Raw genomic sequence first — 57,671 nt, 5'->3', positions numbered from 1 at the left:
CCGATCCGGCGGAGTCTGCCAAGGCAATTATTCATGAGTTAGAACAGTTCAGTGAAACCCTGGCGAACCGGGATCGCTGGCTGGTGTTGAATAAAGTCGATTTGCTGCCCGACGATCAGCGCGAAGCTGTCTGCCAGCATATTATCAAGGAGCTGAACTGGACCGGCCCTGTTTACCAGACATCCGCTATTGCTGGTCTGGGCACCGGGATTCTTTGTCAGAACATCATGAGCTTTATCGAAGAGCGCGCGCTGGAACAAAGTGAAGATGAAGAGCTGGCCAGACAGGAAGAAGAGCAGCTGAGCAAGATGGAATCTGAGGCGCGCATGCGTATGCGGGAGCTGGCCGAAGAGCGTCGTGCTCGTCGGGCGGCAAAAAAAGCGGCGGATAACGATGACGACGATGATGATGACGATCACGATGTCGAGGTCTTCTACGTATGAGTGAACGCAACCGCTTGCAGGCAGCCCGGCGCTGGGTGATCAAAATTGGCAGTGCGCTGTTAACCAATGAAGGTCAGGGCCTGGATCTTGATCGTATGGACGCCTGGGTGACGCAGATGTGCCAGCTGCGTGATCAGGGCGTGGAGGTTGTGCTGGTCTCTTCCGGTGCGGTTGCGGCAGGCATGGAAAGGCTGGGCTGGATGGAGCGGCCAACAGCGTTGCATCAGCTGCAGGCCGCGGCGGCGGTGGGTCAGGCCCGTCTGGTGCAGGCCTGGGAGGTTGGTTTTCAGAAGTATGGTGTGCAGCCGGCACAGGTACTGTTGACTCACGATGACCACAGTAATCGCCGACGTTACCTGAATGCCCGGAGTACCCTGAAAACCCTGTTGGAAATGGGGGTGGTACCGGTCATCAATGAAAATGACACGGTTGTGACTGACGAACTTCGCTTTGGCGATAACGATACGCTGGCAGCGCTGGTGGCGAACCAGGTGGAAGCGGATGTTCTGGTGATTCTGACGGATCAGGATGGCCTGTTTACCGCCGACCCAAGAATCAACCCTGATGCCAGGCTGATGCATGAAGTGCGTGCCGGGGATGAGTCCCTGGACGCCATGGCGGGTGGTGGCAGTGGTCGCCTGGGACGTGGTGGCATGCAGACCAAGTTGCGCGCATCCCGCCAGGCAGCTGCGTCCGGCTGTGCGACGGTGATTGTTGGTGGCCGTGCAGACAATGTGATTACCCGGGTGTTTGCCGGTGAAGAGCTGGGTACCTTGCTGCTTCCGGATCAGGAGCCAATGGCGGCACGCAAGCAGTGGCTCCAGGGGCATCTGAAAACCGCTGGTGAACTGGTGCTGGATGCCGGTGCTGTCCGGGTACTGAAGGAGCAGGGTAAAAGCCTGTTGCCGGTAGGGGTAAAGGCGCTGAGAGGCCGCTTCCAGCGTGGTGAGATGGTTACCTGCCTGGATGAAAACGGCAATGAAGTGGCTCGTGGGTTGATCAATTACGGTGCCAGTGAAGCGGAACGCATTATTGGCAAGCCCAGTCATCAGATTAAGGCGTTACTTGGCTATCAGCGAGAGCCTGAGTTGCTGCATCGGGATAATATGGTGCTGGCGTCTTGATCGTATAGATACAAAAAAACCGGCAAAGGCCGGTTTTTTTGTATCCTGACAACGCGCAGTGGTTGTCTGTCTCAGCGAGGCTCAGGCAGTTGCCAGGGCCTTGATCTGAGCGTTCAGACGGCTCTTGTGACGAGCAGCCTTGTTCTTGTGGATGATGCCCTTGTCGGCCATGCGGTCGATCACAGGTACCGCTGCAGTGAAGGCAGCTTTAGCGGCTTCAACGTCTCTGGTGTCGATCGCCTTGATCACCTTCTTGATAGAAGTGCGAACCATGGAACGCAGGCTGGCGTTGTGCTGACGACGGTTTTCAGCCTGACGGGCGCGCTTGCGTGCAGAAGGAGAGTTTGCCATTTCGGTGCTCCTGGAAATTCAATTTCGTTCGGGTTGTCTCAGGGCGGCTTTGGGGCACCCTGCATGGAATAGGTTGTTTGCCGCAGTTACTGGCAATGGCCCGGGTAAGACATTGTCAGCCCATATCCCACTTTCATTTAGCTCAGGGCTGTATCCAGCTCAGGGCTATACCTGGCTCAAGGCTGTATCTGGCTCAAGGCTATTTAGCCGCCGAACTATGCCGACTCAGGCCGGTCTTGTCAATACGGCATACTGCCTGCAGGGCTTTAAATCTACCGGACTGTGGTGTTTTTTGACGGTCCGGGAGGTGACACTGTTTTTGGGCAAAACCGGCGATTTTCACAATATATGTGGCAATCGCAATTACCTTGGATATGATTGGCTGTTTATTCTTATGCTTTTACATTCAATTGCACCATGAGTGATTCCGATAACAGCCCGCCAGCCAATCAGCCTGAACCGAAAAAATCCGGATTGCTGAGATCCAGCCTGGTGGTGGGGATAATGACCATGCTTTCCCGGGTACTGGGTCTGGCCAGGGATGTGGTGGTTGCTGGCTACTTTGGTTCGACAGCCTCAGCGGATGCCTTTTTTGTGGCGTTCAAAATCCCGAATTTTCTTCGTCGCCTGTTTGCTGAAGGGGCGTTTTCTCAGGCTTTTGTGCCGGTGCTGTCGGAATATCGTTCTAAACGAAGCTTTGACGATGTGCGCGAACTGGTCAGTCGCGTAAGTGGAACCCTGGCGGGGATATTGCTGCTGGTGACGGTTGTGGGTGTTCTGGCGGCTCCGATATTGATCCGGCTGTTTGCGCCTGGCTTTATCAATGAACCGGCAAAACTGGCGCTTGCCGGTGACATGCTGCGGATCACCTTTCCCTACCTGCTGTTGATTTCACTAACAGCTCTGTCGGGCTCAATCCTGAATACCTATGGACGCTTTGCGGTACCGGCATTTACTCCCGTGTTGCTGAATCTGAGTTTGATTGGTTCAACACTTCTGCTAACACCCTATTTTGATCAGCCGGTGATGGCACTGGCCTGGGGCGTAGCGATTGCGGGCATTTCCCAGCTGTTACTGCAGATGCCCTTTCTTTTGCAGATTCGCCTTCTGCCCATGCCCAAATGGGGCGTTCAGCATGAGGGCAGCCGTAGAATCATGACACTGATGGTGCCGGCGCTGTTTGGGGTTTCTGTCAGTCAGATCAACCTGCTGCTGGATACGGTGCTGGCCTCTTTCCTGCAAACCGGCAGTGTCTCCTGGCTGTATTACTCTGACCGTTTATCCGAGCTGCCACTGGGCGTGTTTGGTATCGCCATTGCCACGGTGATTCTGCCCAGCCTGTCAACCAGACATGCAGAAGCAAACGGTGGGCATTTCTCCAGAACACTGGATTGGGCTATTCGTCTGGTTTTGCTGATTGGTGTACCGGCGGCCGTTGCGCTGTTTATTCTGGCCGGGCCATTAATCGCAACCCTGTTTGACTATGGCGAGATGACGGACCGTGATGTGTTGATGTCCGCCATGAGTTTGCAGGCCTACTCCCTTGGCTTGATTGCTTTTATGTTGATCAAAGTGCTGGCACCCGGTTATTTTGCCCGCCAGGACACCAAAACGCCGGTAAAAATTGCCATTATCGCGATGGTTGCGAATATGGCGTTTAACCTGATTCTGGTATTCCCCCTGGAACATGCCGGGCTGGCACTGGCCACAACTTTGTCGGCTTTTCTGAATGCGGGCTTGCTGTATCGTGGTTTGCAACGGTCCGGGGTTTATCTGCCAGCCAGCGGCTGGCTGGTTTATTTCGCCCGGCTGGTGGTTGCTAACCTGGCGATGGCGGCAACGCTGATCTGGCTGGCCAAAGATATTGAACAATGGCTGGCCTGGTCACTATGGGAGCGAGTATCCCAGACTGGCCTGCTGGTCCTGTCCGGATTGGCGGTTTACATCGGTGTGCTTTTACTCAGTGGTATCAGGCCGGGGCAATTCAGGCATTAGGGCCTGTTGACGTTTCGTTGCGTGCTCAGTGACCCGTGGAACCTGCTGGGGTATACTGCCCGGCTTCATCGTCAACATTTTTTCAACAATGGTTGAATACAGGAAGTAAGGGAGTCCGAGCCCCTCCATGCAGTTGATCCGCGGGTTGCACAATATCAGGCCAGAACATCAGAGATGCGTGGCCACCATCGGTAATTTTGATGGTGTGCATGTGGGCCACAGAACCATTCTTGAGGCCCTGAAACAACAGGCGTTTGAGTTGGACGCCAGGGTATGCGTTATCACCTTTGAGCCCCAGCCCAGAGAGTATTTTCAGGTGGATGCTGCACCCGCGAGGCTGTCCAGCCTGCGGGAGAAGCTGGCGCTGCTGGCGGAAAATCATGTGGACCAGGTGCTCTGTCTGCCGTTTAATGACCGGCTGCGCAGCCTCAGTGCTGATGATTTTGTCTTTCGGGCACTGGTTGAAGGTTTGGATATTCGCTACCTGATTGTGGGTGACGACTTTCGCTACGGCTGTGACCGCAAAGGCGATTTTACCCATCTGGAACGGATGGGTGAGCGCTACGGTTTTGAAGTCTGTGATACCCAGACCGTATTGATGCAGCAGGGGCGTATCAGCAGTACCCGCATTCGTGATGCGCTGGCGGAAAATAAGTTTGCCGAAGCGGAACATATGCTGGGCAGACCATTTACCATGATTGGCCGGGTAGTAAAGGGGCAGCAGCTGGGCAGAACCCTGGGCTTCCCTACGGCGAACATCAGGGTATGTCGTCGACGTCTGCCTTTGCGGGGTGTGTTTGCTGTTCGTACACTGGTGGATGGTCATCGTTTTAATGCGGTTGCCAACCTGGGCGTCAGGCCATCGGTATCCGGCGTTAAACCGCTGCTTGAAGTCCACATGCTCGACTTCAAGGGAGATCTGTATGATCAGACCCTGCGGGTAGAGTTTGTTGAAAAGATCAGGGATGAACAGAAATTTGAATCGCTTGAAGCCTTGCGGGCAGCGATTGCCAATGATATTGAAACAGCCCGCAAGCTTTTTTAAATAACCCGCAAGCTTTTTAAATAAATAGCTGTGATGAATAGTCCGTAGAGGTTCCGGTAAACAACTATGTCCGACTACAAGCATACATTGAATTTGCCGCAGACCGATTTTCCGATGCGCGGCAACTTGGCCCAGCGTGAGCCACAAATGCTCAAGCGCTGGTATGACATGGATCTCTACGAAGAAATTCGCAAGATCAGCCAGGGACGGGAAAAGTTTATTCTCCATGATGGCCCTCCCTATGCCAATGGTGATATCCACATCGGCCATGCCGTTAACAAGATCCTGAAGGATATTATCGTTAAAGCCAAAACACTTGATGGCTATGATGCCCCTTACGTTCCCGGCTGGGATTGCCATGGTCTGCCGATTGAGCATAAGGTCGAAGGTATGCTCGGCAAGGCCGGGGATAAAGTGGATTTCAAAACCTTCCGCAAAAAGTGCCGTGAATACGCCGCCAAGCAGGTGGATGGCCAGCGTGAAGACTTCAAGCGCATGGGGGTGTTTGGCGACTGGGATAAGCCATACCTGACCATGAATTTCCAGACTGAAGCTGACATCATCCGTTCTCTGGGCAAAATTGCTGCCAATGGTCATCTGGTTAAAGGCTATAAGCCGGTTTACTGGAGTGTTGTCGGTGGCTCTGCCCTGGCGGAAGCAGAAGTTGAGTATCAGGATAAAACCTCTACCCAGATTGACGTGCGTTATGCAGCGCTTGATGAAGCTGATCTATTAAGTGCGTTTACTTTTGAATCCCCAAAAGGGCAGGGTGAAGGTGAGGTAGCCGTCGTTATCTGGACGACAACACCATGGACTCTGCCATCCTCCCAGGCGGTCAGCATGGGCGGCGATCTGGATTACGCCCTGGTGCAGTGCCAGGTGAATGGTGAACCTGCCCGTCTGGTTCTGGCTGAAGCCCTGGTGGCCAGTGCCATGCAGCGTTATGGCATTGAAGACTGCACGATCATTGCCCGGGCAAAGGGCGCAGCGTTTGAACACAAGAAAGTTGCCCATCCATTCTATGACCGGGAACTGCCGCTGATACTGGGTGACCACGTCACCATTGACGCAGGTACCGGTAATGTTCATACGGCACCTGACCACGGTGTTGATGACTTTAATGTGGGGCGTCAATACGGCATCGGTACCCTGAACTATCTGGACGACAGTGGTTATTACCGTGCCAACGTAGAACTGTTTGCCGGTGAGCACGTTTACAAGGTTGACCCGAAAGTGGTTGAGGTTCTGGTTGAGAAAGGCCGACTGCTGGCTCAGGAGAAATTGACGCACAGCTACCCTCACTGCTGGCGTACCAAAACACCACTGATTTTCCGTGCCACGCCCCAGTGGTTTATCAGCATGACCAAAGAACACCTGCTGGATACCGCCATGGATTCCCTGAAAGGTGTCGTGTTTACCCCTGAGTGGGGCCGTAACCGGATGGAAGCCATGCTGGGCCAGAGCCCGGACTGGTGTATCTCCCGTCAGCGTACCTGGGGTGTGCCGATTGCGCTGTTTATCCACAAAGAGACCGAAGAGCTGCATCCGGAAACTCAGGCACTGATTGAACAAGTCGCACTGAAAGTTGAACAGGAGGGGATGGACGCCTGGTTTGATCTGGAACCTGCGGATATGCTTTGCGCTGAAGATGCTGAGCACTATGTGAAAGTGACCGATACGCTGGATGTCTGGTTTGATTCCGGTGTTACTCACTATTCGGTGATCGAGCGACGTGATGGGCTGCAATTCCCCGCAGACCTCTATCTGGAGGGTTCTGACCAGCACCGTGGCTGGTTCCAGTCGTCCCTGAAAACCAGTATTGCCATGCATGGCGTGCCGCCCTACAAAGGCCTGCTGACCCATGGCTTTACCGTGGATGCCAATGGCCGGAAGATGTCCAAGTCGCTGGGTAATGTGATTGCTCCCCAGAAGGTCTTCAAGTCTCTGGGGGCGGATATTCTGCGTCTCTGGGTCTCTGCCACAGACTACACCTCAGAAATGACCGTTTCTGATGATATCCTCAAGCGCACGGCAGACAGCTATCGTCGTATTCGTAATACCGCACGCTTCCTGTTGTCCAACCTGACCGGTTTCAACCCAGAAACCGATGCGGTTGCCTGGGAGGATATGCTGTCACTGGATAAGTGGGCTGTGGATCGTACCCTGAGACTGCAAAATGAAGTGGTGGATGCGTACAACAGCTACAACTTCCTTTCGGTCTACCAGAAAGTTCACAATTTCTGCTCACTGGATCTGGGTGGTTTCTATCTGGATATCATCAAGGACCGTCAGTACACCACTGCACAGGACAGTCTGGCCCGTCGCAGCTGTCAAACGGCGATGTACCGTATCATCGAGGCCTTTGTCCGCTGGATGGCACCCATCACCAGCTTTACCGCCGACGAAATCTGGGAAGCGATGCCCGGGCAGCGTGGTGCATCGGTTTTCCTGGAAACCTGGTACGAGGGGCTGAACAGTCTGGAAGGTGATGAACTTGGCCGTGAGTTCTGGAATACGATTCTGGACGTGAAGACGGCAGTGAACAAAGCCCTCGAAGATGCCCGTGTGGCTGGAACCATCGGTGGCTCTCTGGAAGCGGAAGTGACTCTGTTTGCCGATGAGGCGCTGACAGAAAAACTGAACCGTCTGGGTAATGAGTTGCGGTTTGTGCTGATTACCTCTGCAGCTACCGTTAAGCCTCTGGCTGATGCGGGTGATGCTGCGGCAACTGAACTGGCAGGACTCAAAGTGCTGGTTGAGAAGGCCGGACACAAGAAGTGCGAGCGTTGCTGGCATCGCCGTGAAGATGTTGGCACCATTGCCGAACATCCGGAGCTTTGCGGCCGCTGTGTTGCAAACGTAGAAGGCAGTGGCGAACAGCGGCAATTTGCCTGATTTTCGTTTTTGCCATAAAAAATACCCGGTCAGCACCGGGTATTTTTTTGGACAGTAGTCTACTTTATGACCTGTTGTTCAACGCTGGGGTGTTGTAACTTGTTAAATTCTTATGGATTTCGGTAATTCGCACTATCCCCCGGCGGTTCAAGACACTTAGTATTGACAGGACTCACTGAATAATATGGACTTTTTAGCAGGAACCGGCCATGCAGAGTAATACTTCAGGAAAGCTTCACTGGCTCTGGCTCAGTGCCATCGTGTTCGGCTTTGACCAACTGGTAAAATGGTGGGTTATTGAGGAGTTTTCCCTTTACCAGCAATTACCGGTATTGCCCTTCTTTTCCCTGACCCTTGCTTACAATACCGGGGCTGCTTTCAGTTTTCTCAGTGATGCGTCCGGTTGGCAGCGCTGGTTTCTCAGTGGTGTCGCTATTATTGTCAGCATCATGCTGGTGGGGTGGTTGAAGCAGCTTCGCTCAGGAGAAAACTGGCAGGCCTGCTCTCTGTCATTAATACTGGGCGGTGCGTTGGGGAATTTGATTGATCGGTTGTTGCATGGGCATGTCACCGACTTTCTGTTGTTTTACTACAAAAACTGGTATTTTCCGGCATTCAATCTGGCGGATACAGCCATTACGGTGGGGGCCGCCATGTTGATTCTGGATATGTTCCGGAGTAATCCTTCGGTGGAAAGTAGCAGCAACGATAAATAGAAGAGCAGGAGCGAGTCACGGTGTCAGCAGTAATTGAGGAAGGCAGCAAGGTCACTCTGCATTTTTCCCTGAAGCTGGATGATGGGAGTGTGGTGGACAGCACACCAGCGGAGAAACCGGCATCCCTGATCATCGGTGATGGTAATCTCCCGGAAGGATTTGAAGAAACGCTGTATGGCCTGGCGTCAGGTGAAGACCGGGTGTCCCGGATTCCTCCGGAAAAAGCGTTTGGTATGCCGAATCCCAATAATCTCCAGCGTATCCCCAGGGGCAGTTTTGCCAGTGGGGTTGAGCTGGAGGAAGGGCTGGTGATGTCCTTTTCTGACGCGGCCAACAGTGAGCTTCCCGGCGTGGTCAGAAATTTTGATGATGAAATGGTTGAAGTTGACTTCAATCACCCTCTGGCAGGTCGGCACCTGACCTTTGAGGTACAGATTCTGGATGTAGAGACGCCTTGAGCGATAACCAGAGCCATAAAGCAGTGACAGAAAAGGTTGGTGACTCCCCTATGAAAATCAAACTGGCTAATCCCCGTGGCTTTTGTGCAGGTGTGGACCGTGCCATTGAGATCGTCAACCGGGCGCTTGATGTTTTCGGTCCTCCTATTTATGTCCGTCATGAGGTGGTCCACAACAAGTTTGTGGTGGAAAACCTGAAAGAGCGTGGGGCAATCTTTGTCGATGAGCTGGATCAGGTACCGGATGACGTCATCGTTATTTTCAGTGCCCACGGTGTTTCTCGGGCTGTAGAGGATGAGGCGCAACGTCGGGGCCTGAAAGTGTTTGATGCCTCCTGCCCGCTGGTAAAAAAAGTTCACATGGAAGTGGTGCGCTATTCCCGGGATGGCATGGAGTGTGTACTGATTGGTCACCATGGGCACCCTGAAGTGGAAGGCACCATGGGGCAGTACGACTCACGAAACGGTGGTGCTATGTATCTGGTTGAGAACGAAGACGATGTTCGTGCTCTTGAGGTAGCAGATCCTGCCAGACTGGCCTATGTCACCCAGACAACCCTTTCCATGGATGACACTGCCAAAGTGATTGAAGCCCTGCGTCTCAAGTTCCCTGAGATACACGGACCAAGGAAAGACGATATTTGCTATGCCACGCAGAACCGGCAGGATGCGGTAAAAATTCTGGCGGGACAGTGTGACCTGGTGTTGGTGGTCGGCTCAGTGAACAGCTCAAACTCCAACCGACTGCGTGAACTGGCCGAGCGCTCGGGCGCTGAAGCACATCTGGTGGATAATGCCGACGATGTCAAACCGGGATGGCTGGTTGACAAAGCATCCATTGGTATCACAGCAGGCGCTTCGGCACCGGATATTCTGGTTCAGGGCGTTATCACGCGGTTAAAAGAACTGGGTGCAGAATTACCGGAAGAGTTGGCTGGTAAAGAAGAGAATATTGTCTTTACCATGCCTAAAGAGCTGCGTTTGAAAGCGGTTTCTGATTAGCCTTTTTCTTTATTCCAAGAGACACGAGGGCCTATCATGATTAACGCAGAAAGAGAACCGAATCTGGAGTCAGCCAATCCTGAAAAAATGGATCAGTGACGTGTATACTCGCCGCGTGCAAAAGCACATACGGCGATTGGAGGTCACAGGCCACCATAATCACTCATAAAACTAAGTGCTTTTGTCCCCGGGAATCTCAGGTCATTCCGGGCTTTTTTGACCAACGGAAATAACCCTTGCATGGTCATACCAATGCACATCCGGGTTCATCCATGTAGCCTGAATTAAAGGAAATAATGTGTCATGCTCCGGTATTTCCTCCAGGTACGGTTCGACTTGGCTGAAAGAAAGGTACATAAAGCGACCAAAAGCATTATCACCACCCTGAACCCGTTTATACGATATTTCTGCATCTACATTAATCAGGCCGGCCTTAGTCATCATATCTGCGAGCAGATATCCCTGATCAAAGTCAACATGTTTTGACATTCTGCGATATACATTCACCACATAATCGGGAAGCTTCGTATTGATTTTGGCAAGCTGGCGGAACCGGTTTAAATTTCCAGCATCAACAAAGTCCTCAATGACCAGATACCCCCCCGGCTTCAGTGATCTGGCCAGTTTGGCGATGAGTTCATAATTGTCATTATGGGTCAGATGCATGACCACGAGTCGGATAAAAACCAGGTCAAACTTGTTGGCACCGGGATCGTAACTGGTGATGTCTTCATGAATAACTTCAATCTGAGGGGCAATTGCCGCCACTTCATCAAGAAAGTGATCATCAATATCCAGTGCGATGACTTTTCCGTTCTCTCCTGTAGATTCCGCGAGGAATTGACTCATTGACCCCAGGCCCGGACCTACCTCCAGGAAATGACCACCCGTCTTCAGATAAGGTTCCAAACTGGCCTGGGACTGAGAATCAAGAATCTGTTGCATGGCTTCCAGTCGATGTCTACTCATACCCAACTTATTGGAAAATGTGTAATCCCCTTCTGGTACCATTTGTTTCTCTAATGCTTCAGATTCAGCATAAGAATACATAGAGAATAAAACCAGGAAAATAAAAGTGAACCTTATAAAGATGTTTCCAGTTATTCTCATAGTTAACACCTGCAAACAATGGGTGAGACTACAAGAATAGATGCCGAATATACTTTATCCACTTATATTTCCAGATCAGTTTTCTAATATATTCGATCAGTGGTAATCAAACGCGATGAGCTGTTTGGCTTAATAAAATGACACTTCCGGTTTCCAGCAGGGCTTATGGGGCTTTTGGTGTCACAGTGAACCATTGGTCAAAGGAAAAAGCCATTAATAAGATAAACGTAACCACTTTATATCTGCAAGCTTAATAATGGAGTGACAAAGGCGGCTTTTTATCACCTGACATCCTCCTGGTGACAACTTTTGGTGACCAGGTAGCAAAATATTGGGTGAGACTGAGTGTCAGGGATTGGGCAATGAAGTACAAGGTTGAGCATTGTTTTTCAGCACATCATTCTGCCAGCTCTCATACAAGGTATGAGAGCAATTGCTGTTTTTTGCCCGGTCATCCTCCCCATCAATGGTTTAACCCTTCGAAAGTAATGGGGGTTTCTCTGATTGAGTTGCTGGTTTCTTTGTCCATTGCGGCTATTTTGATCGCAGCGTCTGCACCGAGCATGAAAACCCTTATCGTCAATAACCGGATCGATAATGTGGCAGATGAACTGTATGGCAGTTTGATGCTGGCCAGATCTGAGGCTGTCAAGCGACAACGAACCGTTTCATTGTGCAGCACTGTGGATGATCTGACCTGTGATGAAAGTAACGCTGGCTGGCATCACGGCTGGCTTATTTTTACGGATGAACGTGATGATGGCCTGTTGAACGACAGTGATCAGGTGATTCGTCGTGTTACAGGGCAGTCAGAGCTTATCTCAATCCTGTGGAATCGTGGTTACAGCCTTCGCTTCAATAGCCGTGGCCAGACCAGGCAGGCAGGCACTTTTCAGGTTTGTGACCAGGACAGTAACAGTGATGCCAAAGCAATTATCATCAGCATGACAGGCCGTCTCCGGACGGAGGAGCGGGGCGCATGCGGCTGAAGGATGTTCATAGTGATGGCAAAAGCCCTGAGAAAAAGAACCGGGGCGCAGGGTTGATTGAAGTATTGATCAGCCTGCTGGTGATCACGATCGGCATTCTGGGTATGGCAGGAGTACATAGCAGCAGTTTGCAGTATAACCAGTCAGCCTATGTGCAATCACAGGCTACCTTTTTAGCGACGGATATGCTGGATCGTATTCAGGCCAACAACAGCCTGGCCAGAAGCGGTAACAGTTATCAGGCAGGTTTGAATGATCTTGAATACAGCCAATGCATTGACAGCGGCTACCCCAACAGTTGTGAGGCTGGAAGCTGTACTCCTCAGGAGATGGCAGCCTACGATATTCAGCAATGGAAGTTTCAGCTGACCTGCCAGATTCCGGGGAGTAAGGGCTCAATTAGCTACCAGGACAGTGAGGGTGTTCGAACGTATATCATTCGTCTCAGTTTCCCAGATATGGGCAGCAGGGTCCCCCTGAGTGATGTGGTATTAAGGGGGGTACTATGAAGCGGATTGAGAAAGGATTCTCTCTGGTTGAAATGATGATTGCCCTTGTCCTTGGTCTGGTTCTTTTTACCGGGGTTGGCCATCTGGTGCTGGCATCCAGCCGATCGTGGGTATTGCAGGATGAGCTGGCACGGGTTCAGGAAAATGCTCGGCTGGCCCTGGATATTCTGGGGCAAAGTATCAGTACTGCGGGATATACCGGCTGTCCTGCCCAGGCAAAGCTGGCCAATTTAGTCTATTCCAACAATGATAATCGTCAGTGGATGATGCATTTTGATAAAGGCGTTCTGGGCATTCCTGCCGGTAACAGTGTTGAGCAACAGCTGGACAGCAATGCTATCTCTGAAGCCATTATTATCCACAGTGTTGATAGCAATCAGTCCACCCTGGTCAGTGGCCATAATACTGGCACTGCTTCGGCAAAACTGGCACAAAGCCGTAGCCATGATGAAGGTGATCTTCTGGCGCTGATTTCATCAGACTGTGGGCAGGTTTCCATTTTCCGGGCAGGGGCTGCAACAACCAATAGTGTGGTGACGCATCCGGCAGCTGGCAGTAGCAGCCTTTACAACTGTATCAGTCAGTTACAGGGTAACTTCAGTTGTCATGGCAGTACTGTTGGTTCCGGCAATATCAGTCACCAGGGATCACGACTGGCACCTTTGCAGTCTTATGCCTTCTATCTGAGGGAAAGCAATAACGTACCGACACTGTACCGGAAACTGGCGGGTGAGTACGCCAGTGGCAATAGCATCAATACAGAAGCGCTGGTTGAAGGCATTGAAAGGCTGAGTATTCATTATGGGCTGGACAGTGATAATGACGGGGTTGCCAACCGGTATATGACAGCCGGTGAAATAACACCTTACAGCGATGAGTGGCGGCAGATTATTACAGTCAAGCTTGAACTGCTGGTTCGGAGTTTCACTGAAGTGGCTCCGGAAGCTCAGGCCTATTTCTTTGCTGGCCAGCGAGTGCTGCCTGATGACCTATACGTTCGCCGGAGCTTTATGAAAACCATTAAGCTCAGGAACCGGGGGCTGTGATGGGAATCATTTTAACTGCCTCAGGCATCAGACAACATATTGAGTTTTTCTGGAGAAGCCGTTTATTGCATCCGGAAACAGGTGAGAGAGGAAGTATATTGCTGGTCAGCCTGGTGATGTTGCTGGTTATGACGGTTACTGGTTTGACTGCTGTAAAAATGGCAACGCTTGAAGAAAAGATGAGTGGTAATTATCAGGATCAGCAGATGGCATTTTATGCGGCAGAGGCGGCGTTAAAAGAGGCAGAAAATTTTATTGCCGACAATGAGCTGGCCTTATCCAGCTTTGGCGTGAATTGTGACAATGGGTACTGTTTTGCCGGAAGCGATATTGACGATATTGGCAGCTGTGACCCGGGTGTTTCCGAGCCCTGGTTAACGGGCACCTTGTGGAGTGCGAGCGATCGGCACAGAGTGACGACAGTTACCATCAACGGTATATCAGCCCAGGCCAAATACATTATTGAGTTTCGCTGCTATATCGCCAAAGAGGCATCAGGGCCTTTACCAGATCCGGCCAACCGTGGGGACTGGGCCAGGTTCTATCGGATTACCGCCCTGGCTAGGGGGGGGTCCGGCGATTCGCAGGTAATGCTTCAATCGTCGTATAAAAAAAGCAATTGATGTTGAGTTAGGGAATATTAACAGGGAAGTGGAGGTGATCATGGATCGATATACCTCACATGGTGTTACTTTCAGGCAGGTCGTGTTGTTCGGGCTGCTGGTGCTGTTGTCTTTTCGGGCCAATGCTGAAGCGGTTTCCAGTGATTATGCAGCAACGCCCCCCTTGATCAGTAACACTTCGGAGCCGCTGGTTATGCTGGTGATGTCCGTTGACCATGAACTTTTTAAAAAAGCGTATAGCGATTATACGGACCTTAATTCGGATGGACGACTGGATACCAGCTATGTGGACAGTTTTGACTATCTAGGGTATTTCGACAGTGGCTGGTGCTATCAATACGCTTCCGGACGCTATTCGCCGGTAGCCAAAGCCACCGGTGATCACGGGCACTATTGCACCACCTCTCAGGCTCCCTGGAGTGGTAACTTTCTGAACTGGGCCACCATGACACGGATGGACATCCTCAGAACGGTGCTTTTTGGTGGAAAGCGATCCACGGATACCGATAATCAAACGATACTGGAACGGGCTTATATCCCCAGGGATGTGCATGCGTTTGTCAAAATTTACAGGAGCAGTGATTCAGGCATTCCCACCGGGAATTTTACGCCCTATAACAACAGTGAGATCAGTCTCTGTAATGTTGCCGGTTCTGAAAATGGCACGCCTGAAGTCAGGGTTGCCAGGAGGGCCTGGCCGCGATGGGCTTCTACAGAAGTAAAGCAGTGCCAGTGGGGCGCACAGAACAGTCCTTCTACCAGTTACAGATTAACGACAAACGATGTTTATATTAACGCCTGTGTAACCGGTAAAGATGCCGCAAATACCGACCGCTGTAAGCTGTACAGCACCGGCAAGAGCAAACCCACAGGCTTGCTTCAGCAGTATGGTGAGTCAGGGGATATTCGCTTTGGCTTAATCAGTGGCTCTTATGATAAAAATATTTTCGGTGGCGTATTGCGACGAAATATCAGCAAAATTGCCGGAAACGCTCAGAGTTCTGATGATGAAATAGAGCTTTCTTCCGGACGTTTTACCAGTGTTGAAGGGATTATTCATAACATCAATCAATTCAGGCTGGCGAAGTACAGTTTTTCCCAAAACAAATATACAGATTGTAATAGCTACGGCATTTCTGTCTCGGCGTTTAAATCCAGCAGAGGCACCTACTCTTCAAGTCATTGCAGTATGTGGGGGAACCCTCTGGCGGAACTGTATCTGGAAGCACTTCGTTACTTTGCCGGAGAAACTACGGCTACCACTAGCTTCGACACCACCAATGACAGAGCCTTCGTCAGTAATCTGTCCAGAGAGAGCTGGGCGAATCCAATGTCAACAGATAATGCCTGTGCCAACTGCTCGATCATTGTTTTATCCACGGGATTGAACTCATTCGATACTGATCAGCTGTCCAGTAGCTCTGATCTTCCGGGAATGACGGGCACCAGCTCTGTTAATAGTAAAACGGATGAAGTCGGGGATCATGAGTACGGCGGCAGTTTTGCCGGTCAATATCTGGTGGGGGGGACCGGTAGTACACGTCAATGTACTGCTAAGTATCTGTCTGGTCTTTCCGATGCTGTGGGCCTGTGTCCGGAAATCCCTCAACTGGAAGGTGGCTATCAAGTGTCCGGACTGGCTTTTCATGGCAACACGACAGACCTGCGAACAGATCTTGATGGTAATCAGAGAGTGAAAACCTATGCCATAGAGCTGGCCGAAACCATGCCCAGCTTTACGTTGAATGTGGATGGCAGGCTTTTTACTTTTCAGCCGGTTTGCCAGACCAGTGCAAATTTTGGCAGTGGTAGCGGTAATTTTTCCGGCAGTGGCAGTGATTGCACGCTGATCGATGTAGTGGTTGAGAAACTGATACTGAACGGGACCGGGCAGGTGGTTGAGGGGGCTCTTCTCTTTACCTGGGAGGATTCGCTCTGGGGAAATGACTACGACTATGACGCTTCTTCCAGAATCAAGTTCTGTGTTGGCAATCAATGCAACCAAACCACAGACAGCACGCTGAAGACAACCGGGTTTAATGCCAATGAAGTCAGGGTGGCTGTGCAGGTTGATGGCGTATTTGCCGGTTTGAATATGCGCTTCTCTTATACCGTCACCGGGAGTTCGGGGAGTGATGGACTGCAAACTGATTATGCCTTCAAGGGAACAACCGCATTTAATGTTACTGATTTTACCGCTTCCGGAGCGGCTGCTGGCGTGTTGCCCAAACCGCTGTTTCTTGCGGCAAAATACGGTGGTTTTATCGATCTTGATGGCGATGGCAGTCCCAACCATGATGCTGATGGGGATGGCAGCCCTGATAGCGATGATCACCGTGAGTGGGACAATAGAAATAATGTGACGGGAGCCCTGGGCTCGGATGGCTTGCCGGATAACTATTTTTTCGCCAGAAATCCAGCCTTGCTTGCCAGTCAGTTGGGGCAGGTACTGGAGGATATTTCCAGTCGGGTCTCTTCGGCAACGAATGCGGCGCTGTTTGCCAATAGCTCTACAGGCACTGGCGCTATCTATCAGGCACTGTTTCAGCCAAGCCTGGATATCAATGGCAAGTCGGTGACCTGGGGCGGTATTCTCCATTCACTGTTTATCGATAGCAAAGGCTATATCCGGGAAGATGGCAACGGGAATGCCCAACTGGATGACTACCGCTCAGATAAAATCGTTGAACTGTTTTTTGATCCGAATGCCGGACAGACAATGGTTCAACGTTACACCTCTGACGATTTTGGTGTCACCAGGGTAGCCGATGGCCCGCTGAAATCACTCGCTTCACTTGAGACGATCTGGGATGCGCGGGAACAGCTGGCCTTATTGAGTAATCTGACCAATCAGAGAACCTATGATGCGCTCGCCTCCGGTGGCCGATATATGCTGACCTGGCTGGATATCAATAATAATCAGCAGGTGGATGATGACGAACAGCTGCCGTTTATGTCTTCAACCTTTACTGGACATGAAGGGTATCTGGGCGTTTCTGCCAGTGAAGTCGCTACTGTCGTTAACTATGTTCGGGGAGAAGAGCAGGCTGGCACCCGTTCCCGTACCATCGATTTTGATGAAGATGGTATTGATGAAGTCTGGCGCCTTGGGGATATCGTTCACTCAACACCCAGACTGGTGGCAGCACCCGATAGTCGTTACGACGCCTATTACAACGACAGCAGCTATCGAACCTTCCGCAATCAATACCTGAATCGGCGGCATGTGCTCTACGTCGGAGCCAACGATGGTTTGATTCATGCCTTTAATGGCGGGTTCTGGGAAGAGAGTTCCTACCGCTATGAGCGCACAGCCAGTCATGGTGAGGTACAGCATCCGCTGGGTTCAGAGCTTTGGAGTTACGCACCAATGAATCTGTTACCTCACCTTCGCTGGCTCACTGAGACCGATTACCCCCATGTTTATTACATGGATTCGGAACCGATGGTCTTCGATGCCAATATCTTCGCTGATGACAGCACTCATCCTGGTGGCTGGGGAACGGTTCTGGTGGTGGGTATGAGACTGGGAGGGGGCAATATTGATGTCACCATCGACAGTGAAAGTCGTACCATGCGCTCTGCCTGGGTGGTGTTGGATATCACTGATCCCGAGCAGCCCCCGGCGTTGCTGGCTGAAATTACCCATGCTGATCTGGGTTTTACTACCTCACAGCCTGCGCTGGTTAAACGGCGGAAAGCTGGTACGGATGTTAATGGCGAGACCGATTGGAGTAATCCGGTACAAAACGTATGGTACCTGGTGTTTGGCTCCGGGCCAGCAGGCAGCGGGTCTACTGCCCTGAGATCAGCCCTGGAGCAGGGAACGTCGGATCAGAATCTTCGCGTATTTGCTTATGATCTGAATAACAAGAATTTTGTTGCCGGTTTTGATCCCCTTGTGACCTCCTATTCCACGGCTTATGCAGGCGATATGGTGGCTGAAGACTGGGACCGGGATTACCAGGATGATGCCGTTTACTTTGGCACGGTTGAGACAGGAAGTATCGGTTTGAGTGGAAAACTGATGAGGCTGAGGCTGACATCAGCACTGGAAAACTCCAGCCTGAATGTGTTGATGGATGCCGGACAGCCGATTACGGCACCCCCCATGACCGTGACTGATGACAACAGCTTCTGGGTATACTCCGGAACAGGTCGGCTGCTGACCAATGGTGACAATCGCAGTACTGAGGCCAACTATTTCTACGGTGTTCAGGAACCGTTGAACAGCTCCAGGCAGTTTACCTATGCATCCGTCAGCCAGAGTAATCTGGTCAATGTGGGGGATGTGGTTGTATTTACCAATGGTGATGTCGTGCAGAAGTCAGACTCCTCCTATACGCCATTTACGGTAGGCTCCCGAACCATCAACAGTTTCGGTACCTTACAGGCGGTGGTCGCTGAGCAGGGGGGGTGGACGCTGCCTCTCAGTGTTGATGGCTCTGGCCCAGCCGGGCGAAGTGTGAACAGCGCTGCCAGGTTGTTCTCCCAAATCCTGTTTACTGAATACCGTCCACCTGCGGACAGTTGTTCCATTGATGGTACAAGCTCACTTTATGCTGTGCATTACCTGACCGGTACCGCATCGCCTGATGCCGTCCTGGGCAGTGTACCTGTGGATACTCTGGAGCTGGAGCGTTCCCTGAATAAGGTGAGTCTGGGGATCGGTTATGCTTCTTCACCGGTGGCCCATCAGGGGGAAGGAGGGAAACTGACTGCGGTGACCCAGGGGGCCGGTGGCAGTATTACTGCAAGAAACCTTGATTACAGTTTCAGCTCGGAAGGACGGCAGAGCTGGTGGCAGATTTTCAGCATTCCATGGATTGATTGATATGAATACAGATAAACCAGTGACAAATAGTCATGAAAAGGGGTTTTCATTACCCGAGCTGATTATTGTTGTCGCCATAATTGGTCTTCTGGCAGGTATCGTCTATCCCTCCTACAGCCAGTATATGTATGAAGTTCGACGCAGCGATGCCTGGGCCGCCCTGACCGGCGCTATGGCTGCCCAGGAGCGCTGGTACTCCGTTAACCATACCTATACAGACTCTATGGATATGCTCGGTGGAAGCAGTTCTCCCGAGGGTTATTACACCCTGAGCGTTGAAGCCGACAACTCCTCATTTACCCTGACAGCCACTGCGCTGGGCAATGGTGTCCAGGCTACGGACTCAGGTTGTACACAGTTTACTGTGGATCATTTAGGGGTTCTGACCCCGGAAGCGTGCTGGAAATAAACGGACGACTTCCAGTTTTTATCCTTGTTTTTGTACCGTCTATCGACTTCTGAACGTCGGTTTAACTCACACACCTAGATTTAAAGAAAGGCGTCCTCGACAGGGAAGTAGGTGGGTTTGTTATTTCTTCAAACATCGTTAAACCATAAATACAATCGTGGCTTCACGCTTGTAGAGATGATGATCACGATTGTCCTGATCGCCATCATGGTCAATCTGGTGATTCCCATCGGGCAGGTTGCTGAAGGGTTCAAGCTTGATTATGTGAATCAGCGGCTATATGCCAGTGCGGTTCTGGCCAGAAGCGAAGCGATCAAGCGTGCTGAAACCGTCAGCGTCTGTCGCTCTACAACTGGCAGTGGCTGTCAGCCCGGGGTGAACTGGGCAGATGGCTGGATTGTTTTCGTTAACCGCAATGGCAACAACTATGTTGACTGGGGTGAAGAGGTTATTCGGGTGTATAACCCGGTCAGCAGCCCGGTTGAAATTCTGTGGCACAGCAATGCTGAGGTGCTCAGTTTCAGACCCAGGGGGAGCGCAGTTCATCAGGGTGGGTTCACGTTATGTTCGGTGCCAAAAAGACCAGTGTTTCAGCGACTGGTGAATATTTCAGGATCAGGGTTGATTCGCAAGCGTGAGGGTGTGAATTGTTTATGACCAACCATATCAATCCTGCCCATGCCAGCCCCGTAAATGCTGAACCAGGTTCCCTTTCGGTTGCGGCTTTTCACAAGACAGGAAGACAGCCCGGGTCTTTGCGGCAAAAAGGGATCGGTATTGTTGAAGTCATGGTCGGTGTGCTGATTTTTGCAGGGGGCGTAATCGCGGTTACTGGTATGCAGAGTCAGGCCATTCGAGCGAATCATGACGCTATCCAGAGATCCCAGGCCGTATGGATGGTGAATGCCGCTGCTGAGGTAATGAGGCTAAACCCGGCCGGGCTGGCAAACTCTGCATATCAGAGAGAATCATCAAACGCCTCCGCCAATTTGGGCTCCTACTGCCAGGCTTCTCCTCCCCGTTGTATTGGTACCACATGTAATGCTGATCAAATGGCAGCGTTTGATATTCATGGTTTGATGTGCAGCAGTGCCAATATCGTGATCGAACCGAGAATCGACATCAGCTGTGATGGCTCCTGTTTGCCGACGGATAAAGTCAGGGTCCTGATTTCCTGGGCCACAAGGGGAACGGAAAAAGGTGTTATTGGGGATCGTCAGCAGGTTGAATTCAGGTACGTCAGGAATTGAACAATGCCCAACATAATTCATCATCAAAAGGGGTTCAGCATTGTAGAAATGATGCTGGCCTTTCTTATGGGTCTGATAGTCGCAGGCAGTGCTTTACAGTTAATGGTGAACAATAGTCGCTCCGCCAGTGTGAATGAGTTTATTGCCACAGCCCAGGAAAACGGACGTCATAGTCTCTATATCATGAGCACTGAGTTTCGTAGAGCCGGCTTCAGATCCGAGATCGGAGCAGGCTCAATACAACCTTTCTACCTGGGAAGATGTGAAGGGGGGGCGACCTGTACGATTGAAGGTGGTGGTACCAACAGTGATAGAGTGGCCATTCAATATGAGCCCGTACCAAATCGTGACAATGGTCAACTTCAGGACTGTACAGGTGCAACCGTTGTCCCGGGGGCATTGACAGCAGACGTCTATTTTGTAGCCCCGGACCATGCAAACGATCACATCAGCACCCTGTTTTGCCGTGGTTATGATCCATTAACGGGAACTCCACGGGGGAATGCCCAGGCACTGGTTCAGGGTGTGGAGCGATTGCAGGCACTTTATGGGATTGCCCCGGCGGGGGAGTCAAGTATTAATCAGTATGTGACAGCCTCAGGGGTGGCAGACTGGCGACAGGTTTTAGGCATTCGTGTTGGCGTGCTGGTCAGTGCTGGAAAGGAGTCACGTGTTTTTGATAGAAGGTCCAGAACCTATAACCTGCTCGATAGTGGGAGTTTGACAATGGATGATCAGACGCCAAGGTACATGTACAGCACAGCCATTCGTTTGAATAATGCTGGATTCTAGGAGGCTGTCCGAGAGTTCCGGAGAGAGAACCGATGAATAAGGTTAATAAAGGTTTCACCTTGATTGAACTGATGATTGTTGTGGCCATTATTGGTATTTTGGCAAGCATTATGCTGCCCAGCTATCGTCAATATGTCACCGAATCAAAAAGAGGTGAGGGTGCTGCCATGCTGTTGAATGTCATGCAGCAGCAGGAACGGTACTACACTGAGATGTTGAGATACACTGCCAATCTGGCCGATTTAGGGTTTGACACCACAAGCCCTGTAGAGTCTGAAAGTGGTACTTACCAGATACAGGCCGCTCAGTGTGGTTCAGACCCTCTGGAGCGCTGCGTGCAGTTAACCGCTGTTGCCCAGGGTTTGCAGGCAGAAGATGGCAATATGACTTTGGACAGCCGCGGAGCTCGAACACCTCAAAGCCACTGGCGGTGATGTTAGCAAGATGTCAGCAGGCAGATGATTTGCAATAACCCGTTTGGAATTTCACTGATGAAAAGCCTGATGCATATTATGTGGCAGAATGATCAGTCGATAGCACCATTTGAAGACCACATTAATACGGGCTGTCATTATGGTAAGCGGTTCAGAGCAACGCAAGCAGACGGGTTCTTTTTTATTAATCGTTATGATTGTCTTGCTTGTTATGACGTTTTCCGGTCTTATGGTTATGGAAACAGCATTGCTGGAAGAAGTAACAGTAGGCAATGAACAGCGAACCATTGAGGTATATCAGGTTGCCTTCAATGAGTTGGAAAGCCAATTTTCCTACCTGGATGCCAATCCCGTACACTTCCGTAACGCCTTCACCGCGAAGCAGGAAACTCTGTCTCCTATTGTTAATCCGGGTGGGTGTAATAATGCAGTTGGAATATGTCAGAGGGTTACACTCAGGTATGTTTCTAATACCCTTCCTCCCCCCGGATTTGACATTGCTAAATTCATCGGCCGTGTTTATGAGTTAGACAGCATAGCTACGCTGAATGGGAACGGAGCCAGTTCAAGCCAGACTATGGGGATTATCTTCGTTGATACATTACCAGGGAGTTAGTACATGGTTTCAATGAGTTTGACGTGTACAATCTCCGTTCACCCTGAGCGAAGTCGAAGGGTGTTTGGCGCGATCTACCAGAGTCCGGAGTTTCCGCCCTTCGACAGGCTCAGGACGAACGGAGTGCGGAGGCACGACAACCCCCGTCAAACACATTGAAACCATATCAGCCCGGATATTTCATAAACGTGCTCCCTGTCTGTCCTTGAATAAATGCCAGTCCATGTCGCCATTGCCAATGACTGAATTCTTTCTTCCTGGTATTACAGGCTCTCCGCCTTGCTCTATTACCTGCTCGCGTAGTTTGAAACGTCAACAGCCCCTGACGATGATCTTTGCGCTATATAATTCATCAGGTAACCGCCGATAGCTTTCTAAGTTCAACAGGGAAAGCATAACCATGGCATTGGGCGACAAAGACTTAATTCGCTTTTTAATCATTGACTCATCAACCAGGGAAGCAGAATCGCTCCTGAATGTTTTCCGTGAGTCTGGTTATTCCACTCGGGCAAAACAGATCAACTCTTTGGATGATCTCACTGAAGCCACGTCCGGACAGCAGCACTGGGATCTACTGTTGATGGCAGAGCCTCCCGAGCCATTAACTTATTCCCGAATCTTTGATGATATTAATCAGAAAGGCATTGATTTGCCGGGTATCGTCCTGATAAACCCGGATGATGAAACCGATGAGCTGTCGCTTATACAAATGGGTGCCCGTGCAGTGATTCCACCGGGGCATGACGAATATCTTTTGACGGTTGCCCGGAAGGAGTTCGAAGACCTGAAGGTCAGGCGACACCATCGACGCATGAGCGTCGCCTTGCATGAATCAGAAAAGCAGCGTCAATTATTGCTCGATGACCAGGTTGATCCGGTTGTATACATTAATTATGGACACATCCGGTTTGCTAACACGGCATTTATCAACCTGCTGGGGCTGGCGGAAGAGGAGTCTCTGGATGGAAAGTTGTTCAGGGATTTGATCATTACCAAAGATCAGCAGGACGTTGAAGCGTTTCTCATGGGCATTGAAGAAAGCGGTCAGGCACTGGCGGCCATTCAATGTCCTTTAGTCGCTCACAATGGCTCAGAAGTGCCTGTGTCCATAGTGATCTCACCGACGTCATTTAATGGTGAGTTCACTCTCAGTCTGCAGATTAAGCCCTGCGAGAAAGAAGGTGAGCAGGACGAAGTAGATAAAACCCTGGAAAAGTCAGCGCCGGACGCCGAAACGGGGCTATTTGACCGAAAACTGTTTGATCAGGCATTGGATATTGCTATCCAGAGAGCGGTAGAAGGCAAAGGAAAGTCAACACTATGTTATCTCCATCTGGAAACTCTGAAAGCCGCCCATGAACAGCATGGGAAAGAGGTTAGCCAGAAGCTGTTTAAATCGGTTGCACATAAGATAACGTCACATCTTGACGCCACGCATCATGTATCCAGCCGGGGAGGGGCAAACTTTGCCGCTCTGCTTCGGGAAGGGGAAGAACAGGACGTTACCGAACTGATGGAAAGTTTGCTGGCGGCCGTTACCGGTGAGGATATTGTCATTGATCAACATCCGTTACCGGTCAAGCTGTCAATAGGTGCTGTTATTCTCAGCGATACCGCCAGCGATGCTGAAACATTGACTGGTCAAAGTCGTCAGGCCACCGTGTTGGCACAAAAGCAGGGTGGCAACCAACTGTGCTTTTACCAGAAGCGTAAAGTCAGCTCGGTTCATTCCGTTGAAAAGCAGCTGGCAGGCATGGTCGGCCAGGCGATAAAGAACAAAACATTCAGGTTGAGTTATCAACCTGTTATCTGCCTTGCAGGATCGCCATCTGAGTATTACGAAGTCTCTTTTGTCCTGACCGACCCGGAAGGAAAGGAACATGAGGCTTCAGAATTCAGGCCCAAACTGGAAAAAATCAGTTTGTGGAACAAGCTGGACCGGTGGCAACTGATTGAAGCCAGTAAAGCATTGATAGCCAAAAGAAAAGAAGGGAGTGATACCCGGCTGTTGCTGCATGTCGGTGGTTGTTCTGCAACGGATGATACATTTATCCCATGGATGAAGGCGGCTCTGAAAACGGCGGGCATTCCTGCGGATGCTGTTGCCATTGAATTGAGTGAACAGAACCTGGCCCGTTACTCAGAAGAGATACCGGATTTTTTCAGCACTCTGAAAGCGATGGGATGCCAGACAGTGATCAGTGAATTCGGTTGCAGCCTTAACCCACTGGAGGGGATTGCTCATCTTGATATTGACCTGGTAAAGCTTGACCAATCCTTCACAGAAGACCTCAGCAGTGGTGGAAATGCCCAGGAGTTACAAAAGATGATCCAGGATCTCAGTCAAAGTGGCCGTAAAGTGATTGTGCCCGGGATTGAAACAGCGGAAGAAATGACCCCCGTCTGGCAGTATGGCGCCGATTTTATTCAGGGCAGCTATATGCAACCCCCTTCAGAGCGCATGGATTTTGACTTCGGGGCGGATGGGTAACACCGCCCTGCCATCCTGCATCTTTTAATGGCTGTTTCCCACCCTCCCATGATTCGAGGCTGTTTCTCAGCACCTGGATTTATGGGTTTATCCCCTTCATTGGGTATTTCAATTTACAGACACCATTACTTACCAGACAATACCGCCCCTGATAGATGTGTTTAAACAAGGGATAGACAGGTATTTCCATGTCAGCAAAGCTCAATATGGTCATGGCCCAGCTGAATCTGGTGGTGGGCGACATTGACGGGAACACGTCCCGTGTCATTGAGGCTGCCGAGCAGGCCCGGGATCAGCTGGATGCGGATGTTGTTGTCTTTCCGGAGCTGACCCTCTGTGGTTATCCGCCAGAAGACCTGCTGTTGCGGCCCAGTCTCATTGTACGGGTAGAACAGGCGCTGAACCGACTCAGGGTGGTTAAGGGTATTGACTTGATTATCGGTGTCCCGCTGATGGGGCCACATGGTCTGGAAAACCAGGCGCTGGTGCTGCGTGATGGTGAGATTGTCGCCCGCTACGGAAAACAGCATCTGCCCAATTACCAGGTTTTTGATGAAAAACGCTATTTTGTGAAAGGTCAGAACACGGTTATTTATGCCTGCAAAGGTGTCAACATTGCTCTGTTGATTTGCGAAGACCTCTGGTACCAGGGGCCGGTTCGCCGGGCTAAAGAAGCCGGAGCAGACCTCATTATCAGTCTCAATGCGTCACCCTTCCATATGAACAAGCAGTCACTGCGTCAGCAGGTGGTTCGTGAGCGCTGTCTGGAGTCGGGCCTTCCTGTCCTTTATACCAACCTGGTGGGTGGTCAGGATGAGCTGGTGTTTGACGGGGGCTCCTTTGCCATGAACGGTAATGGTGAAGTGGCTGTTGGGGCAACCTGGTTTACCGAAGAGTTGTTCTGCGTTGCCTTTGATAAAGGCTCTATGACGTTTGAACAGGGAGAGGTTGCTGAAATCCCCGACGTTTGCTCAAGGGTTTATGATGCCCTGGTGACTGGTGTCAGGGATTATGTCAATAAGAATGGTTTTAAGGGCATCGTTCTGGGGTTGTCCGGAGGCATTGACTCTGCCCTGACTCTGGCAGTAGCTACCGATGCCCTGGGTAGAGATCGGGTTCAGGCGGTCATGATGCCCTATCGTTACACCTCCGATATGAGCCTTGAGGATGCGGCAGAAGAGGCGAAAATTCTGGGTATTGACTATAAGGTGCTGCCGATTGAACCGATGTTTGATGCCTTTATGAACACCCTGAATACCGAGTTTGCCGGTTATGGTCGGGATACCACCGAAGAAAACCTGCAATCCCGGTGCCGGGGTGTCATGCTGATGGCGATCTCCAATAAGAAGGGTTACCTGGTACTGACTACCGGTAATAAAAGTGAAATGGCAGTGGGATACTGCACGCTCTACGGCGATATGGCCGGTGGTTTTGATGTTCTGAAAGATGTACCGAAAACACTGGTGTTTAAACTGTCCGAATATCGCAATACCCGGGGCTATGTGATTCCCCAGCGAGTGATAGACCGTCCGCCCTCCGCTGAACTTGCCCCGGATCAGGTGGATGAAGACAGCCTGCCGCCCTATGATGAGCTGGATCGCATTCTTGAACTCTATATTGAACAGGATCAAAGTGCCGAATCCATCGTGAAAGAAGGGTTTGACCGGGATATGGTTTATCGTGTTCTGAGGCTGGTGGATATCAATGAGTACAAACGTCGCCAGTCAGCTATTGGGGTCAGAATTACGCCAAGAGGGTTTGGCCGGGATCGTCGCTATCCGATAACTAATGGCTGGAGACCGGGTGTTTAACGAAGCACCTGAGCCTCAAGCGAGGCTCAGGTAATAATGATGCAGTTTATCCAATGACCGGTGCAACTGGCTTATAGAGCCACTGTTATCAACGATATCATCGGCTCTGCCAACTCTCTGTTGCCGTTCCATCTGGCTACTGAGAATCTGCCGGGTCTGATCCTCTGTCATCTGGTCACGGGCCATGGTGCGGGATAGCTGAACACTCTCTGGCACATCCACGACCAGCACACGGTCCACCAATTCATGCTGACTGGTTTCCAGCATCAACGGCGAAACCAGTACGGCATAACGTGATTCAGCATGGGTCAGCTCAAGGATTATCTGATCCCGTATCAGGGGGTGTAGCAGACCTTCCAGCCATTTTCGTTCATCAGCATCAGCAAAGATGATGGTTCTCAGCTTTCTACGGTCAAGACTGCCATCGAGCAAAATCTCCCGGCCATAGCGCCGTTCAATGTCAGCCAAAGCCGGTTTTCCCGGCTCTACCACCACGCGGGAAGCGATATCCGCATCAACAATGCAAATTCCCTTGTTGGCAAAAAAGTCGGTCACTGCCGTTTTGCCACTGCCAATACCGCCGGTGACTCCAACCGTAAATGGGCGCTTTTGTTGAGCTCGGGGCTGCTGTGATTTTACAGTGGTCATCCGTTCAAACCCGAAAAGCTCAGATAAGCCGCAATCAGTTGATCGCCCCAGACCAGAGCAACAAAGCCGGCAATGGCCAGATAAGGACCAAAGGGAATCGGGTTGGATCGTTCCTGGCGTTTACTGACGATCAACAGTATCGCTGCAACAGTGCCAACCAGTGATGAGAGCAGGATGATCAGGGGCAGCTTCATCCAGCCCAGCCAGGCCCCCAGCGCCGCCAGCAGTTTAAAGTCACCGTAGCCCATGCCTTCCTTGCCGGTCACCAGTTTGAATACCCAGTAAACACTCCACAGGGACAGATAACCGGCAATGGCTCCCCACAGCGCCTGTTCAAGGCTTACCACCAGTCCAAAGCTGTTGACGATCAGGCCTGCCCAGAGCAGTGGCAGAGTAATATCGTCAGGCAGTAGCTGGGTATCGTAGTCGATCATGGTCAGGGTCAGCAGTGACCAGCCGAACAGACAGAAGACCAGTGTCTGTAATGTCACGCCGTAGGTCAGGCCAATCATTACCGTCATAAGGGCGCTGAGTATCTCGATGGCCGGATAGCGCAATGAAATCGGGGTCTGGCAGGCTGAGCATTTACCTCTCAGGAACAGATAGCTGATCACTGGAATATTCTCCCAGGCACGGATTTTATGCTGACAGGAAGGACAGGTAGATGCAGGCACGACAAGGTTAAAAGCAGGCAGAGGATCCGGTATCTTTTCCGGGTGTAAAATAGCTTCACTCTGCTGCTGCCACTGCCTTTCCATCATTATTGGTAACCGGTGGATCACCACATTGAGAAAACTACCGACAATCAAGCCAACGATGGTCAGCACAAAGGTCAGGTAAGGGGTTGAGGTCTCTATAAGTTCTATAATCGGTGACATTCACACAGTTCCCTGATGGTGATCAGTATGGCTGGCCAGTCCTCCCCGCCAGTACCTGATCGTTTGATAGTCCAATATTGGCATGCCTGTTGCCGTAATCAAACCTCTGAAGCGTAAGGAAAACAACGGCTGAACCGTAAATCGGGATTTGAGCAGGTTCTCAATTCAACTGTTGAATTCTGGCTAAGTTTGCCAGCTATGCCTTGATAGGGGAACTTTCCAATGATCGATCAGTCATAAAAAACAAATTTGACTATGAATTGTCGTGAAAATGTACGGTAGGACTCTACCCGGTCCGTTTTTGCACTTTGCCCGACAGGATGTGACTGTCATTTTTATCCAGTTGAGAGTCCAAAAATGTATCTGACAAATGACTGAGGTCCAACAACAATGAACTGCAATTATTCATTAGTCCCTTCCGCACAATCCAGAGCTATCCCGGAAAAACCGTCGGATAATAAGGATAATAAGACTGCAACGGGCATTCCTCAGATTCCCTGCGAACATCGCAGTCCTCCTGCACCTGAGACCGTACCGTTAGCTGATTTCACCATAACCAGGGTCGATGTTAACTCTGAGCCCGCTGCTAAAAAAGCACGGCTTGAAATGCCCAATGTGCTTTCACAACCTTACGCAATAGTTCAGATAACACCGGAGGCTTTAACCTCTTGCTTTCAAGAGTCGTGCAACTCGGATGATGGCGAGAAGCTTGCTCGTCTATTATCGGGTACGGATGAAAAAACACGGAAGGAATGGTTCAGTTGCCCACTGTCGTTCAGCGATAAAAAAGACACTCCGATGATATATGCTGCCCGGCGTGGTCATGCAGCAGTTGTCGAGACATTAATCGACCATCAGGCAAATCCCTGTGAAAACAATCCATTTTCTTCCCTTCAGAGTAGTGCTCTAACTATTGCTGCGCAGGAAAATCAAACGAAGGTCATTCAGGTGATGACCAAATCCAAACAGTTTGATCCTGACAACCCCAGGAAAGATGGTATTACCGGATTGATCATGGCCATAAAAAAGGGTTACGCCGAGACCACGAAAATCCTTTTGGAGCACAAGGCTGACCCCAACTTCAAAATTCGTTGCGCTGGGGATGATAAGATTGGATTCAGATCCATTGGCAACTTTGGAGAGAATGAATCAATACCACCAGGGCTGCTTTGGTTTACTCCTGTTATGTTTGCAATTGTATATGGAAACCACATTATTCTGGAGCAACTGCTCGCAAATGGTGGAGATCCAAATAATATTGATTCGGCTAATCCCATTCAGCAATCACCATTATTTATGGCAACATCTTCCAGGACTCCTGCAGCAGCAAAGATGATCGAGATTTTATTAAACTATGGAGCTAATATGCACGAACGGATAGCTCTGCGTAAAGAGGTTCTCAGGAATGTAACCCAGGAAAAAACTCAACTCCATCATACTCTGCTTGAACTCGCATGTTTTTGCTCTGAAACAGAATCTGATCCTGAATCTCAATTACATAACAATGCTCAAATTTTATGTGATCATTTTCGAACACCTGAAGGTCAATCAGTTGAAAGGTCAATTCTGAAGTGGTTTTATACTGGTCAAAGTATCTTGAAAAATACAGTTTTGACCAGCGATTTTTGTGATGAAGCCATGACCAGACCCTCTCTGAGAGAGTATCTCATACGCCATTTAAGTTTATTAACTTCATTGTTAGATGTGTTTGGTAATGAAGAATCTTCCGAATCCCGGGATGACAAGTATCAAAGAGCAGTCAGTTGTGCCAAAGAAACAAGACTACGTTTGCACGAAGATTTAAAAAGTGCTAATTCAGCTGAGCTTCGGCAAATGGTAGAAGAAGTGTTGGATAAATTTAATGACTACAACATGGATTTTAATGATGAAACGATAAAGAAATTTCTCAAAGCAAATGAGAAAATTGAAGTGGAAAACCCCGCCTTGAAAAAAACAGAGTATCAAATTGAAATTTTTTCTGTGCTATTAGTTAATCCCATGGAAGTTATTAACTACATTTTTCGTCTATTATTTTAGTGATCATTAAGAAGGAGTATTACAGCAAGGTTTGGGCTATTTGTTGTTAGCCCTTGCTGTGCTGCTGTCAGTGTTCCAGATCTGGCAGGGCGTGACCTCAACCATTTATGCAGCGTACTTCAGGCCAGCTCACCTGACCTGGGTGGTGGTACTGATTTTTCTGCATTATCCACTCATTAAAAACTCCGGGAATAAACAAGAAGGCAGCCCGATAATGGTGACTGGCCGATTGGTAGACCTTGGGTTCTGTGCTCTGGCCCTGTTTGCTGGATACCAGATCATACAGTTTGACTATAACGATATTAACTATCTTCTGTTTGGCTTGGCCAATACGGATTTGCTGGCGGGTGTCGTTTTTACGCTGTTATTGCCGTGCCTTTATTAGGTGATTTCGGGTTACTGGTCGCCCCGCAATGGCGAATGGGGGCAAAGCAAAGCCCACGAACCACAAGCGAGTGAACCTAATAACCGTTTTGAGGTCAAACTGCGGTGTTTATAGTTCAACTGCGCAGGGTTTTATTCTGAAAGCAATGGCATCAACCTATACCCGTCCAAAGCCTGATGGCCGGGTTGAACTGCAAGCCGGTTCAAGTGGGACGTCTAACCACTATATAAGTACATATAATGGTAAAAGAGTCTCTAATCATCAGTCCTCTGGTGGTACAGCCAAGAATCTGGACGATAGCAGACGTATTGAAGATGCCTTTTGGCAACAAAAAATGTTGCATGGGCGTCAAATCACCACGGCTTGTGTGATTACAGCCTACGGCAATGATAGAACGTCTCTTAGAAGCGGCTTCTTCCTGCAAAAACTCTGCTTAAGGAACATTCTCCATAACAATAGAAACATCACCCCGGATCAGGTTGTCCGGGCGTTTAACCTGAAACCAGATCACAATAAGAGCAATTTAGCGATAGCGTGCTTCAAAGCGGAATGTTGCCTGAAGGGGCTGTCAATGAACGACCAACGGCTCACACCGGAGGCAGTGGTTAAGGATTTCCCGGATAGCCCGGAGGGCAGAATGGCACTGGCGCACTTCAAGGAAAAATGTTGCCTGAGTGGCTTGGCGTTGAACGACCGGCAGTTCACACCGGATGTCGTGGTTAAGGATTTCCCGGATAGCCCGAAGGGCAGACTGTCCCTGGCTCACTTTAAGGAACACTGTTACCTGAAGAAGGTGATGTTGAATGGCCAGCAAGTCACAACGGAGGCGGTGGTTAAAGATTTTCAGGCAGCCGGGGCAACAAAGGCGCTGGGGCGTTTTAAGGAACATTGTTGCCTGAAGGGAGTGAAATTGAATGGCCAACTGGTCACAGCGGAGGCGGTGGTTAAGGACTTTCAGGCAGCCAACGCAAAACTGGAGTTGGCACGCTTTAAGCAGCAATGTTGCCTGCTGGGGCTGGCGTTGAATGACCGGCAGGTGACACCGGAGGCCGTTTTTAAGGATTTTCAGGCAGCCAAATCAACACTGGGGCTGGCGCGCTTTAAAGCGGAATGTTGCCTGAGAGGTGTGCCACTGAACGGCCAGCAGGTGACACCGGATGAGGTGGTCAGGGATTTTCAGGCAGCCAAAGCGACACTGGCGCTGGCGCGCTTTAAAGAGCAATGTTGTATGAATGGGCTGATGTTGAATGGCCAGCAGGTAACACCGGATATGGTGGTCAGGGATTATCAGGCAGCCAACGCAACACTGGAGCAGGCACGCTTAAAGGCGGAATGTTGTCTGAGAGGGCTCCCATTGAATGGCCGACAGGTGACACCAGAGGCAGTGGTCAGGGACTTTCAGGCACTCAGGGCAACACGGGAGCTGGCACGCTTTAAAGCAGAATGTTGCCTGAGGGGCCTGACGTTGAATGGTCGGCAGGTGGCACCGGATGAGGTGGTTAAGGATTATGCGCGGGGTGGATGGCTGCTTGAAAGTGCAATTTTCTATGCTCAGCTGGCATTGAGTGACAGGGTATTGAATGGCCGCTATCTGGATAACAAGGAAGTATTGGACGCGTTTCATCAAGCTCCGGGGGATCATTCTTCAAAGCAGGTCAGGTATCTGATTCAAAGGCTGAGACAATCCTGGCGGTACGATGAAACCAAAGAAGTTCAGGATTTGCTGCAAGCGGCCTGGCGAATCTTGGACAACGTATCGGTCAAAGGTGATGAACAACACCGGCTGCAATGCATATTGAAATTCATGGCTATGCATCATGAGTTGCGAATTGATCATAAGCGGGTGTCCGCAGAGCAGGTATTGCATTCCATCAAAATACTGAGGCGTTCATTTCAGAATTCACGCCTGCATTTCTTTTTCCTGGCATACTGCTGTATCAACAGCCAGTCTGTTAATAAACGACAGATCCATAAAGATCAGGTTATGGCGTGTCTTCAGAGTTTTCCTGAAGCCAGCAAGCTCCGCCACGCTTTAAACTGCTGGTTTGAACAATGCAGCCCGGCATCCAATATCATGGATGAGTTGCTGTTCAAATCGGATTTCCTCTCCGAAGTGATACCCGATACAGAGAGCTTTGGCCGAAGAGCAACATCGGTAGAGGTATCCGTTGCCAATCCTGACAGGGAGGAACTATTCCCTTATCAGGCCAGGGAATACCGGGATGAAACAAAACCTGTGTCTGCTACCTGGGCAATGATCGTCAGAGGGTATCAACCCCTGAAACAATGGCCACGAACAGGCGCAACGAGTGTCCGGGGAGTTCCACAGTTAAATGCGCTAACGCTGAAAACACTGGAGGTTATTCAGGAAATCAATGGTGCCAATACCGCTCCAACCATTCTGATTACCGGTTCATACTCACGTTTTTTACAGAACCTCTGCCCGGTATTTAATGATATTGATATTATCTGCACGACAGAAGAGGTCGCCAGAGCGCTTTTTGACAAGCTGCAGGCACTGAACACCGACAGGGATTCAGAAATGCCAACAAACATCAGCATCACATCAATCCCGGGATGTCAGGCGATTAAACTGCCAAAAGCCTACAACATTCATCTTATAGACGGTGATTTGGGTGCTAAAGCAATGGAGTTTCAGGTCAGTGTTGATGACAGAGTCATCCATGAGAATGCAGAGCCATCTGCCGTTCGCGTTCCCGGCGTTGAGAGGCCGGTATGGTATTTGTCGTTTGCTGAAGAAACCAGGCTTATGAACGATACGCTGGAACACCTCGCTGAGAACCTCGACCCGTTGACAGAGCAATTGCAACAAGGGGCGGTATTTGACTTACCCCGAACGCTTCTTTTTAACAACCCTGTGAACACCGGGGAACGTATTTATGGCTTGCTGATGCGCTCCCTGCTTACTCTGAATAAAGCCAGGCAATTTATCGCTCTGTACTCTGAGCAACAAACCGGAAGATCAGACTTTCGGACTGACCAGCTGCAAGAACAACAACAACGCCTGCATACACTGACTGCGAAGCTTCAAACGAAATTGAATGGCCATGTTTGCCGTCATGATTTTGAGCAACGGGTAAATGGCTGTCTATCGACCATGCATAATGATTACCAGATCAAGAGGAAGGGCTTTATCAAAGCACTGCTGGCGATGATGCATCCTGAATATGACCAGGTAAATATGATCACCGACTGCTCCTCCCCCGAACACTCCACACAGGAACCTAACCATTATTTTCAGGTCTGACAGTGGTATTTATGGTTAAAGTGCGCCGGGTTTTATTCTGAAAGCAACAGCATCAACCTACTCATCTCCACATTCTGCTGGTCGGTTTGGTCAACAAGCCAGTTCAGGCGGGGTTCCTGATTGTTCAAAAAGCACCTGTAACTGCAAAAGTGTTGCAAGTCATCCGTCTTATAGAGCCACAGCTATCCCCTCAGATATTGGCAAATGTACTGAGGATGCCTTTTGGCAAAAAAAAACATTAGAAGGGCGTCAGATAACCACGGCTGTAGTGCTTGCTACCTATGAAAATGAGAAAACGTCTCTCAGAAGCGGGTTCTTCCTGCAAAAGCTCTGTTTACAGAACGTTTTACATGGCAATAGAAAAGTTACCCCGGATCAGGTCATTCAGGCATTCAACCGGCAGCCGGACCGAAAGAATAAGTACAAATTAGCAATAGCACGCTTCAAGGCCGAATGTTGCCTGAAGTGTCTGCCGTTATATGGCTATCAGGTTACACCGGGTGAAGTGGTTAAGGATTTTCCGGGTAGCCCGGAAGGCAAACTGGGGATAGCGCGTTTTAAGGAACAATGCTGCCTGAAGGGCCTGATGTTGAATGGTCGGCAGATTTCACCAAATGCGGTGGTTAAGGATTATCAGGCAGCCAACGCAAAACTGGAGTTGGTGCGCTTTCAGGAACAATGTTGCCTGAGGGGACTGTTGTTGAATGGTCGGCAGTTCACGCCGGATGAGGTGGTTAGGGGCTATCAGGCATTAAAGGCGACACTGTCGCTAGCGCGTTTTCAGGAACAATGTTGCCTGAAGGGGCTGTTGTTGAATGGCCAGCAAGTGACAACGGATGTCGTGGTTAAGAATTATCAGGCAATCAAAGCAACACTGGAAGAGGCACGCTTCAAAGCGGAGTGTTGCCTCAGGAGGCAGACATTGAATGGTCGGCAGGTTACAGCGGATGAAGTGGTTGAGGGCTACCAGATAGCCAACGCACCACTGGAGCTGGCACGCTTTAAGGAACAATGTTGCCTGTGGGGCCTGATATTGAATGGTCAGCTGGTCACACCGGATTCAGTGGTCAGGGATTTCCCGGATAGCCCGGAAGGTGGACTGGGGATAGCACGTTTCCAGGCGGAATGTTGCCTGAGGGGGCTGTTATTGAATGGCCAGCAGGTCACACCGGGGGCGGTGGTCAAGGATTATGAGCGTGGTGGCTGGTTGCTCGAGAGAGCTATTTTTTATGCTCAGCTGGCATTGAATGCAAAAGCGTTGGATCAAAACTGTCTGGATGATCAGAAAGTATTAGAAGCATTTAATGACGTTCCCGGGGATTATTCTTCAAGGCAAGCCAGGTATTTGATGCAAAGCCTGAAACCTCCTCAGCGGTACGATGACGCCAATGAAGCTCAGAATGTACTGCAAAAGGCCTGGCAAATCTTAAGCAACGTATCGGTCCGGGACGATGAGCAACTCCGACTGAAATGTACATTGCAATTCATGGCGATGCAGTATGAATTGACCATTGATCATCTGAGAGTAACCGCAGAACAGGTATTGCAATCAATTACCGCACTGAGATGCTCATATCAGAATTCACGCCTGCATTTCTTCTTTCTGGCGCAGTGTCATATCGCAAGACAGCCTGTTAATGGACGGCAAATCCATAGGGAGCAGGTTCAGGAATGCCTTCAGAGTTTTCCCGAGGGAAGCAGGCTGCGCCATGCGTTAGGCTGCTGGTTTGAACAATGCAGCTCCGCAGCCAATATAACGGATTCTTTACTGGTTAAACGGGTAAGTGCCGTTACCTCGGGTAGTGATAATTCTGACGGATATAAAAATTTTGTCGTACAACAAGAGACTTCTGTTGCCATTGCCGCTGGTGCTGTTCAAACCCGGAAGTACTTGCCAAATGAATGGATAGCAACAAGCGGGCCGGAGACTCCGAACCATCAGATTCCGCAATTAAATGCACTAACACTGAAAACCCTGGAGATTATTCAGGAAATCAATGGTGCCAATAACGATCCAGCCATTCTGATTACCGGTTCATACTCCCGTTTTTTACAGAACCTCTGCCCAGTATTTAATGACATTGACATTATCTGCACGACAGAAGCGTCTGCCAGAGCACTCTTTGATACGCTGCAGTCACTGAATACCGACAGGGACTTTGAAATCCCCAAAAACATCACCATCAGGCTAATACCGGGATGTCCGGCGATTAAACTACCAAACGCTTATAATATTGAGCTTGAATACGGTGATTTGGGTACCAGGGCAATGGGGATTCAGGTCAGTGTTGATGCCAGAGTCATCCATGACAATGCAGAACGATTGGCTGTTCATGTTCCCGGCGTTGAGAGGCCGGTATGGTATTTGTCGTTTGCTGAAGAAACCAGGCTACTGAACGATACGCTGGAACACCTCGCCGAGAACCTTGATGCGCTGACAGGGCAATTGCAACAAGGGGCGGTATTTCACCTGCCGCGAACCATTCTTTTTAATTTTCCGCAAAGCCCTGATGAGCGTATCTACGGCCTGCTGATGCGCACCCTGCTTACCCTGAATAAAGCCAGGCAGTTTATCGCTCTGCACTCTGAACAAAACCCCGGAAGTCCTGACTGCCGGACCGACCAGCTTCAACAAGAGCAACAACGCCTTTATGGGCTTAGTGCGAATCTTCAAGCCAAATTGCATGGCCATGTTTGTCTTGCTGCTTTTGAGCAGAGAGTTAACGACTGGCTAACAACAACTCACCATGTTAATGATTACGAGATCAAGAGGAAGGCTTTTGTCAAAGCGCTGCTTGCGTTGATGCATCCTGAATAAGTGCAAGTGTGCGCTAGTCCTTTTTCACCGCGTTCACTTTATTTAGACGTCAGCAGCGTCGCCTTAATCGCTGCCGTATAATTTCAATATCTGTCGCTCGACACCTTTTGGTTCATAATCGGCAACGCTAATGGGTGAGTTTTTTTCGATGTACTCGCGAATCACTTCTGCGTCCAGAAAGCCTGTATCTACAAAGCCCGGATAGGAACTCACATCAGGATACTTATCACCTCCCCTTGCAGAGAAACTCAGAGTTGCCATCTTATAAGTTTTATTCCTATCCAGTGGTTTCCCGCCAATACGAACATGTTCAATTCCCGATGCGGTGATCACCATCTCAACACCAGAGAAGTGAGCAAATGCACCGCTATTAGCGGGCATTTGACCAACAACCTTAAGGTAATCGAGAACCTGCTGACCAGACATCTCAACAGTAGTCAGTGTGTAGCCGAATGGAAATACGATCAGAGCATCTTTATAAGTAATCTCTCCGGCATTGATGCTGGCACGAATCCCGCCTCCATTGGTTACCGAAAAGTCAGCACCGGTTTTGTCCATAAAAGCCCGGGTCAGTAACGTGCCCAGATTGGTTGGCTGGAACCGCACTTCTTTATGTTCGCCCATTAAGCGTTGGTCGACATTGCCAATTTTAACATCAACCAGTTTTGCACCCGCCTCCTGATAAGGAGAAAGAAGCCTCATCATTGCTTCATGATAAGGAATTCTGGTTTCACTTTCCTTGTGGTTAACAGGGATCAGCTGGTAATCAATAAGTTCGAGATCACCCTGTTGATAAACGAAATCTGCGCGCCCAACGTATTTGCCCCACTCATGGGCCTGTACGATCCAGGTGTCATTTTGCAAGTCAGGCTCAAATAATGGATCCTGGGAGTGACCGCCAACAATCAGGTCGATGCCGTTTACGGTACGAGCAAGTGTTACATCACCGGGAGCCTTAACACCATGATTGCCATTGGGGTAGTGACCCATGTGCGTTGAAGCAATGATCACATCGGCCTTCTCTTCCAGTTTGGGCAGTAATTCACGCGCTGCCTCAATCGGGCTTGCAAATGTCAGACCTAGCACATTCTCAGGATTAGACGTTTTAGGGGTATCGTCTGTGGTTAAACCCATAACCGCGACTCGAAGGCCATCAAGATTGAACATGGTGTAAGGCGCAAACAATGGCTCCCCACTTTTCTGATCGATAATATTGGCTGACAGGAATGGAAATTCTGCCAGTTCTTCCTGCATCATCAATATATCTCGCGGGTTATCAAATTCATGGTTGCCAACAGCCATTGCATCGTACCCAAGCATATTCATGCCTTTGAAGTCAGGTACAGCGTCCTGCAGGTCTGACTCGGGTGCACCTGTATTAATGTCACCCCCGGACAGTAGCAGTACATGTCCACCTTCTTCAGATACTTCTTTGCGAATCTCCTCAATCAAAGTCATTCGGGCTGCCATCCCGAACTGATCTTTCCTGTCATGCCAGAACCGACCATGATGGTCATTAGTGTGCAGTACCGTTAACTGGTAAGTTTTATCCGGGTCGAAGGCGGGGCCCGTTTGTTTTTCCGGGATAAGGGAGCATGCGCTAACCATAACCGCAATAGCAGCGACGGCCAGGTGAGTTGGTTTTGATAATTTAAATGCCATTTAAATTATGTCCTAAAAAATAAAAAGAAAAAATTGTTTTATTTGGGTGAGTGAGTTGCATAAATCTCGTTATATCAAGAGAGGTTAACTACTTAACAGCCTTAGCTCAAATCGGCAGAGATATTAGAGGCTGTTGTAAAAGTTACTGATCATTAACTCAGGATAAAGATCAAAAGTCGTCTATAACTACTAGTTTTTTGCCATCACCTTCAGCTGTGATACCAGTAAGGACTCCATGTTTTTTTGCTGTCTCAGCAACACCCTTATTGCCTCTTCCCTCTGTAACAGCCTCGGGAGTGGCCATGGCAGAGAGCAGCAAATCGACCAGATAGCTCATGCAGTCATCAGATGGTTGCTCCAGACAACTGATAAACGCCTTTAAATTGAAGGTTAAGTGATTAAACAACGTAGCGGGGGACTCAAATACATCAGCTATAGGTTTATCCCGAAAAAAGTAGTTTTGACTTCCGTCCAATCTATAGTCAGCCAAGACCCTGCTATGGCTTAACGACTGAGCTTCAATGGCTACTGCCAGGGAAATAAGATTAAGTCTACTCTGCTCGCTCATCAGTAATACGTCCAGACAATTATTGCCATTGATATCTTTGATGGCAGGGTCGCTTCCCCTCTCTATAAGGGGTTGGATATAGGCCTGATCTCGCCTGGCGCAAGCATAATGCAATGGTGTCAGACCGTATTTATCCTGTGAGTTTATATGCCTGCTGACCGGTAAACTTTCTGATTGTATTATTTTTGTGAACACTGGGTATTGTTTTTGATGTCCACGTGTTGAAGCTTTTTTATGTCCTTTGGCAATCAACAGGTGCAGCAAATTTTTCCGGTTACAGTCCTCAATAAAAGGATCAGCACCCATTTCAGTGATTAAATCAATGGCAACCTCACCGCCACCGTTTGCTATGACAGACATTAAACCCGTTACATATTTCCATTCTGGCCACCACAGACAATCATTGATGGACAGGGCTGGATTTTGCTCCAGAATTTCTTTGCCTTCCTGGATAGCCTGGGAAATTTTGGCCATGGAGCTGGTTTTATGATGCTCGACAGTCAAATCCCAGAACCAATGCTGAATGGGAGTTACCGGCCCATCGGGGTTGGAAGACTCTAAAGTGGATGGTGCATCTGACGATGATGCTTGCATCTCATTAGCCTTTTCAAGGGCTTTAAGATTTTTTCTGGCAATTGCCACTAACTCAGCCTTAGTAGCCTGATTCTTGGGCAAATCTAGCTGATCATCAAGTTTCGCAAATGCATTTTGCACGCCAGAAATCGATGTGGGAACCATATCTGTTTACCCTGTAGTGTGATTGACATCAATCTTCAGGTTCCTGGAAAAATCATCCAGAGCATCACACCAGACCAGAAAAAAAGGAATAAGTTCATTTTAAAGAGTCGATAAAGCTCGACAAGATTGTTCTTAACCGCCTCGTCGTTGCCCGCCCAACGTTCTTTCAGGCAGGGCAGCGTCAGCAAGGCTTCCACGGCTTGCACATCCGGAGGGCCTGCATCACGACACATGAACGCAATGTTCCCAAGTAAATTCAGACAGGTTAGACGTTCCTGTACGGGCAGGTGGGTGGAGTCACGTTTCAGGCAGGGCAGGCTCAATAGGCTTTCAGGTTTTCCTTATCCTGTGGTAATGAAACGATAAAGGAGTGTGACTGCCTTTCACCACCCCTATCAGGAATATAACGACTCGTAAAAAATGCCCAAAATTTGAATGATCGTCCATTGTCTTTACTTCAAACCGACCACATGTTCCTCCTGATTATTGACCGTTAAGACATTTATTCCCTGGAAACAGAAAAACACCCATCTCGCCGTTGGGTTCTGGCAGGGCTTCTTTTTCTGGTTTGGAAATACTCGGCTCTGTTTTTTCAGCTCCTGCCTTATTTTGTGCTGGATAGCAGCATAGACCATCAGGCACAGTGTCATCACCATTAACAGGGCTTCAATGCGCTCAGCTTTTTTCAGATAGAGTGAAGAGACCAGAAAGTCCAGGCTTTTCAGGAATCGAAAGCCGCCCTCAACCTGTTGTTGTGACTTGTAGGTAGACAACAGCTCCGTGGCATTCATGCAATTCTGATCCAATTCATGCGCATTCCGGAGCATTCGGCCACCCCCCATCGGAGCGCAGCGACGCATCGGTTTGCAGCTTAGGACTTAGGTTCGGACTTCGCCAGTTTTGCCTGTTTCTTGCGCAGTGACTCACCCTTCAGAGGGACGCGGTGGGCGTTATGAATCAACCGGTCCAGAATCGCATCTGCCAGTGTCGGATCACCGATCAGTTCATGCCAGTGATCAACCTGCATATTCTGGCTAATCGTGAACGCTCATTCTGGCAAAGCGTGAACACGAATTCTGGCCAGGCGTGAACATGGATTCTGGCTGATCGTGAACATTTTTGCCCGATTTCCAGAATCGCGTTCACGACTCCAGAATTCATGTTCACGACACCAGAATCGTAACGGTAACGTAACTATTTCCCTTTCTTAAGCATTGATTTCGTTCAACTTGTGCCGCTCCCCTTAACTCTCAATCAAAAGGAGCAGCGGCCATGCCAATGGAAACGAGGTTACCAATGCGTAAAATCAGGGACATCTTGCGACTCCGGTTCGAGTGCCGGTTAACCATCCGACAGATCTCTGTCAGCCTCAGAATCAGCACGGGTGTCATCACCAAATACCTGAACCTGTTCAGTGAATCCGGGCTGAGCTGGCCACTGCCGAATGAGATGGACGATACGTCACTGATCAACCAGCTCACTCCTGAAGCCATTAACCGCCGATATCAAGGGCTGATTGATCCTGACTGGATCGATATTCACCGTTCCCTCAAACAAAAGGGAATGACCAAACAGGTGCTCTGGGAGGAATACTGTGACGTTTACCCCCACAGCCATTACAGCTATGCCCAATTCTGCCATCGCTACAATGAGTGGCGCAAAAAGCAGAAACGCTCCATGCGCCAGGAGCACCGGGGCGGCGAAAAACTGTTTATCGACTATGCGGGTCTGACCGTCCCCATTGTCAGCCGTGAAACCGGCGAAACCGCGCCAGCACAGATCTTTGTTGCCGTGCTGGGGGCATCCAGCTACACCTATGCTGAAGCCAGCTGGACCCAGGGCCTGCAGGACTTTCTCTGCTCCCAGGCCCGGGCGTTTCAGTTCTTTGGCGGCGTGACCCAGTTGCTGGTTCCGGATAACCTGCGCAGCGCAGTATCCAAAGCCTGCCGCTACGAGCCACAGATCAACCGGAGTTACCAGCACCTGGCCGAACACTTTGGCACCTCCATCATGCCTGCCAGGCCTTACAAGCCGAAAGATAAGGCAAAGGTAGAGGTCGCCGTGCAGGTCGTTGAGCGCTGGATATTAATGCGCCTGCGCCATACTACGTTCTTCTCGCTGGCGGAGCTGAACCAGGAAATACGACGCCTGCTGGAAGACCTCAACAACCGACCTTTCAAGCAGCAACCCGGTTGCCGTCGTACGCTGTATGAGCAGCTGGATCAACCGGCGCTCAGGCCCTTACCCCGGGAGGCATTTGAATACATCGAATTCAAGTATGCCCGGGTCAATATTGACTACCACGTGCAGTATGGAAACCACTCCTACTCAGTGCCCCATCAGCTGGTACGTGAGCAGGTGGAAATCCGGGCAGGACAGCAACTGGTGCAGATCTTCTACAAGGGGAAGCCGGTAGCCAGCCATCCCCGCAAATGGGGAACCGGCTTCACCACCCGCACAGAGCATATGCCAGAGCGCCACCAGAAACAGCAGCAGTGGACACCGGGACGACTCCTGAACTGGGCGAAAAAGCTGGGCCCCGACGTCCTGTGGTTTACTCAGCAACTGCTCGATAGCAAAGAGCATCCGGAACAGGCTTACCGTGCCTGTCTTGGACTGCTCAACATGGAGCGTGAATACGGCGCTGACCGATTGAATGCGGCCTGCCACCGGGCCAGAAACACCGGTGGTCGGCGAGTTGCTAATGTCCGTTCGATCCTCCAGTCCGGATTAGACAAAATCCCGCTGAACAAGGCAGAAACCAGCGACGATGATCGTGTGACCAGAAGCCATGAAAACATTCGCGGCGCCAGCTTTTACCAGTGAGGAGCGAGACCATGATCAATCAAAACCTGACTCGCCTTCGCAGCCTGCGCCTGGGAGGCATGGCGGATGCCCTGAACCTGCAGAGTGAGCAACCCGGCACCTATGAAGGGCTCAGCTTCGAAGAGCGGCTGGCCCTGCTTATTGACCAGGAGGACGCGGACCGCAGCAACAAACGACTGGCCCGGTTACTGAAAGCAGCTCGTTTCAAACTGGCAGCCACCCTGGAGGATATTGATTATGAGCAGCCCCGGGGGATTACCCGTTCCCAGATGGCCTCACTGATACCGGGTGAGTGGCTGAGCAAAAACCAGAACCTGCTGATCACCGGACCCTGTGGAACTGGCAAAAGCTGGCTTAGTTGCGCCTTTGGCCACAGTGCCTGCCTGCGCGGTTACAGTGTGCGCTACTACCGGACCTCCCGGTTGCTGGAAGCCATGACCATTGCTCACGGTGATGGCAGCTACAGCAAGCTCCTGCAGCAACTGGCGAAAGTCAATTTGCTGATACTGGACGACTGGGGGCTTGAGCCCCTGACCCAGAGCCAGCGCAATGACCTGTTGGAGATTATGGATGACAGGCATAACCAGAGTTCTACCATCGTCACTAGCCAGCTACCGGTATCGAAGTGGCATGACAGCATCGGTGACGCGACGCTGGCTGATGCCATTCTGGACCGGCTGATTCATAACGCCCACCGGTTGGAACTCAAGGGAAAGTCCATGAGAAAAAATCAGACCAAAACTGGAGGGTCGTGAACACTCAGGCTACAAATAAAGGAGGGCAGTGCTTGGGTAAGCGGAGGTGTTCACGCTTACCAGAATTAGCGTTCACGTTTACCAGAATATGCACAACCGGCATCTGGCTGGTAATCAGCGTGCTCTTGAGGTTGTGCCGGTCTTCAAACATCTCCAGCAAGTCTCGCCTCTGACTCTCGTTTAATGGGGCAAGCCCCCAGTCATCCAGAACGAGCAGGTCGGTTTTGGCCAGCGTCGTCATGATCTTCAGGTAACGACCATCAGCACGGGCAAGGCTCAGGTCCTGAAGCAGTCTTGGCAGCCTCTGGTACTGGACTGTATAACCATCACGGCAGGCTTTCTATGCCAGGGCACAGGCCAGCCAGGTTTTACCAACCCCGAGTCATTTCCCGATCAACCATCAGCCCCAACCGTTCATCAAACGACATTTGTTCTATGTCTGGACTGTTTAATTGCTCATTAAGTGCTTCATACATGCCGGATAGTTTCAGCGTTTGCAGTTTTTCTAATGTTGGATTCAATAACATGGTTCTGGTTCCTTTCTCTATTATTCGTGCTGGATTAGTTGAAGTAGTCAGAGCCACGAAGATTCTCGTGATGATCCGGTAATGCAGGTTCCGGTTCCAGTTGCGGCAGCGGTTGTTGATCCAGGTTGTGCTTCAGGATGGATTCGAGACTGCGATAAGAGCAGGCATCAGTATACAGTGCACGACGACAGGCGTTTTCAAGGCGGGCATCACCATAACTTTTTCCCAGCCTCATGATGCCAAGGCAGCTGCGATAGCCTTGTTGCGGATAGCGACGGTCTGAGAGGATTCGTCGTATCACGGCTTCTGTTTCAGGCCCTGTTTGGGCAGCCCAGTTCTGGAGTCTCTCGGGTGTCCACTCGGCATGTTGTCTGTGCTTTTCCGGCATGTGTTCAGGCTGAGTACTATACCGGCCTTTCTGGTACAACCGTTGATGACTGGCGACCCGTTTACCCTGGTAAAAGCACTCAACCGTATTCTGGGTGAAGCGAACAGAGAGTTGCTTTTTGGCCAGTTGGTAAGGCACGGAGTAGTAATGGCCGTCTACTGACACATGGTAGTCAATGTGTACCCGAGCCTCTTTCCACTCAGCGTATTGATAACGCTCTGCAGGTAAAGGCTTGAGTGCCGGTTTGTCCAGCTCCTCAAACAGTGAACGACGACTACCTTGTATTTTCTGGAACGGTTTGTTATTCAGCTCATCCAGCAGGCTGCGAATCGCTTTGTTCAGTGCCGACAGGGTAAAGAATGTCTGGTTACGCAGGCTGGCCAGTATCCAGCGTTCGACCACCTGTACGGCAGATTCAACCTTGGCCTTATCCTGAGGTTTCCTGACCTGGGCGGGAACAACGGCTACCTGATAATGCTCAGCCAGATCCTGATAGGTGGGGTTGATCACCGGTTCATACCGATGGGGCTGTTTTACGCCTGATTTCAAATTATCAGGGACCAGTATGCAGGGAGTGCCTCCAAAATAGTCAAAGGCACGTACATGAGAGCCGACCCAGTCCGGAAGCGATTGGCTCCAGGTGGCTTCAGCATAGGTGTAGTTGGAAGCTCCCAGTGTGGCGACAAAAATCTGTGTTTGTCGTACTTCACCAGTGTACTGGTCAACGACAGGCATCGTTTGACCTGCGTAGTCAATAAAGAGCTTGTCTCCGGCTATATGGTTTTGCCGCATGACCACGTCCACCTGGTTCTTCCATGCTCGATATTGATCACTGAACCAGCTGTACTGATAACCATCCGGGTGACAGGCTTTATACTTCTGCCAGAGCAGCATCAGGGTCACACCGGGATGTCGCAGTTCCTGGTGAATTTGACTCCAGTCAGGCTGAGCCTGCTTGTTCCTGCCTGATGATGGTTTGACGGGGAACAATTGCTGCTCCAGCGTATGCTCATCAATGGAGTCAGGCAGTGGCCAGGTCAGTTCAGAAACCGAAAGCCGGGCCAGATAATCTTTAACGGTTGAGCGGGAGATATTGCAGCTTTGGGCGATCTTTCGCTCACTGAGGTTGTGCTCAAATTTGAGCCTGAAAACTTCACGAATTTTGCGCATGGGCAGTCTCTTCATGATGCAATCCCGTCATCCTTGAAAGGGTCTCAAGAACGAGGGTAACGGTTATTGAAAAAGACTGCGTCGCTGGCTGGAAAAGGGTGGCCGGATGTTTCCGGAATCAGTGGCCGGATGTTTCCGGAATGGGTGGCCGAATGTTTCCGGAATCAGTGGCCGAATGCTTCCGGAATACCCACGCTGGCCAAAATCCGCAAGCTGTACGCCATCGAAGAAGGTGTCAGGGGGGCACCTGCAGCGGAAAAACTGGCTCGCCGTCAACAGGAGAGCAAGCCTCTGCTGGATGATCTTCACCAGTGGTTGCAGAAAAACATTACCAGGCTGGTACCTGACAGCCTGACTCATAAAGCCATGAGTTATGCGCTGAACCAGTGGCCGAAACTGGTCGTGTACTGTGAAGATGGCGACCTTAATATAAGCAATGCAGCGGCGGAAAATGCAATCCGCCCCTTTACTATTGGCCGCAAAAACTGGCTCTTTGCCGATACACCAAACGGTGCAAGGGCCAGTGCCATCTTTTACAGCCTGATCGAAAGTGCAAAAGCCAATGGGCTGGAGCCTTTTGAATACCTGAACCACATTTTAAAAGAACTGCCTTATGCCGAAACGGTTGAGAAACTGGAGCAGCTTCTACCCTGGGCAGTGAAGGCATCTCAAGAATAAGCCGATCCGGCGGGGTTGGCTATTACGCTGGTTAAATTGGCGTTTACTGCTCAAATTTGAACCTGAAAACTTCACGAATTTTACGCATGGACAGTCTCTTCATGATGCAATCCCGTCATCCTTGAAAGGGTCTCAAGAACGAGGGTAACGGTTATTGAAAAAGACTGCGTCGCTGGCTGGAAAAGGGTGGCCGGATGTTACCGGAATGGGTGGCCGGATGTTACCGGAATGGGTGGCCGAATGTTTCCGGAATACCCAATCCTCCTCTTTTAGTTATGGCACTGCCGCATAGGCAACAATTTCACAGAGCATTTCCTCTCATGCCAATCCGGCTTCTTTTTTCAGTATGATGTGGAGTAATCATAGAGCTGAACTGGTATAAAGAGACAACCAAGCAAGCGGTACTTTGTAGAGTCGGCCAGTCTGCAAAAGTACCGCCACCAATTGTTCAGATCACTAATGTGTCCGAGCTCTTTAGTAGGTTCAGGAATTCATTGGTATCCCGTATATCCAGCTTGATCCTGAAGTGGTCGGCCAAGGCATAAACAGATGGGTTCACATCGGCATCATCTTTGATAGCCGCATTGATCCGCTCATTAATGGCTTTTAAGCGTAATCGGTCTTCTGCCAGCTTTTGGATACTCTCAGCGTTAAAGGCATCTGTATTGAGTTTTATTTGTTCAATACGATGGCTGAATATCTCTTCCACTCTTTTGGAACGTAACTCGGCTTTTATTGAAAAAAGGTCAGCCTTGTTCAGAAGATAAACAACTATTGTTGAGGCTATTCCACTCAGGGTTGTCATAGTAATGTCCTTGACAAACCCAGGCATAGCGGAAAGCGGACCTTTCAACAAGGTGTTTTCCAGAGTAAATACGGCGAAAGTGGCCGCTGTTGCGGCAAAGAGCTTGACGATTGCATCAGCTTTCTGGGCTCGACTCATCTCTGATGTGGGACGGGTAAGAATTTTAAAGGCCCCAACCAAGGCCGAAAAACCCTCTGAGATAATGCGCATGACACTACGAAACATCCCTGTCACTAAGTCCAGAACACCCTGAACTAACACTTTGAAAAAATTCTTTATGAAGTCTTTCAAGGACTGCGCTAATGTCGGAAGGATTTCCCGTCTTACATAGGCCATAATGCGAGTGAATCGGAACTTTAAACCTTCTATAGCATCCGATTTGTTTACGCCTTTACCAAACCCGTTACGGATAGCATCATTCATCTCAAACAGTAATGGTTTAATGAAGAGTAGTATTGCGTGGCCAATGGCTTGATAAGCTGTCTGCTCTCCCACTTGTTTGCCTGCTTTGAAAGAAATATTGAGTTTTGCGTTCTTTGCATTTTCTATGGCTTTTTGCTGTGCATTTGTCAGCATTTCTGACACTGCTTGTTTTTCTTTCTCCTTGGCAGCATCATAGGTTTTGTTGCTATGGCGAGATAGATTTTTCAGCTGCTTTTTTTCGCTGGGACTTAAGCGTTCGCCACTGTCTGCTTTTTTCTGCAGTGCATCCTTGGTCGCACGCATTTCCGCAAAACTTTTGGCACCTTTAGCACGGTTAAAACTATTGGATATCTCAATCAGGTTATAGTCACCATCGGTAATGGCTTGCAGATCCAGATTTGTCAGAAATGCATTTTTAGCATATCTATCGTTGATCTGTTTTACTGGTACCACATGATCGGTGTCTGCGGCTTTCCTCTTGTGGCCTTTATTTTCCGCCACAGCCTGTTTGCGATAAACAGTTATACGGCTACCGTCTTCGTTGAACTCAATTGAACTGTATGCTTGTTTGTTTCCCTTGAAGTGCCGATCCTTGTTCGCCTCCAGGTTTGTACGCTTGGTCATGGTTTTGCGTACTTTTTCATCATAATCTCTTGGTGTGCGCATAGCCTCTAGCTGCTGCTTCTGACTGACCGGAGTTTCTGCAACAGAACGGCTGTGATGGTCATAATCGAATGTTTGTATCTCTTCCCAGAGTCGGCTTGCGGAAAGTCCTGTTCTGTCCAGTTTGAGAGACCTGTGGCTGATAATTCCATCCAGTAGATTAAAAGCAATTGGTTGAACCAGTTCATTCACCATGTTCTGGCCTGACTCAAACTCTTCATAGATATCATTGAGAACAGTCAATGAGTCCCGCTGTTCAAAGAGTTCCATGTCTATCAGCACCCGGCTTGCCTGCAGAGGGGATGCCTCTGCAAGCGCACGAGTCATGGCTGAAACATCGAACTGCGGTTGTTGATAATTCGACATAATCAGTTCGTGCCTTCCTTAAGCAGCCTTGAGGGTCTGGGTCATTTGGTAGAGCTTTTGAGCGGACCTTGTTTCCTGTTCAATAACCTCACCAGTCTGAGAGAGATATCCCATTCTGGACATCTGCTTCAAAACAATGGAGAGGTTAAAGAGCGCTTGAAACTCTTCAATGTGAGTAACAGGTAGCAGGCGAAAATCTAACTTGCTACTGAACAGTTCCGGAGAGGCACTCAGCTGGGCAATGCGCTGCGTATTGATACCGTATTCGAAGCGGTCCAACAGTCTGGCGTAACTGATAATCAAGCCATCGAAATATTCTGCAACATTATTGATTGAGCTGATTATTTGGTCAATTTTTACCAAATGGGCATCCATTTTGGCAATTTCTTCGTCAATACGTTTCGCTTCATCCTTAACCTGCTGGAGGGATTCTTTAGCCTTCTTACGGGAGAAAAAACCCAAAGTCAGTACAGAGAGGGCCACTTCTTTGAAAGAAAGGTTATTGAAGTCGATTTTGAACAGATCCTGCTTTGTCCGAACCCCGGTTTGTGTGGAAATTTCCAGAATCTGGTTATCGAAGTACTCTTCAAAAGCAGTGCCAGCAACCCTGACATTATGCAAACGATTTCCAAGGCGCATAAAACGTGGGAATTGCTCATTATATATGGCTTTTTTGTAACCATTGATCGCCATGATTTGCCGCTCAATTTCCTGGCTTTTTAGGGCGACCGCATCTTCGTATTGACGTTGTTTATCCTCAAAGCGTTGAACTGTCTGCTGGTGCAGCCGTTCAGCTTCTTCGAATTTGTCTTTACCAGTAACCGCATTCCACACTTTGGAAGCAGTTTCTTTTACCTTGGTGCAAGCACTTTTTACAGTATTAACAACCGTTGATGCAGCACTCTTGATGCTACTCCACATTCTCCCAAACATGCTTACGCCCCTACCATTCTATAGCCTTCAGAGACCATATCGTTCATTGCCAACACCCAGCGCTCTATTTTACTAACTTCAAAGCTTTCCATATCAAAGTTTTCAACTACCCGGTTCATAAAATCACGCTCGGCGTCACAAGCTTCGTGGTCGGCGAACATAATCCCGAAAAGCTCAATAAGGACAGCCCTTCTTGCAGAAGGCTCTTTAGCTGCAAGCCTGGTAATGGATTGGGTAATATGCTTTTCACTGGTCAGGGGTTGATATCCAGTGAGTTCACATTCATGGACAAAAGCGTCATAGATAGACAGCTCTTCCTGTTTGCTCTCCCCATCCAGTTGCATGAGGTGGAAAGCCAGGTTGAGGAAATGCTTGCGCTCTTCTTTGGATAAAATATTCAAAAACATCCGAAAATCCTTGTTAACTGTCTATTACAGACTCTGTATCTTGGTAAAAATCAAAACTCAACGCGGTTGACGACTTCACCCGCACTGTTGTATTGGTACTCGAAAATCAGATTTTCGTGATCATCAAACTCTTCGCCCTTAACCATTCTGCCACGGTCATCAAATGTCATCCTGTACTTCAGGGCTCCGTCAGCAAAGGTTTGGGAAGCTACCTTTTTATTGTCCTCGTAGATGATTTCTGTAGTCTGACCGGAAGACTTGTCCTCAATTTTGGACACCTTACACTCACCAAGATGCTTAACAAAATCATCGTTTTCAATTGTCAATTCTTTCCCGTTGGCAAGGGAGTTGGTTAATTCGACGGCATTATCTATCTTCAGGTTCTGGATCAGCCCGCCAATCTGTCCAAACAAGATGCTATTGTTCTCCGCCTGATGACTGGACATGGAATCCAGATGTTCTTCAATTTGCGTTTGTGCAAGTTTGACAGTGTTCTCTAGGGTTTTCTGAGATTGAGTCAGGACTGTCTGAAGGGATGATGTAGCTCCAGTCTGCTGCTCACCCAGATGATCCAAGTGATCTGTAATTTTGGCATGAGCCTGAGTTACGGTATTGTTGAGGGTAATCTGATTCTCAACGAATACATCCTGCAAGTATTCAGTGCTGCTGGCTTGATCTTTACCCAAGCTGTTTAAATGTGCAGCAAGTTGTGTATGTGCATGACTTACAGCGTTATCAAGGGAAGTGTGGTGTTCAGTCAGAGCGCTATGCAAGCTCTCTGCCTTGTTGATTTGAGCTTTGCCCTGTTGATCCAGTTGCGCTGAAATTCGAACTCTTACATCTTTTACTTCATTATGAAGGGCAGCCTGTTGTTCGGAAAGGAATTCTTGTAAAGATTCCGTATGGCTACGATTTTCATCGGCAAGGTGACCCAGCTGTTCGGCCAGTTGCGTTTGTGACTGGTTAACGGTGTTATCAATGGATTCATGGTATTCGGCCAGAGCTGTTTTCAGGGAGTCAGCATCAAGGGATTGTTTTTCAGCCAGCTTACCAAGCTGATCTGTAATCCTCTCCTGTACCAGAGTCACAATACTGTCGAGACAATTACGATGCTCGGTAAGGGTACTCTGGAGGGAGTCAGTATTACACGCCTGTTTCTCATCCAGAGCCTCCAGTTTTTCAGTAAGCTGTTTTTGAGCCTGGTTTACGGTTTGGGCAAGTGAGATATAGTGTTTGTTAAAAGTTGCCTGCAGGGACGCAGTATTGGTAGTCTGAGCATCATTCAAAAGCCTAAACTTACCAATAAGCTGGGCGTGATATTCGCCAATCTTGGTACTGGTCACATCAAGGGCATTACCAAGTGCTTTCTGCACAATACCTAATTGCTGCAATTGTGAGTGATTTGCTTTGTTTACCAAGTCCAGAATATTTGCTTCAGTCTTGGATATGACGTCATGCACTGAAGTGAATTGGTTCCTTATGTCACCAGTAAGGCTATTCACAAGCTTTTTATGTAATTGGGTCTGATCTTCATGGGCTTTGAAAACAAGAGATGTAACTGCTTCTTCAAAGGCTTGAACTTGCCGCTCTACCTTCTCGCCCTTCGACTCTATTAATTGCCGTATGGTCTGTAATCGGTTGTCAGCGTCATGATTCAATTGGGTGAGGGTATCGACCACAACATTCCCACTACAAGAAATAGCATTCTTAAGAGATGCATTTGCTTCAGTGGTTTGTAGAGCCAGACTGCTTATAGACGAGGATATATGTGAACTAATCTCATCTTTTTGTAGTAGTTGCTGAGCCCTTAGGCCTCTGCTTTGTACAATGAGATAGATACAAATGCACAAATTAAGAAAGCAAAAAGACAGGGTGGCAGCGGGGAGTTGAAAAAATATCTGTTCCATATCGTGTACTTTTTGTGCGGCAATGTATGCCAATAAAAATGTAATGCATGGTAATACACCAGCCCCCCTGTGTCAGCATAGTTGTCGCCTCTCCTGAATTTAGAAACCTAAACAGGGGGCGGCCAATGAGTGATCAATGGCCCGCTATTCAGAAGAGCTCAAAGAGTCCATCATTCAGAAGATGATGCCACCAAATAATGTGCCTGTTTCTCAGTTGGTACGTGATACTGGTATCTCTGATGTGACTCTTTACACTTGGTGAAAGAAAGCTTTATCTCAAGGAATACCTGTGCCAGGCGATGGAAAAAATCCAGATCAGTGGACACCTGAAAACCAATTAGCCGTAATCATTGAAACAGCGGCCTTAAATGAAGCAGAAATGGCTGAATATTGTTGTAAGAAAAGGCCTTTTTGCTGAACAAATTGAACAGTGGAAACGAGCCTTTATTAGCGGTGTGTCGCCCAAATCTGTCAGACCATCAGAACAACGTAAGGCCTTGACGGTTGAGCAGAAAAAAGACAAGCAAACCATGAGGAAACTCGAACCCGAACTCAAGCGCAAGAACAAGGCATTAGCAGAAACTGCTGCCTTGCTGGTACTCACAAAAAAGGCCCGAGAGATCTGGGGGGAACCAGAGGACGATTAACCCCTCTCCCGGATCGCCAAATTGCATTCAACCTGATCACACAGGCCGTGAAAGCTGGTGCACGCCAGTCGAAAGCTTGCGAGGCTCTTGGCCTTTCAGAAAGAACCGTACAACGTTGGACCCGGGAGGATGCTGTTCAGGCAGATAACTGCAAAAATGCCAACCGGCCTGCTCCCGCTAACAAACTGTCGGTGGAGGAGCGACAGGCGATTATTGATACCTGTAATAGTGATCGCTTTAAAAGCCTGGCACCCCAGTCAGATCGTCCCGGTATTAGCCGATGAGAACCAATATATCGGATCTGAAAGGACGTTTTACCGGGTATTGCACGAGAAAGGTCAACAGTAACTGTTTGGTGATCCCATCCAATGTTCGCGATTACCAGGGGCTGCAGCCATATTGAACTTAAGTACAGGTGCTTGTAGCCCTTGGTAATCAAGGGTCAATAAGGTTTCAGCGAACAGTTACGGTCAACAACACCACCGTGGGCGCGCAGCCAAGCCCAGTCACAGAAAGCCAACGTCGTATTGTGCTACCGGGCCAAATCAGGTCTGGTCGTGGGACATTACCTTTCTTGCGCTCTCCTGTGCGTGGCCAGTTTTACTATCTCTATCTGGTGATAGACATATACAGCCGTATGATAGTGGCTTGGGAAATCCATGAGAATGAGTCTGCTGAACATGCCTCGCAGATGATTACCAAAGCCTGTATTCGCCACGGAATAGCAGCTTTGGAGAGGACATTGGTCTTACATTCAGACAATGGCAGCGCTATGAAAGGTGGCACTATGTTGTCCACACTGCAGAGGCTGGGCGTGGTCAGCTCATTCAGGAGTCCAAGGGTTAGTGATGACAATCCGTTTGCTGAAGCCATTTTCAGAACTCTGAAGTATAGGCCAGGTTATCCATGCAAATCGTTTGCTGAGCTTGAGGCGGCTCGCAACTGAGTGCATGGCTTTGCCCAGTGGTATAACGAAGAGCACAGGCACAGCGGAATCAAATTCCTTACGCAGGCTCAAAGGCATCGAGGGGAAACCAAAGAGCTGATGGATAACCGGAAAAAGGTATATCAGTTGGCTAAGCTGCGTCATCCTGAGAGATGGGGCAAAAGAGCAACCCGGAACTGGAACCTGACTGATGAAGTCTGGCTGAATACTGACCGATCTGCTGTCGGGCAGCTAAGTCAGGCTGCGTGAGTTAAGGCAACAACTATGTTGACAAACACCGCAGCGTTCCAGGCAGGGGTGACCTAAGTCGAGAACTTGATAGTCTGTAAGTTGTTAGCAGTTAGTCCCATGGACAATAATGCACAACAAGCGCATCCTGCCCGGATTTAGCACTGAGCAGGATTAATAATAACTATGGCAAGTAATGAAAGTCAGCTGACAAAAACATGTATTAGGCTTGCGACTCACCGAGATTTTTTATTGTTATTACTTACAATTTGATGCAGAAGTCTCTTTATTTCCCTGTTTTCAGCTCTAAGTTCCATTAACTCTTTTTTGATGTCGTTATTATTGTCGCTGACCATTTCATCTACAAAAACAGCATTGGCAAGAGAGAGAGCAACAAATCCACCTAGAATCAGAACGCTGATGACAAACATGTTAATCGCATAATAAAGACTATCGCTCCCCAATGATTTGGCTGCTTCTGGCGCAGCGCCCCAGTTCTCAATGGTGAATATTTGGAAGATTGTATTCATCGCGGTTAGGGGGTTGCCAAAGAACTCAGGCAGATAGTTTGAAAATAGTGCATATCCAAGCATTGAGAAAAAAACCAGCATGATAGCCAGTAGGATCAGGATAGCTTTGGACGCAACTATGGCTCTTGCTAACCCGCGAAGGATATGCTCTGTATTTGGCAGCAGACGCAGTATTCGTAGTAGAGCAAGAATCCGGAATATCCGAAGAAAGGCCACGCCAGACGTTTGCAAAGCCGGAAAAAGCAGTAGGAATAAACTTCCTGTGAGGATTGAGAAGTCAAACCGGTTTTTTCTCGAATGGATGTAACCACGCCATGAATAAGCGTTAATTTTCACGAATGCTTCAATTAGGAAGTAGAGAGTTAAAACCCAGTTGAAAGTATAAATACTATGATGGCTTAGGGCATCATTAGTAAACGCCATTATGACAGCCAAAAAGATGACCAGGGCGGTGACCTTCTCGTTCAGAAAGAGCCTTTCCAGGAAGGATTCAATGAAATCCTTGGGTTGTGACTTGATGTTGGTACTACTCGGCATGTTGTCTCGGCTTGGGAATTACAAACTTAAGTCAGGTGTAGCCATTAACAATTCTGGACTTTTGAGGAGGATATCACCCTTTGCCGACACCAAACAGTCGTGATGACATCACAACTGATATGGCGTAAGTGCATTCAAAACCCACGCCCTACCACTTTAATCTCCACTACGAAATCATAAGCCTCCAGTCTACAAGGAGGCAAGCATGTCTACACACTCCCTCAGAGAGAAGTGGCAACAACGCGTTCAATCCTTGCGTGATTCCGGATTAAGCCAGAGCACCTGGTGTAAGCAGCACAACCTCAGACCAAACCAGTTTTGGTACTGGAGAAAAAAACTGGATGAAGCTTCTTTGCCCGTTACCACCACAACACATAAAGAGGATAAGCCTTCTGCCTTTGTACAAGTCATTCCTGTCTCCCAGGCTGAAGTCGCAGGCACCGCTCTTTCATCGCTCAGCGTCACACTGCCCAGTGGGTTAACGGTCACAGGCTTTGACCAGACCAATCTGAAGTTAGCACAACAACTCATAGGGCTGCTCCAATGAGTCTGCCGGTTATGCGTCCTCCAGTGACCCTTCCCAGAGTCTACCTGCATTGAGACCCGGTCGATTTCCGGAAATCTTCCAAGGGGCTGGCCGTTCTGATTGAGCAGGAGCTTGGCCATAACCCTTTCAGCAGCGAGCTGTATGTTTTCACAAACCGGCAGCGAAATAAAATCAAATGCTTATTCTGGGAAAATACTACTGATCTTGAAGCCTTGATAAAGGTCATTGATCAGCAGGCGGATGTCATTGAGAAAAAATCCTGTGTCATCGCTGAGCAAAAAAAGCGTATCGCCCTGTTGGAAGAGTATTTACGACTTGAGCGAGCCCGCCTTTATGGTCGTAGCTCTGAAAAGAGCAGCCTGCAGGGGGAAATCTTTGATGAAGCAGAGTTGGTTGATTGTGGTGAAGAGGTCCAGAATGAGGCTTCGGAGACAGAAAAGAAACATAAAAAGTCTCAAGGCCGTAGACCACTGTCGCCTTCCCTGCCTCGCTTCCAGGAAAAAATAGAACTGAGTCCTGAAGAGAAAGAAGGGGCTATCGACACCTTCTTCAGCAAAGTCCGGGAAGAGCTGGATATCATCCCTGCCAAGGTGAGAGTAAAAGAGATCCTTCAGGAGAAGGCGGTATTTTTGGAGTCGCAAGACGACAATCAACCAGAAAGACGAATCATCAAAGCCGCTGAGTTGCCCAGGCATCCTATTCCCAAGTCAGCAGTGACAACCTGCATGCTGGCCTACATCATTGTTGCCAAGTTCTGTGATGCCCTGCCTCTGTACCGGCAGGAAAAAATCCTCGCCCGCTACGGTGGTTCGGTCACCCGCACGACTATGGCTAACTGGTTGATGCGTCTGTCCCGGCAACTTCAGGGACTGATCAACCTGATGTACGACCATCAGCGAACAGGACGAGTGATTAATGCTGACGAAACCCGGATACAGGTGCTTAAAGAACCCAGCAAGGCAATAACATCGGACAAATACATGTGGGTCACACTGGGTGGGCCACCGGGACAAACCGCCGTGTTGTTTGAATATGATCCTTCCCGAAGCAAGGAGGTTCCCCTGCGCCTGTTTGAAGGGTTCAGTGGCTACAGAAAAACGTCACCCGGCTGATACCGGATAGTCTTACCCATAAGGCCATGAGCTATGCCCTGAACCAGTGGTCAAAACTGGTGGTTTACTGTGAAGACGGACACCTCAACATTAGCAACGCGGCAGCTGAGAACGCTATCCGCCCCTTCACTGTGGGTAGGCGTAACTGGCTCTTTGCTGATACCCCGAAAGGTGCCAAAGCGAGTGCAACCTACTACAGCCTGATTGAAAGGCGAAGGCCAATGGACTGGAACCGTTCGAATACCTGAGTCACATTTTGAAAGAACTGCCTTATGCCGACACGGTTGAGAAACTGGAGCAGCTTCTGCCTTGGGCAGTGAAAGCATCTAAAGGATAAGTCGTAAAGTTTGGGCTGGCTATGACGATGGTTTTATTGGCGCTTACGTTCTTTTCGATGTCCCTCTCAAACATCGCGAACGAAATTATGTGTTCGTCCATTCAGGTGAAGGTTTTGAAAATCAGGTATCTTGAGTAGATTTGACCAAAAATCTCTAATATCAGCCAAAAGCTGTAAGGAGCGAATCACGGTAGACAGGATTTATTATGCCCATTTCATTGGCAATTATGATTGAATCCTCTCGAGGCAATAAAGGGAACTGATCGTAGATTCTAATTACAGCAGGTTCAAATTCCAGCAGGAGGTAGGTATGGTACTCAAGATCAGATAAAAAGTGGTGAGTGTGAGCCATTTTAATGCCTTTGACCTTTCTGGACCTTCCTTTGGAGGGTACTTCTCTTACTTCAAGCCAAGGTTTACAGACTCCCTCTTCTGAAGTTTCAACCACTTGTTTGTCCACCTCTCAACGTCTTTCTCTGTAACCTTACTTCTCTTAGTTTGCATCACTACCTCACTGTCAACCACAGGCTTGATTGGACAGTGAGAAATATAGTTTAGATCTAAGGTTTGTCGACAATTTAAATGCGGTGTCGACGTTTTGCACCTGTGTCGACACTTTTAATACATTTCTACAGGAGGTTCGTTAAACAACAGACCCCAACTGGAAGATTGGCAGATACATTGCCACAATCAAGCCACCGACCAGTACACCCAGCACCGACATGATGATGGGTTCCATAAGGCTGGTCATGCCATCAACCATATTATCCACTTCTTCTTCATAGAAGGTGGCGACTTTATCAAGCATCTCATCCAGAGAGCCTGACTCCTCACCGATAGAGACCATTTGTATCGCCATAGGCGGGAATATTCCGGTGCTTTTCATGGCAAACTGTAGCTGCTGACCGGTGGATACATCTTCTTTAATTTTTCTTGCCGCATTGGCATAAACGACATTGCCAGCAGCACCGGCGACCGAGTCGAGCGCATCGACC

48 protein-coding genes and 5 pseudogenes (2 of these 53 cut by a window edge) are annotated in these 57,671 nt (G+C 49.3%); 35 read left to right on the top strand and 18 right to left on the bottom strand.

Going from position 1 to position 57,671, the window contains the following annotated elements; all coding sequences use genetic code 11:
• Together cgtA and proB are read left to right on the top strand one after the other, a co-directional pair.
• Nucleotides 1-443 carry the final stretch of an Obg family GTPase CgtA gene (gene cgtA, locus ACO6UX_RS09055; protein ID WP_269672981.1) on the top strand. 757 nt of this gene lie to the left of the window's left edge, so only the last 443 of its 1,200 coding nucleotides appear in the window; the start codon falls outside the window, past its left edge; the stop codon is at nt 441-443.
• Nucleotides 440-1,567, top strand: coding sequence for a glutamate 5-kinase (gene proB, locus ACO6UX_RS09050; protein WP_422446867.1), 1,128 nt, complete (start codon nt 440-442; stop codon nt 1,565-1,567). The genes cgtA and proB overlap by 4 nt, the downstream gene beginning before the upstream one ends.
• 81 nt (nt 1,568-1,648) lie before the next feature.
• On the opposite strand, the gene rpsT is transcribed toward proB, so the two are convergent.
• Complete coding sequence (rpsT, locus tag ACO6UX_RS09045) at nt 1,649-1,918, bottom strand: 30S ribosomal protein S20 (protein ID WP_101748329.1); 270 nt, start codon at nt 1,916-1,918, stop codon at nt 1,649-1,651.
• Nucleotides 1,919-2,335: 417 nt separating this feature from the next.
• On the opposite strand from rpsT, the gene murJ reads away from it, so the two are divergent.
• The 6 genes from murJ to ispH all read left to right on the top strand — a co-directional run bounded on the left by murJ (nt 2,336) and on the right by ispH (nt 10,028).
• Nucleotides 2,336-3,913 carry a murein biosynthesis integral membrane protein MurJ gene (murJ, locus tag ACO6UX_RS09040; RefSeq protein ID WP_422446865.1) on the top strand — a complete coding sequence of 526 codons (1,578 nt, stop codon included), beginning with the start codon at nt 2,336-2,338 and terminating at the stop codon, nt 3,911-3,913.
• A gap of 127 nt (nt 3,914-4,040) precedes the next feature.
• A complete protein-coding gene (ribF, locus tag ACO6UX_RS09035) occupies nt 4,041-4,958 on the top strand; it encodes a bifunctional riboflavin kinase/FAD synthetase (protein WP_422446863.1) in 918 nt (305 codons plus the stop codon).
• 66 nt (nt 4,959-5,024) lie between these two features.
• Nucleotides 5,025-7,853, top strand: coding sequence for an isoleucine--tRNA ligase (gene ileS / locus ACO6UX_RS09030; protein WP_422446861.1), 2,829 nt, complete (start codon nt 5,025-5,027; stop codon nt 7,851-7,853).
• Between the two features lie 209 nt (nt 7,854-8,062).
• Nucleotides 8,063-8,569 carry a signal peptidase II gene (lspA, locus tag ACO6UX_RS09025; protein WP_422446859.1) on the top strand — a complete coding sequence of 169 codons (507 nt, stop codon included), beginning with the start codon at nt 8,063-8,065 and terminating at the stop codon, nt 8,567-8,569.
• 20 nt (nt 8,570-8,589) lie between these two features.
• On the top strand, nt 8,590-9,027 hold the full coding sequence (gene fkpB / locus ACO6UX_RS09020) for an FKBP-type peptidyl-prolyl cis-trans isomerase (protein ID WP_422446857.1): 438 nt from the start codon (nt 8,590-8,592) through the stop codon (nt 9,025-9,027).
• A 50-nt stretch (nt 9,028-9,077) separates the two neighbouring features.
• Nucleotides 9,078-10,028, top strand: coding sequence for a 4-hydroxy-3-methylbut-2-enyl diphosphate reductase (gene ispH / locus ACO6UX_RS09015; RefSeq protein ID WP_422447925.1), 951 nt, complete (start codon nt 9,078-9,080; stop codon nt 10,026-10,028).
• Nucleotides 10,029-10,229: 201 nt separating this feature from the next.
• On the opposite strand, the gene ACO6UX_RS09010 is transcribed toward ispH, so the two are convergent.
• Complete coding sequence (locus tag ACO6UX_RS09010; RefSeq protein ID WP_422447923.1) at nt 10,230-11,138, bottom strand: class I SAM-dependent methyltransferase; 909 nt, start codon at nt 11,136-11,138, stop codon at nt 10,230-10,232.
• Nucleotides 11,139-11,500: 362 nt separating this feature from the next.
• Between ACO6UX_RS09010 and ACO6UX_RS09005 the strand changes: the two genes are divergently transcribed.
• The 13 genes from ACO6UX_RS09005 (at nt 11,501) to ACO6UX_RS08945 (ending at nt 26,942) form a co-directional block, all read left to right on the top strand.
• Nucleotides 11,501-12,127: a GspH/FimT family pseudopilin gene (locus ACO6UX_RS09005; protein ID WP_422446855.1), complete on the top strand. Its 627-nt coding sequence runs from the start codon at nt 11,501-11,503 to the stop codon at nt 12,125-12,127.
• Nucleotides 12,118-12,636 carry a type IV pilus modification protein PilV gene (gene pilV / locus ACO6UX_RS09000; protein ID WP_422446853.1) on the top strand — a complete coding sequence of 173 codons (519 nt, stop codon included), beginning with the start codon at nt 12,118-12,120 and terminating at the stop codon, nt 12,634-12,636. The genes ACO6UX_RS09005 and pilV (ACO6UX_RS09000) overlap by 10 nt, the downstream gene beginning before the upstream one ends.
• Nucleotides 12,633-13,682: a PilW family protein gene (locus ACO6UX_RS08995; RefSeq protein WP_422446851.1), complete on the top strand. Its 1,050-nt coding sequence runs from the start codon at nt 12,633-12,635 to the stop codon at nt 13,680-13,682. Before pilV (ACO6UX_RS09000) ends, ACO6UX_RS08995 begins: the two co-directional genes overlap by 4 nt.
• Nucleotides 13,682-14,305 carry a pilus assembly PilX family protein gene (locus ACO6UX_RS08990; protein ID WP_422447921.1) on the top strand — a complete coding sequence of 208 codons (624 nt, stop codon included), beginning with the start codon at nt 13,682-13,684 and terminating at the stop codon, nt 14,303-14,305. The genes ACO6UX_RS08995 and ACO6UX_RS08990 overlap by 1 nt, the downstream gene beginning before the upstream one ends.
• A gap of 40 nt (nt 14,306-14,345) precedes the next feature.
• The gene (locus ACO6UX_RS08985; protein ID WP_422446849.1) at nt 14,346-19,139 is read left to right on the top strand and encodes a pilus assembly protein; all 4,794 of its coding nucleotides are present in this window, start codon (nt 14,346-14,348) and stop codon (nt 19,137-19,139) included.
• 1 nt (nt 19,140) lies between these two features.
• Complete coding sequence (locus tag ACO6UX_RS08980) at nt 19,141-19,548, top strand: type IV pilin protein (RefSeq protein WP_422446847.1); 408 nt, start codon at nt 19,141-19,143, stop codon at nt 19,546-19,548.
• Nucleotides 19,549-19,665: 117 nt separating this feature from the next.
• A complete protein-coding gene (locus ACO6UX_RS08975) occupies nt 19,666-20,205 on the top strand; it encodes a GspH/FimT family pseudopilin (RefSeq protein WP_422446845.1) in 540 nt (179 codons plus the stop codon).
• Nucleotides 20,202-20,798, top strand: coding sequence for a type IV pilus modification protein PilV (gene pilV, locus ACO6UX_RS08970; protein ID WP_422446843.1), 597 nt, complete (start codon nt 20,202-20,204; stop codon nt 20,796-20,798). Before ACO6UX_RS08975 ends, pilV (ACO6UX_RS08970) begins: the two co-directional genes overlap by 4 nt.
• Nucleotides 20,799-20,801: 3 nt before the next feature.
• Nucleotides 20,802-21,590: a PilW family protein gene (locus tag ACO6UX_RS08965; protein WP_422446841.1), complete on the top strand. Its 789-nt coding sequence runs from the start codon at nt 20,802-20,804 to the stop codon at nt 21,588-21,590.
• Between the two features lie 32 nt (nt 21,591-21,622).
• Nucleotides 21,623-22,024: a type IV pilin protein gene (locus tag ACO6UX_RS08960; RefSeq protein WP_422446839.1), complete on the top strand. Its 402-nt coding sequence runs from the start codon at nt 21,623-21,625 to the stop codon at nt 22,022-22,024.
• Between the two features lie 139 nt (nt 22,025-22,163).
• Nucleotides 22,164-22,640, top strand: a complete 477-nt coding sequence (locus ACO6UX_RS08955; RefSeq protein ID WP_422446837.1) for a pilus assembly PilX family protein — start codon at nt 22,164-22,166, stop codon at nt 22,638-22,640.
• A 400-nt stretch (nt 22,641-23,040) separates the two neighbouring features.
• Nucleotides 23,041-25,131, top strand: coding sequence for an EAL domain-containing protein (locus tag ACO6UX_RS08950; RefSeq protein WP_422446835.1), 2,091 nt, complete (start codon nt 23,041-23,043; stop codon nt 25,129-25,131).
• Nucleotides 25,132-25,319: 188 nt separating this feature from the next.
• Nucleotides 25,320-26,942 (top strand): NAD+ synthase, encoded by a 1,623-nt coding sequence (locus ACO6UX_RS08945; protein WP_422446833.1) that lies wholly within the window; start codon nt 25,320-25,322, stop codon nt 26,940-26,942.
• 15 nt (nt 26,943-26,957) lie between these two features.
• Here ACO6UX_RS08945 and coaE read toward each other — a convergent pair whose 3' ends face one another.
• Nucleotides 26,958-27,590: a dephospho-CoA kinase gene (gene coaE / locus ACO6UX_RS08940; protein WP_422446831.1), complete on the bottom strand. Its 633-nt coding sequence runs from the start codon at nt 27,588-27,590 to the stop codon at nt 26,958-26,960.
• Nucleotides 27,587-28,468: a prepilin peptidase gene (locus tag ACO6UX_RS08935; RefSeq protein WP_422446829.1), complete on the bottom strand. Its 882-nt coding sequence runs from the start codon at nt 28,466-28,468 to the stop codon at nt 27,587-27,589. The genes coaE and ACO6UX_RS08935 overlap by 4 nt, the downstream gene beginning before the upstream one ends.
• 390 nt (nt 28,469-28,858) lie before the next feature.
• On the opposite strand from ACO6UX_RS08935, the gene ACO6UX_RS08930 reads away from it, so the two are divergent.
• The 4 genes from ACO6UX_RS08930 (at nt 28,859) to ACO6UX_RS08915 (ending at nt 36,976) form a co-directional block, all read left to right on the top strand.
• The gene (locus tag ACO6UX_RS08930) at nt 28,859-30,505 is read left to right on the top strand and encodes an ankyrin repeat domain-containing protein (protein ID WP_422446827.1); all 1,647 of its coding nucleotides are present in this window, start codon (nt 28,859-28,861) and stop codon (nt 30,503-30,505) included.
• A 43-nt stretch (nt 30,506-30,548) separates the two neighbouring features.
• Nucleotides 30,549-30,890: a hypothetical protein gene (locus tag ACO6UX_RS08925; RefSeq protein ID WP_422446825.1), complete on the top strand. Its 342-nt coding sequence runs from the start codon at nt 30,549-30,551 to the stop codon at nt 30,888-30,890.
• A 145-nt stretch (nt 30,891-31,035) separates the two neighbouring features.
• Nucleotides 31,036-34,158, top strand: a complete 3,123-nt coding sequence (locus ACO6UX_RS08920) for a hypothetical protein (protein ID WP_422446823.1) — start codon at nt 31,036-31,038, stop codon at nt 34,156-34,158.
• A 268-nt stretch (nt 34,159-34,426) separates the two neighbouring features.
• A complete protein-coding gene (locus ACO6UX_RS08915) occupies nt 34,427-36,976 on the top strand; it encodes a hypothetical protein (protein WP_422446821.1) in 2,550 nt (849 codons plus the stop codon).
• Nucleotides 36,977-37,039: 63 nt separating this feature from the next.
• On the opposite strand, the gene ushA is transcribed toward ACO6UX_RS08915, so the two are convergent.
• From ushA to ACO6UX_RS08890, 5 genes and pseudogenes are all read right to left on the bottom strand, one after another.
• Nucleotides 37,040-38,638 (bottom strand): bifunctional UDP-sugar hydrolase/5'-nucleotidase UshA, encoded by a 1,599-nt coding sequence (gene ushA / locus ACO6UX_RS08910; RefSeq protein ID WP_422446819.1) that lies wholly within the window; start codon nt 38,636-38,638, stop codon nt 37,040-37,042.
• A gap of 169 nt (nt 38,639-38,807) precedes the next feature.
• A complete protein-coding gene (locus ACO6UX_RS08905) occupies nt 38,808-39,944 on the bottom strand; it encodes a hypothetical protein (RefSeq protein WP_422446817.1) in 1,137 nt (378 codons plus the stop codon).
• Nucleotides 39,945-39,979: 35 nt separating this feature from the next.
• Nucleotides 39,980-40,150, bottom strand: coding sequence for a hypothetical protein (locus ACO6UX_RS08900; protein ID WP_422446815.1), 171 nt, complete (start codon nt 40,148-40,150; stop codon nt 39,980-39,982).
• Between the two features lie 246 nt (nt 40,151-40,396).
• A pseudogene (locus tag ACO6UX_RS08895) lies at nt 40,397-40,723 on the bottom strand (IS1634 family transposase); the annotation flags it as partial.
• Nucleotides 40,724-40,815: 92 nt separating this feature from the next.
• Nucleotides 40,816-40,971 (bottom strand): annotated as a pseudogene (locus ACO6UX_RS08890) (ATP-binding protein); the annotation flags it as partial.
• A gap of 269 nt (nt 40,972-41,240) precedes the next feature.
• Here ACO6UX_RS08890 and istA (ACO6UX_RS08885) point away from each other — a divergent pair.
• Both istA (ACO6UX_RS08885) and istB read left to right on the top strand, forming a co-directional pair.
• Nucleotides 41,241-42,770, top strand: a complete 1,530-nt coding sequence (gene istA / locus ACO6UX_RS08885; RefSeq protein ID WP_422444748.1) for an IS21 family transposase — start codon at nt 41,241-41,243, stop codon at nt 42,768-42,770.
• 11 nt (nt 42,771-42,781) lie between these two features.
• Nucleotides 42,782-43,525 (top strand): IS21-like element helper ATPase IstB, encoded by a 744-nt coding sequence (gene istB, locus ACO6UX_RS08880; protein WP_422444680.1) that lies wholly within the window; start codon nt 42,782-42,784, stop codon nt 43,523-43,525.
• Nucleotides 43,526-43,619: 94 nt separating this feature from the next.
• Here the strand turns inward: istB and ACO6UX_RS08875 are convergent.
• Both ACO6UX_RS08875 and istA (ACO6UX_RS08870) read right to left on the bottom strand, forming a co-directional pair.
• Nucleotides 43,620-44,052 (bottom strand): annotated as a pseudogene (locus ACO6UX_RS08875) (ATP-binding protein); the annotation flags it as partial.
• A 34-nt stretch (nt 44,053-44,086) separates the two neighbouring features.
• Nucleotides 44,087-45,625, bottom strand: a complete 1,539-nt coding sequence (istA, locus tag ACO6UX_RS08870; RefSeq protein ID WP_422446813.1) for an IS21 family transposase — start codon at nt 45,623-45,625, stop codon at nt 44,087-44,089.
• A 51-nt stretch (nt 45,626-45,676) separates the two neighbouring features.
• Here istA (ACO6UX_RS08870) and ACO6UX_RS08865 point away from each other — a divergent pair, with 51 nt between their 5' ends.
• The gene (locus tag ACO6UX_RS08865) at nt 45,677-46,288 is read left to right on the top strand and encodes an IS66 family transposase (protein WP_422446811.1); all 612 of its coding nucleotides are present in this window, start codon (nt 45,677-45,679) and stop codon (nt 46,286-46,288) included.
• Nucleotides 46,289-46,736: 448 nt separating this feature from the next.
• Here the strand turns inward: ACO6UX_RS08865 and ACO6UX_RS08860 are convergent, their stop codons facing one another.
• The 4 genes from ACO6UX_RS08860 to ACO6UX_RS08845 are packed head-to-tail and all read right to left on the bottom strand — an operon-like array spanning nt 46,737 to nt 51,825.
• Entirely contained in the window at nt 46,737-48,545 is a 1,809-nt protein-coding gene (locus ACO6UX_RS08860; RefSeq protein ID WP_422446809.1) for a hypothetical protein, read from the bottom strand.
• Nucleotides 48,546-48,563: 18 nt separating this feature from the next.
• Complete coding sequence (locus tag ACO6UX_RS08855; protein WP_422446807.1) at nt 48,564-49,466, bottom strand: hypothetical protein; 903 nt, start codon at nt 49,464-49,466, stop codon at nt 48,564-48,566.
• 14 nt (nt 49,467-49,480) lie between these two features.
• Nucleotides 49,481-49,885, bottom strand: a complete 405-nt coding sequence (locus ACO6UX_RS08850) for a TerB family tellurite resistance protein (RefSeq protein ID WP_422446805.1) — start codon at nt 49,883-49,885, stop codon at nt 49,481-49,483.
• A 50-nt stretch (nt 49,886-49,935) separates the two neighbouring features.
• Complete coding sequence (locus ACO6UX_RS08845; protein ID WP_422446803.1) at nt 49,936-51,825, bottom strand: hypothetical protein; 1,890 nt, start codon at nt 51,823-51,825, stop codon at nt 49,936-49,938.
• Nucleotides 51,826-51,928: 103 nt separating this feature from the next.
• Here ACO6UX_RS08845 and ACO6UX_RS08840 point away from each other — a divergent pair, with 103 nt between their 5' ends.
• The 4 genes from ACO6UX_RS08840 (at nt 51,929) to ACO6UX_RS08825 (ending at nt 53,385) form a co-directional block, all read left to right on the top strand.
• Entirely contained in the window at nt 51,929-52,054 is a 126-nt protein-coding gene (locus ACO6UX_RS08840) for a transposase (RefSeq protein ID WP_422446801.1), read from the top strand.
• Between the two features lie 106 nt (nt 52,055-52,160).
• On the top strand, nt 52,161-52,439 hold the full coding sequence (locus ACO6UX_RS08835; protein WP_422446799.1) for a hypothetical protein: 279 nt from the start codon (nt 52,161-52,163) through the stop codon (nt 52,437-52,439).
• A 47-nt stretch (nt 52,440-52,486) separates the two neighbouring features.
• Nucleotides 52,487-52,723, top strand: coding sequence for a hypothetical protein (locus ACO6UX_RS08830; RefSeq protein WP_422446797.1), 237 nt, complete (start codon nt 52,487-52,489; stop codon nt 52,721-52,723).
• A 245-nt stretch (nt 52,724-52,968) separates the two neighbouring features.
• On the top strand, nt 52,969-53,385 hold the full coding sequence (locus ACO6UX_RS08825) for a transposase (RefSeq protein ID WP_422446795.1): 417 nt from the start codon (nt 52,969-52,971) through the stop codon (nt 53,383-53,385).
• A gap of 464 nt (nt 53,386-53,849) precedes the next feature.
• Here the strand turns inward: ACO6UX_RS08825 and ACO6UX_RS08820 are convergent, their stop codons facing one another.
• Entirely contained in the window at nt 53,850-54,680 is an 831-nt protein-coding gene (locus ACO6UX_RS08820; protein WP_422446793.1) for an ion transporter, read from the bottom strand.
• A 205-nt stretch (nt 54,681-54,885) separates the two neighbouring features.
• On the opposite strand from ACO6UX_RS08820, the gene tnpA reads away from it, so the two are divergent.
• The 3 genes and pseudogenes from tnpA (at nt 54,886) to ACO6UX_RS08805 (ending at nt 56,676) form a co-directional block, all read left to right on the top strand.
• On the top strand, nt 54,886-55,227 hold the full coding sequence (gene tnpA / locus ACO6UX_RS08815) for an IS66 family insertion sequence element accessory protein TnpA (RefSeq protein WP_422446791.1): 342 nt from the start codon (nt 54,886-54,888) through the stop codon (nt 55,225-55,227).
• 86 nt (nt 55,228-55,313) lie between these two features.
• A pseudogene (locus tag ACO6UX_RS08810) lies at nt 55,314-55,364 on the top strand (hypothetical protein); the annotation flags it as partial.
• A 33-nt stretch (nt 55,365-55,397) separates the two neighbouring features.
• Nucleotides 55,398-56,676: pseudogene (locus tag ACO6UX_RS08805) on the top strand (IS66 family transposase).
• A gap of 160 nt (nt 56,677-56,836) precedes the next feature.
• Here ACO6UX_RS08805 and ACO6UX_RS08800 read toward each other — a convergent pair.
• Together ACO6UX_RS08800 and ACO6UX_RS08795 are read right to left on the bottom strand one after the other, a co-directional pair.
• On the bottom strand, nt 56,837-57,136 hold the full coding sequence (locus tag ACO6UX_RS08800; protein ID WP_422446789.1) for a hypothetical protein: 300 nt from the start codon (nt 57,134-57,136) through the stop codon (nt 56,837-56,839).
• A gap of 183 nt (nt 57,137-57,319) precedes the next feature.
• Nucleotides 57,320-57,671, bottom strand: partial view of a type II secretion system F family protein gene (locus ACO6UX_RS08795; protein WP_269673042.1) — the end only. It continues 869 nt past the right edge of the window; only the last 352 of its 1,221 coding nucleotides appear in the window; its start codon lies beyond the right edge, outside the window; it ends in the stop codon at nt 57,320-57,322.

This window comes from Endozoicomonas sp. ALB091 (assembly GCF_049310265.1).
Classification (GTDB): Bacteria; Pseudomonadota; Gammaproteobacteria; order Pseudomonadales; family Endozoicomonadaceae; genus Endozoicomonas.
The sequence above is the reverse complement of the archived record's forward strand: the minus strand, read 5'-3'. Positions and strand labels throughout refer to the sequence as shown.

Bases quoted from the DNA above. Each gene is read 5' to 3' on its own strand.
- ACO6UX_RS08985 (WP_422446849.1), top strand. From the start codon at position 14,346: ATGGATCGATATACCTCACATGGTGTTACTTTCAGGCAGGTCGTGTTG.
- ACO6UX_RS08905 (WP_422446817.1), bottom strand. From the start codon at position 39,944: ATGGTTCCCACATCGATTTCTGGCGTGCAAAATGCATTTGCGAAACTT.
- ACO6UX_RS08955 (WP_422446837.1), top strand. From the start codon at position 22,164: ATGGTAAGCGGTTCAGAGCAACGCAAGCAGACGGGTTCTTTTTTATTA.
- ACO6UX_RS08930 (WP_422446827.1), top strand. From the start codon at position 28,859: ATGAACTGCAATTATTCATTAGTCCCTTCCGCACAATCCAGAGCTATC.
- tnpA (WP_422446791.1), top strand. From the start codon at position 54,886: ATGTCTACACACTCCCTCAGAGAGAAGTGGCAACAACGCGTTCAATCC.
- ACO6UX_RS08835 (WP_422446799.1), top strand. From the start codon at position 52,161: ATGAAGCAGAAATGGCTGAATATTGTTGTAAGAAAAGGCCTTTTTGCT.
- ACO6UX_RS08965 (WP_422446841.1), top strand. From the start codon at position 20,802: ATGCCCAACATAATTCATCATCAAAAGGGGTTCAGCATTGTAGAAATG.
- ACO6UX_RS08990 (WP_422447921.1), top strand. From the start codon at position 13,682: ATGGGAATCATTTTAACTGCCTCAGGCATCAGACAACATATTGAGTTT.
- ACO6UX_RS08950 (WP_422446835.1), top strand. From the start codon at position 23,041: ATGGCATTGGGCGACAAAGACTTAATTCGCTTTTTAATCATTGACTCA.
- ispH (WP_422447925.1), top strand. From the start codon at position 9,078: ATGAAAATCAAACTGGCTAATCCCCGTGGCTTTTGTGCAGGTGTGGAC.
- ACO6UX_RS08935 (WP_422446829.1), bottom strand. From the start codon at position 28,468: ATGTCACCGATTATAGAACTTATAGAGACCTCAACCCCTTACCTGACC.
- ACO6UX_RS08820 (WP_422446793.1), bottom strand. From the start codon at position 54,680: ATGCCGAGTAGTACCAACATCAAGTCACAACCCAAGGATTTCATTGAA.
- pilV (WP_422446843.1), top strand. From the start codon at position 20,202: ATGACCAACCATATCAATCCTGCCCATGCCAGCCCCGTAAATGCTGAA.
- istA (WP_422444748.1), top strand. From the start codon at position 41,241: ATGCGTAAAATCAGGGACATCTTGCGACTCCGGTTCGAGTGCCGGTTA.
- coaE (WP_422446831.1), bottom strand. From the start codon at position 27,590: ATGACCACTGTAAAATCACAGCAGCCCCGAGCTCAACAAAAGCGCCCA.
- ACO6UX_RS08860 (WP_422446809.1), bottom strand. From the start codon at position 48,545: ATGTCGAATTATCAACAACCGCAGTTCGATGTTTCAGCCATGACTCGT.
- ileS (WP_422446861.1), top strand. From the start codon at position 5,025: ATGTCCGACTACAAGCATACATTGAATTTGCCGCAGACCGATTTTCCG.
- ACO6UX_RS08840 (WP_422446801.1), top strand. From the start codon at position 51,929: ATGGCCCGCTATTCAGAAGAGCTCAAAGAGTCCATCATTCAGAAGATG.
- ACO6UX_RS08920 (WP_422446823.1), top strand. From the start codon at position 31,036: ATGGCATCAACCTATACCCGTCCAAAGCCTGATGGCCGGGTTGAACTG.
- lspA (WP_422446859.1), top strand. From the start codon at position 8,063: ATGCAGAGTAATACTTCAGGAAAGCTTCACTGGCTCTGGCTCAGTGCC.
- ACO6UX_RS08945 (WP_422446833.1), top strand. From the start codon at position 25,320: ATGTCAGCAAAGCTCAATATGGTCATGGCCCAGCTGAATCTGGTGGTG.
- istB (WP_422444680.1), top strand. From the start codon at position 42,782: ATGATCAATCAAAACCTGACTCGCCTTCGCAGCCTGCGCCTGGGAGGC.
- ACO6UX_RS08855 (WP_422446807.1), bottom strand. From the start codon at position 49,466: ATGTGGAGTAGCATCAAGAGTGCTGCATCAACGGTTGTTAATACTGTA.
- ACO6UX_RS09005 (WP_422446855.1), top strand. From the start codon at position 11,501: ATGAAGTACAAGGTTGAGCATTGTTTTTCAGCACATCATTCTGCCAGC.
- ACO6UX_RS08960 (WP_422446839.1), top strand. From the start codon at position 21,623: ATGAATAAGGTTAATAAAGGTTTCACCTTGATTGAACTGATGATTGTT.
- ACO6UX_RS09010 (WP_422447923.1), bottom strand. From the start codon at position 11,138: ATGAGAATAACTGGAAACATCTTTATAAGGTTCACTTTTATTTTCCTG.
- proB (WP_422446867.1), top strand. From the start codon at position 440: ATGAGTGAACGCAACCGCTTGCAGGCAGCCCGGCGCTGGGTGATCAAA.
- istA (WP_422446813.1), bottom strand. From the start codon at position 45,625: ATGAAGAGACTGCCCATGCGCAAAATTCGTGAAGTTTTCAGGCTCAAA.
- ACO6UX_RS08850 (WP_422446805.1), bottom strand. From the start codon at position 49,885: ATGTTTTTGAATATTTTATCCAAAGAAGAGCGCAAGCATTTCCTCAAC.
- ribF (WP_422446863.1), top strand. From the start codon at position 4,041: ATGCAGTTGATCCGCGGGTTGCACAATATCAGGCCAGAACATCAGAGA.
- ACO6UX_RS08980 (WP_422446847.1), top strand. From the start codon at position 19,141: ATGAATACAGATAAACCAGTGACAAATAGTCATGAAAAGGGGTTTTCA.
- ACO6UX_RS08995 (WP_422446851.1), top strand. From the start codon at position 12,633: ATGAAGCGGATTGAGAAAGGATTCTCTCTGGTTGAAATGATGATTGCC.
- rpsT (WP_101748329.1), bottom strand. From the start codon at position 1,918: ATGGCAAACTCTCCTTCTGCACGCAAGCGCGCCCGTCAGGCTGAAAAC.
- murJ (WP_422446865.1), top strand. From the start codon at position 2,336: ATGAGTGATTCCGATAACAGCCCGCCAGCCAATCAGCCTGAACCGAAA.
- pilV (WP_422446853.1), top strand. From the start codon at position 12,118: ATGCGGCTGAAGGATGTTCATAGTGATGGCAAAAGCCCTGAGAAAAAG.
- ushA (WP_422446819.1), bottom strand. From the start codon at position 38,638: ATGGCATTTAAATTATCAAAACCAACTCACCTGGCCGTCGCTGCTATT.